The sequence below is a fragment of the Streptomyces griseomycini genome (assembly GCF_014203535.1).
In the GTDB taxonomy this organism is placed as follows: Bacteria; Actinomycetota; Actinomycetes; order Streptomycetales; family Streptomycetaceae; genus Streptomyces; species Streptomyces griseomycini.
This window is the reverse complement of sequence record NZ_JACHJI010000017.1, coordinates 57,672-109,926: the sequence shown is the minus strand read 5'-3', so window position 1 is coordinate 109,926 and position 52,255 is coordinate 57,672. Positions and strand designations below refer to the sequence as shown.

The following is a 52,255-nucleotide window of genomic DNA, read 5'->3' as shown; positions in this document are numbered from 1 at the left end:
TGGTGCATCTCCTCGACGGTCTGCCCGAGCATGGCCGCCTGACGCTCGGCCCGCTCCCCGGTGGGCAGCGGGTCCTTCGCCAGCAGGGCCGGCCAGATGTCCTCCTCGGGCCGGAGCGGGGGCCAGTCCAGCTCACCGGCCTCGGCGATGACGTGCCAGTCGTACAGGGCCGGGTGCTCCTCCGTCCGGTCCGACGCGAGGACGGGGCACGCCCACGCCATCGTGAGGCTCGGCCGGATCAGCAAGGTCGCCGCCCACTTGGGGGTGGGGGAGGTGTGTCCGAGTCGGGCATAGGCGCGCTGGAGCTGCTCCTGGGTCACGTAGTTCGCGGTGTACGCAATCTCTGTCATGTAATGCACCTTACCGTAATCGTAAAGCTCTTTACAATGCTTGGGGGTGGGAAACATACCGCCCGGCCGCCGCACCCCATCGCGCGGCCGCCGGGCGGCACCCCCCAGCCGGTCAGGCAATCTCCATCCCGGCGTGACACGCCGAGTGATCCCAGTCCCCGGCGACGGGGTAGCCGCAGAAGCACGTGCCCTCGACCGCGGGCAGGCTCCGCATGCGGCGCTGCAGCGCGACCATCAGGTCAGTGCGGTGAATCCACCCACGCTCGCTGACCATCTCCAGGAGCTGCGCCCGGCCGCGCTCATACGCGTCGAACGCCACAGCACCTCGCGGCATGGGCCCGTGGGTCGACTCCCACGCCAAGCGCGTTCCGGTCTCGTCCTCGTGCTGGGCGATGAACCCGTAGATCCGGCTGCACCGCATCGTGTCGAGCTCGTCCAGGCGCCAGATGTTCCGGTCGGCGTCCTGCCACCAGGTCGATTGGAACAGCAGGTCCGACCAGTGGTCGACCGGCTCCCGGCGGCCGCGGAAAATTGCGAAGTGGTCGTCGAACTGCAGCTCCTCGAGCTGGGCCCGACGCTCGGCACGGCCACGGTCCAGGGAGACGCTACGCACGGCACGCCCTCCTGCCGTACCCACGCTCGGCCAGGCCGGCGGCGGCCTTCATGATGGCGAGCCCGTCGGGGTGGTCGTAGACGGCCCGCACGATCGCGTCATGCCACGCCTGCAGACCGCGCAGCGTCCGGCCGGCCGCGGCGTCCTTGCGGCGCGCGGCCTCGAGCTGCTGCTCGACCGTGGGGCAGTGGCACACCTCGAGGTCGGGGTTCTCCACGCGCGCGTGACACCCGGGGATCAGATAGCGGCCGCCGTGCCCGTCGTCCCACCAGTGGCAGGCCAGCGCGCGGCCCGCGGCCGGCTCACTCGCCACGGGACGGCTTCCTGCCCACCCGGCCGTGCAGTTCCTCACGGGCGGCCTGCCAGTCCTCGGCGCTGGGCGGCAGGATCTGGAGCGCGCCGAGGACGGCCCGCAGGATCGTGCCCGGGTCGGCCCCCGGCTCGCCGGCGGCACCCTCGATCGCGTGCCACGCCCGGTCGTGCTCGGCCGGGGTGAGCACGTACGGCTTCCGCGCTCCTGCGGCGATGCGCTGCTGCGCGAACTGCGCGGTCATGGCGAGCGCGTCGCGCAGCTCCGGCAGTCGGCCGGTGAGGACGACGACGGGCACCGTGGCGGACTCCTCGTCGTCGTTCGCCTGCCGGGTCACGGTGAACGTCGTCCAGGGGGCGCTCGGCGTCACGCTGAGGCTGTCGCCCGTGTGGTCGGCGGCGTGGTACTCGCTGCCGGTGTTGAGCGCGGCGTCGAGCTCGGCGACCTGCTCGATCGTCAGCCACATGGACACCTGGTCGCCGCCGTGGGCGAGGTTCTCGGCCTCGACCCACACGTACGGCTCTCCGTTCCCGTCGACCGCGGTGCGCAGGTTCAAACGGTGGTTCTGGCCGTCGGTGTAGCAGTACGGATAGGTGAGCTGCTCGGGCACGGGGTGCTCCGTTCTCGTTGGGCCGCCGGGTGGTGCACCGCGGCGGTGATCGGGGGGTCAGGCGGGGCGGGGGACGGACAGGCTGGGGAGCCCGAGCGGCCACGGCCGGCGGCGGGCGAACTCGGTGCGGTCGGCCCTCCAGCGGCCGGAGTTCGGCTTGCGGCGGCGGGGCGTGACGGTCCAACGCATGGCGGTGCCTTCCTGGGCGTGTGAGGGTCAAGCGGCTCGGGTGTCGTTCGGGTCGGGCACGACGCGCAGGTGACGCGGGCGGGCGGCGCGCTTGCGCTCGGCGGTGCGCTCACGGTTCCGCTGCGAGCGCTCGTCCGGCAGGCGCCAACCGTGCTGGGCTTCTTCCAGGACGGCGCGGCGCGCGGCCTGCTGCTCCGGCGTCGACGTCGCGGCCGGCGTCTTGCGCGCCTGGCTGTCGACGTCCGAGCGGCCGAACCTGCCGGTCGGGATGGCTTCGGCCATGAGGCGCTCGTACGGCGTCATCTCGCAACTCCTGCCGGGGGCTCGGGCGGGTGGTGAGCGGGGGGCCGGGCGCGCGGGGCGCCCGGCCGGGGTGGGCTACTTGACGGCGTCGCCCGGGTCCTGCTCCGGCGCGTCCGGAACCCCCGGGCACCAATTGCGGTAGGAGGCGCCGATCCGGTGCTCCGGGTGCGGCCAGCGGGTCCCGCACAACGGGGACGGGCCCCCGACGGCGGGCGTGCCGTTGGTGCCGTCCGCGGCCGGGGCCGGCTGGTCCGTGGGCTCGGCCAGCACCCCCGGACACGGCTCGTAGTAGCGGCCCATCTCGTGCGCCGGGTGCGGCCAGTGGGCCCCGCACTTGCCGTAGGCGTTTTTGTTCAGGAACGGCCCGTTACCCCAGCAGTAGCGGGGGCGGCCGTACAGGGTCCAGGTGTGCCCGGCGTGGTCGTGGAGTCCGCCGCACGTGGACCGCGGCGACCGCTCGTCGCGTACGTCGTCGATGAGGGCGCGCACGGCGGCGACCGCCTCGGTGAAGGCGTCGAGTTCCTCGCCGGACAGCGCGGCGATCCGGTCGCGGCTGATGTGGCCGAGGAGAGCGGTGTCGACGGCGGGCGGGACGGCGCCCAGCTCGTCCGCCTTGCCGTCCAGCCGCAGAGCGGAAATGAGGATGGCGTCGTGGGTCAACTGGTGCGCGGTGTTCGGCAGCTCCAGTTCCGTGCGGCGCAGGTAGCGTGCGGCCCGGCGCAGGGTGGGGATGTCCTTCGGGGTGAAGTCGACGGAGTCCATCGGTGTCCTTCCAGGGACATGGGTTGCGGAAGATGCCGGGGCGCATGAGGGAACGTCGCGCCCCGGCAAGCTGTGTCAGGACAGGTGGGAGCCGCTGAGCGCGGAGAGGTAGGCGGCGACCGTCTCGGCGACCTGGACGGAGTGGGCCGCGCAGTCCACCAGGGCGGTCCCGGGGTGCTCCAGGAGCGCGTCCCCGATCGGCTCCCCGTTGGCGGAGTGCCGCCACACGGTCCAACCCCGGTGCTCCGCGGCCGGGTGGTCGACGGTCGTCTCGTCGCTGCCGGAGATGGTCAGGTACTCCGTACCGTCGGCCGCGGCCGCGGGCAGCGGCACGAGGTAGCACGACGCGTCGAGCTCGGCGGTGATCCCGTACGTCTCCAGCTCGTCCAGCAGCACACCGTCAGCGGTGGCGGCCGGGGGCGCGGTGAGGTAGTCCGCGATGAACGCGGCGCACTGGGCGGTGTCGGTGGCCGGGTCGGTCCGCTTGCCGGTGAACACGGGCGCCTCGGCACGGCCGTTGTTGAAGTTCACGCGCCAGGTGGCAGCCCGGCCCTCCAAGGGTTCGTCGACGAACAGCGCGTCCTCTTCCCAGTCGTAGACGTAGGCGACCAGGTGCGGCGTGCCGACGCCGGGGAAGTCGTCGCCGTCCAGGTTGACGAGGAGCCAGGAGTTACCGGCGTCGTCGTCGTGGTGGACGGTCACGCCCCACTCGGCGAGCGCGTCGGCCATCTGCTGGCCGGCGCTGCCGGGGACGAACGTCGACACGGCGCGCGTTGCCGTGGAGTACGCATTCACCGCGAGCGCGGGAACGCCGGGAAAAACGGCAGAAGACATAAGGGTTTCCTCGCTTTGTGGTCCGTCGGTGGTTGCTCTCCACCAACACCCCGAATAGTACACCCATGTAAATTTCTGGGGTAGGGGAATGCAGAAACAGAAGCGGGGACCATCCACCAGGACGATCCCCGCCACACGCTCCGGCCGCTCGGCTACGTGTTCACCGGGCCCAAAAACACCGCAGGCCGGCCGTCGGCGTAGCGCAGCCGCAGGGTGACATCGTCCCGGTGCCGCTCGAGCGTCACCCCGTCGTGCCGTAGGACATCGGCCACCAGGTCGACCACCTCGTCCCCGCTGAGGACCTGGATCACCTCCTCGCCGCCGTCCGGACCGACGACGGCATGCCGGTAAGTGCCGAGTTGGTCAATCTCCGTCAGGGCGATGTACCGGCGGGCCCGCTCGGCGTACTGCGTGAGGCCCACCGCCCGCATGCGCCACTCGCGCGGCGGCAGCGCGGGCAAACCGAGGACCTCCGTCCACCCGCCCAGCAACGCGACCGTGCACCGGTTCCCACGCTTGCGGCGCGCAGGCGTGCCGTCCATGCGCAGCCGGTCACCGGTCGCCCATACGGTGTCGGAGCCCTCCACGGTGGTGAGCTTGGCTTCCTCCACGCGGAGCAGGTAGGGCCGGCTGTTCGGAATCCCCGTCAAGGCCTCCGTCACCGTGATGGTCCGGCCCACCAGGGCGCGCACCGCCTCCGGCTGCTCCTCGAGCCCCTGGCGCTGTTCTTCGGGCATCGTCGTCTCTCCCGTCCGGCCGGTCAGTCACCCAGGTCCATATGCGGGTCCTCGAGCGCGGCCCGGTCGCGGACCCTGCCACCGTCGAGGGGCAGCATCTGCAGTACGGCGCTCAGGACGGCGGCGGCCGACTCCGCGGCGGCCGCCGCAGCCCACAGCCGCGCGGCCTCCGGCGACCGCTCCGGGCCGGTGGCCGCAACCGGGCTGTACGCCTGGCGGGTCTCCAGGACCGGCAGGGCGTCCCGAGCGGCGCCCAGGTGGACGCGCAGGGTGTGCACCAGCTCGGAGTACGCGACACCGGCGCTCACCCGCTCCTCGACGGGCAGCGTGGCGTCCAGCGCGGTCTCCCGCTCGCGGGCCAACCAGACGTCGAGCTGGTCCAGCGCTTCCCGTAGTCCGTTGGCGTGGGCGAGGGTGTCGAACGAGGGCATGGTGTGGGTCCTTCTCGGGAGGGTCGGACGGTGGTCAGCCTGCCATCTGTCACTGACAGGCGGGCGCCGAAGCGCGGCTCGTCGGCCCGCGCCGGGACGGGCCCAGCGCGGGCGTGGTGCAGATCAGGCGGTGAGGTCGTAGCGCGTGCGCAGCTCGTCCACGCGGGCGAGGTACGCGGCCGTCTTGCGCTTGCCGACGTACTTGGACAGCTCCGTCCCCGCCGGCGGCCACTTGGCGGGCCCCTCCTCCGCCTCCAGGACCTGGGCGCGGCGGATGATCTCCCGCATGGACAAACCCTTCTTGAAGTCGGCCCCGACCTTCACTTCGGTCGCAGCGTAGGCCGCGGCGAGCTCCGGCATCCGGCGCGCACCGTTCACCAAGTCGCTGTTGCACCCAAGGACACAGAACACACAGCTCAAACGCCGATTTCCCCAGTCATAAGCCGAGTGGTACGGCAGACCGGACCGGCCGATCTCCTGCCACACGGCGGCGTCACTCCAGCCGTGGATAGGCCGCCACGTGGTGACGTGTCGCTTGCCGTTGCTCGCCCCGCGGTTGATCTCCACCTCGGCGAGCTTCGCCCGCTGAGTGCTCTCCGCGGCCCGCTGCCCGATGCACTCCAGGATCCGCACGGGCCGGCCCAGGTGCGCGAGCTCCGCGACAAGCCGCGTGTAGAGAGTCCGGATCGGGCCCCGCTTCGCGTCTGGGGTGCACCAGCGCGCGGAACTCGACGGCCACGCCGGCGGAACCGTCACCGCGGCCGGGTCCTCGCCCCGCTCGATGGCTTCCTGTTCCGCCTTCGCCTTGAGCTTGCCGTACCTGATCTCGACCCGGTCGAGGAGATCGGCGCCCTGCGCCCGGACCACCTCGAACCGGCGGACCCCGGCGAGCCGCGCCTGTGCGGCCGCCAGCTCGAGCGTGCCGCCCCACTCGACCCGACCCAGGTCCGCATGAACAACGACGACCTTGCCCAGCATCCCCAGGGCCCGCGCACGCTCGACGACGTGCGACAGCATCGCCTGCGAGTCCTTACCACCCGAGCTCGAGATAACAACCCAGTCGGCGTTGCGGATCAGCTCATCCGGCACGGTTGTCGACGGCTCGAGGGGCACGGACGCGTGCACCTTGCGCGGGGACCGCTTCCGCTTCGGCTTCGCCGGCGCGGCGGCCGCGGGCGCGGCCTGGACGACGAGCTGTTCCACAGGGGCGGACCGGCGCGCGAACCGGCCCTTCACCTTCAAGGTGGGGCGGCCCTGGGCGGGCGTCTCGATGGCGGGAAGGTCGAACAAGGCGGCGGTCTGCATGGCGGGCGTCCTCGAGGGGCGTGGAGCGGACAGGGAGGGGCGGGCGGCGGTCAGCGGTACCAGTGGCCGAACTGGTTTCGCGCGGTCACGTACATGTCCACGTGCGTCTCGGCGGCCCACGGCGACGGCGGCACCTCGTACCGGACGACCGCGCCGAACCGACAGGTGGAAACGACGGTCGCGGTGACGTCGTCCACGAGGGTGATCACGTCGCCGGGCTCCAGCCCCAGGTAATCCGGCGTGGGCGCGTTCGCCTCGGCCCTCCACCAGGTGCCCCACGCCTTCGGCTCGTGCGGGGCCTTCGGGAGCGGCGCGAACCGGTCGCCGGGCCGGTGGTCGACCCGCTCGGCCGTGCCCTCCTTCGGGCTGTAGAGGTGCCCACGGTCGTACGCGGCCGGAACGCTCGAGACGGGCATCTCTCCCAACGCGAGCGGGACGCGCGGCCGCACGGGGGCCAGGGCGGCGGGGAAGTCGAACAGGGCGATGGTCTGCATGGCGTGGTCCTCAAGGGGGCGTAGGGCGGGCGGAGAGGGGCGGATGCGGGCCCGGGGCGCGGTGGGGACGCGCCCCGGCCGGAGGGGCGGTCAGACGCTTTGGACGGCCGGGGCCGGGGGGAAGCGGGGCACTCCGCGCAGCTCTCCGACGGGGACGGACAGTTCCGAGGTGCGCAGACGGCGCACGGCGAACCCCTTGTCCCGGCGGACCGCCGCGACGACCGCCGCGTGCCGCATGGCTGCCTTCCGCGCCCGGGGGTCGTCCTCGGCCTGTACGCGGGTGAGCTCCGCGCCCTGGGCGTCCGTGATCGTCCACCAGTCGGTGATCTCACCCTCGGGCTCCGGGGGCAGCTCGGGCAGTTCCTCCAGCGCGGCGAGCGGGACACGGAGCGCCTTGCCGCCCTGCTGCATGCTGAGCACCTCGACGGTGCCGTCCTGGTCGGGCCCGGAGTTCACGACGACGACGTCCCGCTCCGTGGAGCCCTCGGGCACGTAGATGGCCGGGGAACCGGCCGGGAACCGCTCGGCGAGCGCCTGCACCTCGGCGGCCGGCTGCGGGTGGCCTTCCTTCGGGCAGACATACGGGAACGCCGCGGTGGCGGCCTCCTTGAAGCCAGCGGCCATGTATTCGCCGAAGTGGCTACCGCCGTACAGGTACCAACCGGTGTCCGGGCACCCGTCGGCCACGTTGCGGGTGCGGCGCTCGAGCTCGAACTTCACGCCCTCGTACTCCGCGGTCCACTTGCGCCCCGGCCTCTCGCAGGTCCAGCCGATGCCCTCGACGTCGACGACCCGTGTGCGCTTCTCGGGCCCGCTGCCCTGGGCGGCCTTCACCTTGTTCGCGGCGTTGACGCCGTGGTGGGTAAGGACCCAGTCGCGCACACCCGACTTGACGAACGCCAGGGACGACGTCAGCCGGCGGGGGCGGATCCACTGGCGGCTCAGCATGATGTCAAGCGTGCGGCCCCTGGCATCGGACGGGATGCGGTGCTGGGGGTCGGCGAGCGCGGCGAGCAACAAGCGGGCCTGGTAGTCGGTGGGGACGGTGTCGATGCCGGTCTTCGTGGCCATGGCGGGGTGTCTCCTCGAGAGGTTGCGGTGAGCTGGGGGAGGGTGCCGGGGCGCGGCGTGTACGGTCGCGCCCCGGCGGGAGGGGGGAAGGGCTACGGCTGGACGTCGGTGCGGTCGTAGAAGCTCGCCAGGCCCCGCTCGAACCGCGCCCGGGAGAGGCGCAGCGTCGGGCGGGCGAACTCGGTGCGCACGGCGTCCTCGTACGCCTTCTCGGCGACGGCGCGGTGCTCGTGGTCGGTGGCCCAGTAGGCGTTGATGGACCAGTAGTCGACGGCGAACCGGCGGCGCTGGGTGACCGGGTCGATGTACTCGATGAACCGGATGACCAGGTCCGCGCTGCCGTCGTCGGCCTTGATGACCGACTCGCGCAGCTCGTCGCCGCTGAGGATGTTGAACATGTACGCCTGGTCCTGCTCCGCGGGCACGTCGGTAAGGCCCAGGTGGTGCAGGACGGTGCGCATCGGCCCGTACTGCTCGGTGAGCTCGGCCAGGGCCTTGATGGTCGGGGCAGCGTTCACGGGGTGCTCCTCCTTCGTGGTGTGGCGGGTTGCTCTCCCGCCAACACAGAGAATAGTACACCCAGGTAAATCACGTCTAGGGACTCCCCAGGAAATCCTGGAGACAGCACCCCAGCGATTCGCCATGGATGCACATTCCAGGAGCCCTGGGGACCCTACGTGCCCGGGGAGCTGTCAGGCCGCGGGGGCGTACCGCTGGCGGTCCGCGCTCACCTCCGGCCAGATGGCGGCCGCCATGCCCGGATTGAAGTGCTCCACCTGCTCTCGGCTGATCACGACGTTCGTGGTCCCCTCCGGGAACCGGGCCGCCACGGGCACGCGCCTACGGGGCGCGCGGCGCGGCTTCACCGGCATGGGCGGGGGCACCACCAGCGCCGGCCGGGCCTCCGACACGGGGAACAGCGCCCCCTGCCCGTCCCGCGCGTACCGCTCGGCGTCCGCCTCGTCGGCCTCCCGCGCGCACGCCGCGTCGACCTGCCGGAACAGCTCCACCCGCTCCGCCTCCAGGCGCTCCGCCTCCACCCGGGCGGCCTCGAGGGCGGCCAGGCGCTCCGCCTCGGCGACCGCTGCGGGCACCATCCGCGCCATGAGGGCCGTCACCGCGCTGTCGTCGGCCCGTTCGAGGTCGACCCCGCCCGCGGCGGCCCGCACCTCCTCGGCGACCGCCCGGCTCTGCTCCCACAGCGGCCGGGAGCTGTCCCGCTCGACCGCGGCCGGCCGGGGGGCGCCCAGACCGGCCACCAGGGACCGCAGGACGCCCGCGCGGAACTCCCGGACCCGGGTGCGCATCGTGGACGCGTCCTCGTACGCCAGGTGCGGCTCAGCGGCCACGGACCGCTTCCACTGGCCGAACACACGCACCGCGCGCGTCGCCAGGGCCTCCACCTCGTCCAGGACCCGCTCCAGCGCGACCAGGTACCGGGCGAGCTCCCGGGCGGGCCCGTCGACACACAGCCGGCGCATGTCCAACCACCCGTTCCGCTCCCCGTTGCCCCACTGCTCCTCGTAGATGGACCAGCGGCGGTTGACCTTGTACGGCGTCGACGCGTCCAGGCCGTGGACCTGGGCCAGGGCCCAAGCGACGTCGTGGTGCTGCTGCGCCCTGCGCTTGGACGGGTCGGGGAACGCCAGATCGGCGGTGAACCGGCCGGGGGCCGTCTCGTGCGGGCGGGGGATCTCGACGTGCGCGCTCATGCGCGGGGTCCTCTCTTCGTGGTCGTCGGCGGCGCTCTCCGCCAACGCTTGGAATGATACACCCTAGAGAATATCCAGGGGGAGAACGGCGAGGCTGGCCAGGATTTCCGCAGATGGAGACACGTTTGACTCGCATGGGACGGATGGACACGCTCACCCGGGGTTGCCGTTCCAGTCGCTCACGGCGGGGCCGAGTCAGTGGCTGCGGAACAGCCGGGCGAGACGGGACCGGCCACGGCCGCGCCCCTCGTACGCCCGGACCATCGCGGCGACCGTCTCCGGGGCCGGCGGCTGGTGCCACTCGACGACGAGCACCAGGCGCTCCCGCGGGTCCGCGTACGGCCGCTCGAGGGTGAGCGTCGCCCCGCCCTGGGTGGTGCGCCACAGCATCCATACGCGGTCGGTGTCATAGGCCCGCTGCACCGTGTCCGACGGACGGGCCGGCGGCAGACCCAACAGGCGGGCCACCTCATCCGTGAACGACACGAACGACTGCGGCGATGGGCCGGGGAGATGGGAGCGAATCCAAGAGGGGAGCATGAACGGCTGAGCCTTCCTCACAGCGCCCTACAGCACCCCGACGGACACCGAGGGCAAGAGAGCAACGACAGGGCAGGAGAGACGGGTTTCTGGACTTTCTGGACCGTCCACACGCGCGCGAGCGCGTATGGGCCGCCGGGATGCCGCCCACCGGGGCGGGTGGGCGGCATCCCGGGGTCGTGGTCAGGGCCGGCGGTCGGTGACGTACTCGACGGGGACACCGACGAGGAATCGGGAGCTGATAACCCGGTGGGTGTTGACAGCCGCGTCTTCCCGTCCGTCCCGGCGGGGGAACTTCACGACGAGGGGCGGGTGCGCAGGGATGAACATCCCCTGGGGGGTGTCGACCCCGGCCGTGATGGTGGCGGTGATGCTCCAGCCGGTACCGGAGTCGCTGGCGCAGTGGACGCGGACCTTGGGGGTGCCGGTCACGATGGCGGACAGCTCCTCACGCGTGCTTTCAACGGCGTTGTACGCCAGGGCGGCCGCGCGGATGTCGGGTGCCGTGGCGGGCATGTCGGTGCCGTGCATCCGGTGCGCGCGCGGGGCGACGGAGAGGATGACCGTACGGGCCTGCTCGACAGCGGCAATGGCCGCCTTCCTGGCCTCGGCGCGGGCGGTGAGGCCGGTCGCGTCCTCCAAGGCGCTCCGGGCGTCATCGACGGCCCGGTACGCGGCCATGATCTGGGCGTGCTGCGCATGGTCCGCCGAGAACTCCAGCAGGTGGCGGGCAACCAGGGTGAGGCTCTCGTCGTTGATGGTGAGACGCGCCTGGACGGTGGACTCGTACGCGGCGAGCGCGACGAACAGGGTTGCGGAGTCGGCCGGGCTCTCTCCGGCTTCGGCAAGCACGCGGCGGCCGACTTCGGCGGCGACCCCGCCGGCGGCGACGTCCTGGTGCGCCTCGACGGCCGGGCGCTGCTCCTCGGCGGGACGGTGGGCGAACACGCACAGGGACGACCGAAGCATCGGCTCCACGGTCCAGCCGCGGCACTCGAGCCGGTACGAGAGGCAGTCCAGGGACGGGCCGAAGGCGGGGTCGTCGTGCCGGACGATCCGGCCGCCCTCGAGCCAGTAGACAGCGACCCGGTCACCTTCCCGCGGCTGGACCAGGTACCCGCGCACGTTCACCTCGTCGCCGGTCGGCTCGGTCACGTCGTGGTGCTCCGTCATGGTCGCGGCGGCCATGTTGTCGAGAGCGGCACGGGCGGCCACGACGTTGGGGTGCGCGGCGTTGCTCGGGGTGCTGCCGGTGGCCGTGCCGTCGTGGGTGACGACCAGGCCCTCCAGCACACGGCGCGCGGGCGTCCGGTCGGGGGTGCGGGCGTCGATGCGGGCCTGAACGGCGGCCGGGGCGGGCGCGCCGTGCTCCTGGTGCTCGGCGGCGATCCGGTCGTCCATCTCGGCGCGGTGCTCGGCACGCTGGGCGTCGGCCTTGGCCTGGATACGGGCGAGCGCCTCGCGCTGCTGCTCCCGGACGGTGGGGACCTCCTCGGCGGCCCGCTGGGGGGCGTAGCGGCGGGTGTCGCAGATGATGGCGCCGGTGGCGTCCTGCTCGACGGGCCGGCCCGCAAAGCGGCGGTTGTTCACGATGGTGCGGATGCGTGCGGCGGGGATGCCCTCGCGGCGCGGCACTCCGTCGATGTAGAGGGTGTGCGGGGCGTCGACGACGTCCTCGGGAAACGGCATCAGGTGGCGCGGCTGCTTCCACAGGCGGATGGTGACCGGCTCGGCGTGGTCCAGCCGGCGGGGGGCGGGGCGGTTGGACAGACGCACGCTGATCGCGTCGTTCAGGACGCGGTCCCAGCCGCGGGGGTCGTCGTGGCCGCCGTCGGCGATGCTGTCGCGCAGTGCCTGCACCTCGTCGCGGCTCATGTGGTGGAGCTGCTCGCGGATCGCCCAGTAGCGCTCTTCGTCGGTGAAGATGACGCGGCAGCGCTCCGAGGCGGCGCGCTTGCGGATGATGCGGCGGACCGTCTCCTTGTTGGCCTTGCCCTGCTCCTTGAGGGCGTCGCGGGACATGACGGCGTCGACCAGGTCGTGCGTGATGACGCGGTCGTTGTGCAGTCGGGCGGAGATGAAGACCTGCAGCGCCATCGCTTCGGCGCGCTCGGTGGCAGTGATCATCGGGTGCTCCTCGGTTCGTGGTCCGGCTGGGGATGCTCGCCCCGGCCCGCCGTTGTGGCGTGCCCTGACCGTACAGCCGTACCGGCAGAATATGCAACCCAGATAAATCACGGGGGTCGGAATGACTCGAGGAATTCCGGTCTTCACCTGCATTTTCTAGAGAGTTGAGAGATCAGGGGTTGCGCAACATTCATGAGGGTGTACTGTTCTCCTCAGCGGTTCACCCCGCCGCCCTGGAGAGCGCCGGGGCCCACCACGAACGGAAGGAACACCCCATGAACGCCACCCTCACCCCCGCGGCCCGCGCCGCTTCCCTCTTCGCCGGCGCCTTCAACAGCGTCTTTGAAGACGACGCGAAGATGTACATCCGCCTCCGCACCGCTGACGAGTCCTGGTCCGTGCGCGGCATGTTCCAGTCCGGAGAGATGGACTTCGCCCCCGCCGACGTCTCCGCCTTCCTGCAGGCGCTCACCGCCGTGATCGCCGACAACCGGCCGGCCGTGGTCGCCGTCTCCGTGCACGACCACTACGACGACGTGCACGGCATGGGCTACGCCTGGAACCTCGCCGACGGCGCCGTCCTGGACGCAGAGACCGCCGCGCCCCTGTTCCTCGAGACCATCGAAATGCGCGGCGCCGCGGAGCCCTGGATGACGCTGCAGGGCATGGCCAACCCCACCCTTGAAGGGATGGAGGACACCGCGCTGACCGACGAGGTCAAGTACGTCATCGCCACCCACGGCGCGCCGGTCATCCTGAGCGTCGACGGCACCGTCACCATCCGCATGAACGCCGGCGACGCCGACGGCGCCCGCGAAGCGCTCGAGGAGATCGAGTTCGAGGACTTCGACGTCGAGATCCCCACCTGCGACGGACACGTCATCGGGTACGTCACCGTCGACGACGCGGAGAGCGCCGAACTGGCCGACGACGACACGGTGCCCGGCACCGTCACCCTGAGCGCCCCGGGCACGATCACCGTCCGCATGAACGCCGCCACCCCCTCCGCCGCCCGCACCGCGCTGCAGACGCTCGCGCTCAAGGACTTCACCGCCGCGTTCACCACCCGCGACGACCACGTCATCACCCGCATCACGCTGGGCGACGCCGACAGCGCGGAACTGCACGCCCTCGGCGACATCTCCGCCGACGAACTCCCCCACGAGATCGTCACCCTCTGACCCCGCACCGCACCGCCCGCCACACCCGGCGGGCGGTGCGCCCCGCCCCCGCGCCGGCCCGCCCGGCGTAGGCGCAGGGCGCACCGCCCTACCGGCCCCGGAGAGCAACCGGGGCCCCACCACCACGAACCGAAGGAACACCCCGATGCGCAACGTCCGCCGCTTCTTCACCCGCCGGCCCCGCCCGGCCGCGATCATCACCGCCGGACTGGCGACCGTCATCCTGGGCACCGCGGCCGCCCTGGGCGCCACCCCGGGCACCGACACCACCGCGGCCCCCGCGCCCCGCCCCAGCGTCTCCGCCACGGCCACCGAGGAGCCGCTGGTGACCGCCTACAACGCCGGCTGGAAGGCGGGCGTGGCCGCCCTGGGTGACAGCAAGGTCCCCACCTACTCGAACGCCGTCGGCGACGGCAGCGACCCGGGCACGGTCGCGTGGCATGACGGATGGGTCGACGGACAGGCGGACGCGCTCGGCGTGCCGGACGAGTGCCGCGGAGAGATCGAGTACGCCGAGCTGTGCGCGACCGTAGCGGCCCGCGAGGCGTACGCCTACACCGACACCGATGGAGTCACCCACGCCGTCCCCAGCGGCCGCGAGCAGCTCGCCCGCCTGGACGCCACCCCGGGCACGGACGCGTTCGCCGCAGCCCTGTTCGAGCTTGACACCCAGTGGGTCCAGCGCAACGAGCCGTGAGCCGGCCCGCCCACCACTGACCACCCGCCGGGGCGCCCCTGCCGCGCCCCGGCCCCTCCCCCCGTACTGCAGAGAGGCCCCCGTGTCCAAGCCCCGCATCCCCGCGAAGCACATCGAGCAGCTCCGCACCGCCCTGGAGAACGCCGGCGTGCCCTTCACCGCCACCCTCAAGCCCGGCAAGGCCCGGACGTTCGAGGTGACGCACCTCGGCCGCACGTGGGAACTGGCCTACGCCTTCCAGACGGGCGGACAGGCCGTGTGGGCGCTGACGGGCCCGGGGGCCGATTACGAGTGGGGGCCCGGCCGCTTCACCAGCGAGTGCGTGGAGGCCATCACCGCGCCCGTCGCCGAGCCGGAGCCCGAGCCGGTCGACCCGCACCCGGGCGCGCCCCGTACACACCTCGGGTTCGAGCTGCCGGAGTTCGTCCGCGCCGAGTGGGACTCCCCGCGCGCCGAGTGGTTCCGCCTCGGCCTGGCCGCCGCCGTCGGCAAGCTCCCCGACACCCGCCCCCGCGCCTGACAGCTCCCCACCCCTACCGGGGCGCCCCGCACGGCGCCCCGGCCGCCCGCACCGCCCCCAGACAGGAGAGACCCATGAGCACTGCCACCAGCCCCCAGGGCCGCGACTGGTCCGCCATGCGCCGCGCCGACTTCGACGAGGGCGCGCCGCTCGCCCTGGTGGACACCGACGAGGTGAAGCGGCCCGTGCTGGCCGTGCCGGACGCCTACGGCACCGACGCCCTGTTCGGGGACGAGCCCACCGGCCGCCGGGCGCCGCGCACCAGCCGGTCCGCCCCGCCCCCGGCCGCGGACGCCGACACCCTGTTCTGACCGGAACGGCGACCCCAAGGGAACGCACCCGCCCCTCCCGGACGGAGTCGGGCGCGTGTCCATCTGCGGAAACGCTGGCCGGTTCTGCCGTTCCGCTTCCCCCTAGATTCGTGAGGGTGTACTATTCGTGGTGTTGGTGGAGAGCACCGCCAACGACCACGAACCGAGGAGCACCCCATGGCTTCTGCCCGTACCCACAAGGTCGACCCCCGCCGCGCCGCACTCCGCGACCGCGCCCGTACCGCCCGCGAGATCCGCGCCGCCGTGAAGGCCGTGAACGCCGGCCCCGCGGCCACCTCCGCCCACCTCATCGCCGGTGGCGTCACCCCGCTGGTCGCCCACAACTACGCGGCCACCATCACGAAGAAGGCGAAGGCCGCCGACCGCATCCCGGGCGCGGGCACCACCACGAAGAAGCGCAAGGGCAAGAAGGGCCTGACCGTCGCCCGCACCGGCGACCTCGCCCGCAAGAAGCGGCACCGCGTCGTCCCCGCCGCCCTGTGGACCCGCGAGGACATCCGCGCCGTCGCCCTGACCGGGTACCGGCCGAAGAACGACGAGGTGGCCGCGTTCCTCGCCGCGCTCGCCCTCGGCCGCCCGGCCCCCGCCCGCGCCGCCGCCTGACCGGACGCAACCCCCGCCGCGCCCCGACCCCGGGGCGCGGCCCCCTCCCCGCCGATCGGAGACACCCACCATGGCCGTGACCACCAACCCCAACCTCGTGCGCGCCGTCCGTACCCGCGCCATCGCCGACGTCGTCCGCACCCGCGCCACCGAGCGCCCCGACGTCGCCGCGGTCCTGCTGCAGATCGCCGGCTTCCTGGACGCCTCCGCCACCGCGTTCGAGGCTGAGGAGCCGGACGTCGTCGACGGCATCACCCTCACCAACGTGCTGCCGTTCGAGGCAAGCATGCCCCTAGTGGAGGCCCGTTGGCTGGTGGAGGAGACCCCGGGCACGGGCTTGCCCGCCGACTTCACCGCGTACGTGCTCGAGCCGTTCAGCCGCCGCGCCATGCCGACCCCGCCCGTGAAGGCGTTCACCGCCGCCGGGGTGGGCCGACGGACCCGCGCCGCGGCCGTGCTCGCCCAGCTCGCCGAGGCGCACGACGCCCTGCACGCCGCGCGCGGCACGGAGGCCGTGACCGCCTGCCTGCAGACCGCGCTGAACCTGCACGACGCCTACGACCGCATCATGACCGCCCCCGCCGCCCCCGCCGCCCCCGCCCGCGTCGCCCCGGCCCCGGCCGCTCCGGCGCCGCTCGACCTCACCGGCCTCACCCCATACACCGTCAGCACCCTCCAGCTCGCCGAGAAGGAGGGGTTCCGCCTCACCGACGGGGGCACCTACCGCGGTGTGCGCCGTATCCACCTCAACGCGGGCGGCAAGCACGGCACGTTCGGCACCATCCAGATCGGCAAGCGCTCCGGCAAGGTGCTGCGCGCCGAGGTGGTCCAGGGCAACAACGGCACCCCCCGCCGCGCCCAGGGCGCCAGCAACGTGCGCTTGCTCCTCGCCGCCACACACGTCCACTCCTGCCCCGACGGCTGCACCGCGCTGTTCGACTGCCGCCGGTAGGGCCCCACGCCGAACAGGCGCGTCACAAGGCGCGCCTGTTCGGCGTACTACCCGGTGAGAGAGCCGGCTTTCGGCTGTCGCGCCCCGGGGCCTGGACGACCTCGAGCCGCCCCGGGGCGTGACGCAAGCACTACCCGCATGGCCACCTTGCCCGGCCGGAGAGCACCGCGCCGGACCGACCACGAACCGAAGGACCGCCCCCTGTGATCACTGCCATCGCCCACGCCGCCACCGCGGCGCCGCTCGCCGCTCTCCTGCCCGCCCGCCGCGGTGAAGCGTGGAAGGTCACCCCCGCCCCGTACTGCGTCCGGCCCCACGCCGCGACGTCCCGGCTCACCAACGGGCACCGCGCGCTGATCATCGCCGAAAGCGGCGGCCGCATCGAGGTGTTCGTCGACGACGCCGACATGTTCCCCGTGACCCCGGACGTCGTCGTCGCCCAGGACGCCCCGCACCCCGTCGCCACGCTCGCCGGACGGATCCTGCGTACCGTGCTGCCCCGCCTGGAGAGGGAGGCCGCGGCCCGCGTCCACCACGAGAACGGGTGGCAGGGAGTCGTCACCGCGAAGGCCGCGGACCTGTCGGAAGTCGGGTTCGAGCTGATCGACCACGGCGCGCACCCGGCCGTCGAGGACACGCTGACCGGGCCCGCCCTGGAGTGGGAGGGCACCGCCGGCGGGAAGTGGGGCCTGTCCGTGTACGGCCTGGCCGGTCAGCTCACCCTCACCTACGACGGGCCCGTGCACGGCCTGTACGCCGTTCTGCCGGTCCTGCTGCCCCCCGCCGACGGGCACGCCCCCCAGGACGCCGAAGGCACGCTCACGCGGCATCTGACGGCCCGGTTCCCGCAGCTTCGGCCCCTGGGAGTCGACGAGCTCGAGTTCGGCCGCCTCGGGGACGTCCCCGGGTACATCGCCCGCCCGGAAAAGCCCACGCCGGACGCGACCGCGGACGACACCACCCGAGTCGTCGCCGAGTTCTCCGCCATCGGCACCGACCTGCTGCTGTCCGTCGCCGCGCTCCTGGTCTGACCCCTCGCCCGCCCGGCCGCACCTCCTGCCCCTGCCCGGGGGTGCGGCCCTTGCTCGAAAGGCCGCACGCCATGACCCCGCCCACCGCCGCCCCGGCCCGCCCCGACTCCCCCGCCGTGACGCTCGCCGAGCACGTCGCCGCGCTGCTGCCCGCCCGCGCCGGCGTGCCCTGGACCGTGGAGCCCTACGCCCCGTGGTGGACCGCCCGGCACCCCGCCGCCCGCATCGTGCAGGGGGAGCGCGCCGTGATCCTGGTGACCCGCCCGTGGGAAACCGAGGTCGGATGGCAGCTCCCCGGCCGTGAGCCGTACCGGCCGGACTTCACGCTGCACGCCCTCGCCCCCGCGAAGGTCGCCCGCGAGGTGCTGCGCCTGGTGCTGCCCGTCATCGACGACGAGGCCGCCGCCCGCGCCCACGAGGACGACGACCCGGCCCGCGCGCGTCTGGCGCTGCTGTACGAGATCGGCGCCGCGATGCGCGCCCAGGGTGCCGCCACCTATGAGCGTGGGGGACTGCTGCGGAACACGTCCACCGTCACCTGGTCCTCGAGCGGCTGCCGCTACTCGGCCACCCTGAACGGCTCCAACCCCGTCGCCGATGTGCAGATCGAGGGGCCCGTGCGCGCCGTGGAACGGGCCGTCGCGCACTTCCTGCCCGCCCGTCCGACCGACCCGAAGACGTGGCCGATGAAGGCCGTGCGGGGCCGGCTGCAGCGCCGCGTGGCCGCGTTCCTGGCGCAGCGCGTCGACGTCGAGCAGACGGAGCAGGGCGGGGTCGCGTTCGGATCCGGCAGCGGCCCGTACGGGTACGTCGCGCCGCCGCTTGACCCGTACGCCCGGGTGAGGGACACCAGCCCGGCCTCCGCCGACGTCCACGGGGTCGGCGTGGACCTCCTGGTCTCCCTCGCCCCGCAGCTCGCCCGCTGACCGTCGCCCAGGAAGGACCCGGACACCCATGGCCCCTGTCCCGCGCACCGTCGGTTCCTGCCCCTGCGGAAGCTGCCGGATCCCGTGCTTCGAGCGGCCGGCCGGCTGCCCCGAGCATGGCACGCACTGCGAGCCGGAGGACCACGCCGAGCCGCCCACCGTCGGCAACGAAGTGGTCTGACCCCATCCCTGCGCCCGGGGCCCGTATCGGCCCCGGGCGCCCTTCCTGCCCGTCTCTGGAGCCTCCTGTGCTGACCCCTGCCACGCCCGAGCTACTCGCCGAACTGGACGCGCTGCTGCGCCCCGGCACTGCCCCCCTGTCGTCGCTCGCTGGAGCCGTTGACGCTGCGGAAGTCCACGCGGAGACCCTCCGCGGCGGCCACACCACCGAGGCGTTCGGCCGGTACTGCCGTGTCGCGTTGCCGTCGCTGCTGCGCCGGCTGCTGGCCGCCGAGTCCGAGGTGCTCACCCTGCGGGCCGCGCTCGCCGAGCATGTCGCCGCCGCGGACCAGGGCGATGACCCGGAGCCGGGGGAGCTGCTCGAGGACCTCAAGCGCCGCGGGGTGGACCTGCGGGCCGACGTCGAGGCCGCGGCCGCGGTCCTCGAGGGTCAGGCGCACGCCGCGGCGATCGGCTGACTGTCAGCCGAACCACCAGCAGAAACGCGCACCCTAGGCGATCGGAGTGCGCGTTTCCGCTGTTCCAGGGACAGGAGATTTACCTGGGTGTACTATTCGTGGTGTCGGTGGAGAGCACCACCGGCGCGGACCACGAAGAGAGGAACACCAGATGCGGACCCTGCCCCCCGCGGTCGCAACCGCCGTCCACGTCGCCACCCTCGCCCGCAAGGCCGGTCTGCCCATCCCCCCGAAGGTCCTCGCCGTCCTGGACGCGGCCGCCGACCCCTTCCCCGGCCGCTGGCTGCTCGACCCGCTGCCCGGCGACCCGATCCGCGTGGTGGAGCTGTTCGCCGGCCCGGGGGGCTGGTCCGAGGGCATCGCGAAGGTTCTCGGCGTCGCCGTGGACGCCGTCGGCATCGACATCTCCAAGGACGCGTGCGCCACCGCCCGCGCCGCCGGGCACTTCCGCATCTGCGCCGACATCACCACCCTGGACCCCGAGCACTACGCCCTGCGCCACGTCCGCGGCCTGATCGTCTCCCCGCCGTGCCCCTCCTTCTCCCCTGCCGGGAAGCACTCCGGGCAGGACCAGGCCAACATCAACACCCTGTGCCGCGTGCTCGCCCAGACCTCCGAGGCGGGCGGATTCCTTCCCGGTAACGAGCTGGATGACTGGTGCGAAGGCTGCGACACCTGCGACGAACTCGGCTACCACGACGGCTACGCCCCGCGCTCCGGCGTCACCTGGGACGAACTGCGCGCCCAACTCGCCCCGCTCACCGACCCCCGCATCGGCCTCATGGCGGAACTCCTGTTCTGGGCGTTCGGCATGCAGGCAGCGGGCGCGCCGCTGGAGTTCATCGCAATGGAGCAGTCCAGCCGACTGCCGCAGCAGATCCTCGACGACATCCGCCTAGAGCTGCGCGGCGGCCAGGAAGAGGGAGAGTGGTACTGGACCACCCACGGCATCCTCGAAGCCTCCCAGTTCGGGCTCGCCTCTCGCCGCGAGCGGGTGTTCTTCCTCGCCTCCCGCCGCCTGTCGTACCTGCCCACGCCCACCGAGAACGTCCCCCAGACCACGATGGCGCAGGCCCTTGGCTGGAAGGAGGGCGAGAAGATCAACACCCGTGGCGTGCGCGGCATCGACCCGAAGACCGGCCGCCCCAAGGGCGGCAACGAGTTCTCCGCCGATCGCCCCTCCAACTGCCTCACCGGCAAGGCCCGCACCTGGAAGCGAGTCTCTGACGGCCTGCGCCTCACCCAGAACGAAGCCGCACTCCTCGTCGGCTTCCGCGCCTCCTACCCCTCGCAAGGCTCCCGCACGAGCGTGTTCCAGCAGCTCGCCGACGTCGTCCCCCCGCTCATGGCAGCGCGGCTGCTCGCCCAGTTCTTCAACGTCGACGGAGAGACGCTGGCCACTGACTACCTCTGCCAGCTCTACCGCATGAATGAACTGGTCCACAGCACCGACGACTACACCCCGGCCGCCTGACCGGCCCCCTGGAGCGCCCGGCCCCGCACCCCGCGGAGGCCGGGCGCTCCGTCGTTCCCGCGGCCGCTGTAACAGATCGGCCGCCGCGCCCGTTCCTTGCCGTGCCCGGACTTCCCGCCGGGCCCCGCCGCCCGTGCACGAGGAGCCGAGCACATGCCCCGCCGCCACTCCCGCACCACACCGCAGCGCCACGAACGCGAGGCACGGCGCGCCGCGTTCGACGACCTGCTGCCCCGCCTCGAGGCCGGGACCCTCACCCCGGAGCAGGCCGCCGTCCTGGCCGCCCACGTCCGCGAGGAGGTCCGTCTGGGGGTGAAGACCGGCAAGAGCTTGGCCAAGACGAACCGGCGCCTTGCCCGGCACCGTGAGGCCGCGGACGCCGCCATACGCGAGGCCGAACAGCGCGCCAACGCCAGGCCCGCCCCCAAGGGCAGCACCGACGCGGTCCGTATCGCCGTGGGCGCCGCCACCACGTGGCAGCAGAAGGCCCTCCAGGAGGAGGGGGCCGACACCATGCGCCGCCGGGCCCTGGCCGAAGCCCTGGACGTCCACCCTGACACCCCGTGGCCCACGCTGATCGACCACGCCCGAGAGGCGCACCAGTGGGCGACCCGCGCGGCCGCCGAACGCCAGGAACGCGCGACCGGCCCGGAGTGCGAGCACGGGTCCGCCCTCGTCGAGTTCCAGACGGTCACCGCCCGCGTGTGCCAGGTGCTGCAGGAAGCCGAGGAGCACCGCGAGGCGACCGACCCGAGCGAGCGGGAGGACTGCGCGATGTGCGGCCGCGACCACGCCGCCGAAGCGCTCCGCGTCATCCGTGGCGCAGGCGCGCCGAGCGTCGGCATCCTGGTGGACTGCGCCCAGCTCACCCGGCAGCGCGACGGGTGGCAGCTCCGGGCGAAGCTCGCTGAGGGGGAGCTGCGCACCCTGCGAACCGCGGTGCGCGCCCTGGGAGGGGACCCGACACAGGTACAGAACCTGTGGGCCCAGCTCCGCCTCCGCAACCGGCAGTGGGCCGACGCGAAGCGCGAGCGCGACCGGTACGCGGCCCGCTGCGGTGAAGCCGAAGCCGGCGAAGACGTCGCCCGGCATCGCGCCGAGCGGGCCGTTGCCGCGCTGGGGGATGTGCTCGGGCTGCTGCGGCCCGTCCGGATCAACGGCGCCGTGGCGTTCTACCAGGCGACGGAGCACCCGATCCGGCCCGATCGCTACGCCTGGTGGGCGGAGGTCCTCGAGGACGCCGAGCGGTCGGAGGACGGCCCGCGGCTCGCGGTGCGTGTGGACCAGGACGCCGAGCACGCCGGGCGGACTGGCGAGCGTCGAACCTCACCCCGCGTGGAGCAGGGCGCGGCCGCCGGCTCGAACTAGGCTCGAAAGCATGACCACCCCCGACCCGGCCCCGGCCCCGTTCAACCCGCACGCCTTCCCCAACGACCTGGTCGCCGCCCAGCGCACGGCCGCCGAGCTGTACGCCAAGCTGCACGCGCTGCAGGCCCGACTCCCCTGGTCCCGTGAGCCCCACGACGGATGGCCGGAGGAGACGGAACGGGGACGGCAGCACCCCGGCCGCCCCGCCACGGACGGCTGGCCGGAGGACGACGCCGCCGAGTTCGACAAACTCCTCGAGGAGCTGCGCAAGGCGACCGCCACCGTGCAGTGCCATGGGTGGTGGGAGCGCTGCAAGAAGGAGGGGACCACGGGCGCCGATCTGGTCGCCGCCCGTATGGCACTCAAGCACGCCCCCGGCGCCGTCCCCGACGCCCCGGCGGGGAAGAGCGCCACCCTCGAGCCGGGAGACGTCCAGCAGGCCGCCTGAGCGGCCCTGTGGCCCCGCCTACGCCCGGCGGGGCCCATTCCCCCTGCCCCGGTCGCCCGTCGCCCGCCCTGAGCGATCCTGAGCGGCAGCGCGCGACGTAAGACCGTCCGCCCCTCGAGCCTGCGTGGCCTCATCCCTCCGCCTGGAAGGCCACGCAGTGAAGACCAACCTCCCCCGGGACGACCGCCAGTTCCGTCTGTTCATCTCGTTCAGCATCGGCTGTGTCGTGCTCGCCCTGGTGCTGTGCGTCGCCTTCCTGGCCGCCGACGCCACCCGCGCCCCCAGCAAGGACAGCAGCCCCGGCCGGTGCGCTCCGGCCCTCGCGGGCACCGTGGACCCGGTGACGTGCAAGCCGTACGGGCCCGGAGTGGTCCCCGGCGGCAGCAATCCCGACAGCAGCGCGCGCAAGCCTGCCCGGACGCAGCCGAAGGCGCCAGCCCCGGCCGCGCCGAAGGTTCCGGCCGCGCCCGCGGTGAAGGCGCCCCCGGTCCGCTCAGCGAAGTGACACGACGCGACGTAAGCCGTCCGGGCCGGGCACGGTCCGCCCTTCCAGTACCCCGTACGGAAGGACCCCCTGTGTCTGCCCCGCTCACCTGCACTGCCGCCTGCAAGAACGGCGACTGCAAGCCCCGCCTCCCCCGATGGGCCGGCGCCGTGCTCTGGACCGCCGCGGCCGTGTGGCTGGTCGTCGGTGTTCTCGCCGCGGCCGCCATGGCGCTGATCCTCGTGAAGGGCCCCGGCTACACCCGCGACCCGGGCCCCGCACCGACCACCCCGGCACCGACCACCCCGGCGCCGACCGCGCCCGCTACCCCGTCGCCGAGCACGCAGCCCACCGCGAAGCCGACCGCCCCGGACCCGACGCCGACACCGTCCGTCGGCACCCCGTGCAACATCTTCGATCCGGAGTGCCCCGGCTCCACCGGCGGCAGCACCGGAGGGTAACTCCCTCCGCCCGCTCCTGCGCCCCGGCCGGACGACTCCCCGGCCGGGGCGCAGCCGTACCCCCAGGCCCCGGCGCAAGGCGCGCGACGCAAGCGCTCGGGGACCCTACGGTCCGCGCCCATGACGTACATCCCGCCCACCCGGTACGCCACGCTCGCCGCCACGGCCTGGCGCCGAAACCACCCGCACCGGATCGTCCAGCCGGTCCCGCAGTCCGTGGAGCTCGCGCACCGACTGCTGAACATGCCGGTCGACGAGCGGCTCACGCACGTCTCCGCCCTCGAGGACGCCGCGGTCCTGGACGTGATGATCGCCCTGGACCTGCACACCGGCAGCGCCTACGAGCTGTGGCACGACACCCCCGCCAGGTTCGCCCAGGACGTTCTCGGCCTGGCCCTCACCAGCGAGCAGCGCGCCGTCCTGGGCGCCGTGGCGGACCCGTACGCCCGCCGGATCGCCGCCCGCATCCCGCGCCCAGACCACGACACAGCAGCGGCCGTGCTCCTGGTGTGGACAGCCCTGGTGTCTTGTCCCCGCCCGTACGGGGACGTTCCGCGGGTGGCCGTGTCGTTCGCCCAGTACCGGCACCACTCGGACAGTGTCTGGCGGATCCTGGCCCGGTTCGTCGATCAGGCGTTGCTGCCCGGCCGGCTCGACCTGGGGCGGCGTGCCTGGTGGGGTGAGGACCCGCAGCGCGTCATGGCGTTCGCCGTGTGGAACACCAACCCTGACGCCATGGCCGGGCTGGACCAGTACGTCGCGGTCGCCGTCGGCGCGGACCGGATCGCCGACCCCGACATGCGCGCCACGATGAACTTCCTTGCCGAGTCCGTGTACGGCGGTTCCCGTCTGGTCGCCCTGGCGGACGAGGACGGCGAGCCGGAGGAGTGGTTCGAGCTGTTCGAGTCGTGCGACCTGGTGGCGAAGCCTGCAGTCGGCTGACTGACCCCGCACCCCAGGAGCGGACGCAAGCATTCCGCGGTGTGCAGGGTGCCCCTCCTTGCCCGCGGCGCGTCCCGCGGCCGCAACCCCGCGGCCCCGCCCCGTGGGCGGAAGGGAGCAACGTGCAACCGCACGTCAAGGAAGCGCTCGAGGACTGGACCGACGCATGGAGCGAGCACCAGCGGACCGCGCAAGCCGCGTTCATCGCGGCGTTCCCCGCCCTGACCCACGCCGACAGGTGCCAGTGCTTCGGCCCCACCCTGCGCTGGGAGACATCCGGGGAAGGCCTGGGGAAGGCATGCCTCGATGACCACGGGCGCGCCACCATCGAGTTCGAGCATGTCCCCAAAGCGGCCGTTGGCCAAGCCATGGCGGAGATATGGGGCGCTGGCTGGTTCGACGAGGGGCCCGGCGGGTTCGCCGAAGCGGAGCCGGGCCGGTACTTCTACGAGGACGAGCAGAGTTACGCGGAGTACGAGTTCGACGTCCACGACGACGGCACGGTCACGTTCGGGATCTCCTACGTGAAGGTCGACGACATCGTGGCGATGCTCGACGAGCTCGAGCGGGCGCTCGCCATCCAGCGCGCGGCCTGACCCGTGAGGTGAGGTGACGCGGCGGGAGCTGCAGAACCGCGTCACCTCACCTAAGCGGCGGGCGCCTTGAGCGGGAACAGCTCCTCCTGGCCGTTGAGCTCTGCCACCCACGCCAGGCACTTCGGCAGGTTCTTGTCCGGCCCGAACGCGACGAACGTGCCGTCGGCACTGTCGCAGCCGATCGAGTGCGCGTACCGCAACCGCTTGAGGGAGTTCACCCGCCCCATGTGCACGCGCTTGCCGCGCCGCTTCGCCTCGAGCGCCAGCACGCGCGCGCCCGGCCCGAGCTTCCACTCGGTGGAGCCGGCGAGGAACAGCACGTCCAGGTCGTCCCACGGCACCGGCAGGTCCTCGGCGCCGTCCTGCGCGGCGAACGCCGCCCGGTAGCCCAGGGCGCGGATCTTCGGCAGCCACGGCCGGGACTCCTCGAGCGTTGCGGCCGCGTCCATGGGGATGTCCGGAGCGACCGCGAACAGGCAGTCCCCGGCCCGGTCGGCGTGGCTCTCCAGGTACCGCCACCACCGTTCGTAGCCCGGCCAGCCCTTCCCGAACCGGCCGTTGTCCGCTGCCCATATCTGCCCTGCGGGCAGGACGTGGCCGCAGGCGGGCGTACTCATCCACGCGATCCCGTGGCCCGCGGCCATCGCCGCCCGGACCTTGTCCCCGGAGGGCGTGGTCAGGTAGATCACAGCCGCGCCGTCCGTACCTTCCGGGCCGCCCGGAAGGCGGTCACCGCGGCGACCGGCAGGAACACCGCCCAGGCCTTGCCGACCATCTGGCCCGGCACCGCCGACCAGATCGGGAACCCGGCGATGGCGAGGAACAGCACGGTGTCGACGAGCGCGCCGACCAGGCACGCGGGCAGGATCGCGCGGGCCCAGTAGGAACGGCGCAGCGGCGTGTAGACGGCCATGTCGGCGAGCTCGGAGAACGCGAACGCCGCGGCGGAGGCCACCACGAGGGCGGCCGGAGCGGTGAACGCCGACAGGCAGGTACCGACCGTCATCAGCACCAGGGCAGTGGTGCGCCCGTACGCGTCCTGGACGAGGTTGCGGGCGAGCAGCGCGCCGCCGGCGAGGAACGTCCCCGCCGTCGCGGACAGGCCGAAGCCGACCGACAGGAAACCGAAGTGGGCAGTGGCCCAGTTCGCAGAGACGATGGTGCCGATGTAGAGAAGGGCCGCGAGGCTGCCGAACAGGCGGGACACGGGAGCTCCAAGGGGCGCAGGGACGCCTGTTGCGTCCCAGGGCCGCGCACCATCGGCTGCAGGGCCTCTTAACGTCGCGTCCTCGCTGCGCGACGCAAGCCGTGGCCGTGCCTACGGTCCGCGGGCATGTTCCCGACCGCCGCACCGCCCCGCACCCGGATCGCCGGCCTCGCGGCCCGCGCCCGGAACGTCGTCGACTCAGGCCTGTGCACCCGCACCTCGGCCGTTCCCGACTGGCTCGCCCGCCTGGACCAGCTCGAGCATCTGACCGCGGCCCCCGCCGCCGACCGGCGCGCCACGATCGCGATCCTCGCCGACGACGTCCTGTGTGACCTCCTGGTGCTGTCGTACCTGCGCCACGGCACGCCGTACGCCCTGTGGGCCGACACCCTGGCCGGGTTCGCCGCGGACGTCCTCGGCGTCACCACCTGGGCGCAGCTCCACGCGAGACTTGACGGGCCGTGGTAGCTACGCGAGACCGATGGCCAGGCCCAGGCCCAGGAAGAGGACGCCGAGGGCCAACTCGGCGTTGAGCTGACGCTGGCCGCTGAACCAACGCATCACGCCCCTCCACCGCTGAGTGTCCGCTTCCCACCGGGAGCGGCGCGACCAGGTGAGATACGCCCCGGCCAGATGCGCGACTCCAATCACGGTGAAGATCACGAACGCGTTCTCGTCAGACATCGAGGGGCGCTCCTCAGTCGTCAGCAGCAGGACAGACAGAAGTATCCCAAGCCCCCTTGAGGCGCCGGGCCATTTCGGCGCGACGTAAGGCGCGGCCGCCGTCCACTCTCCCCGCCTCGCCCCGGGCGCGCCCACCAGGACCGTGAACGACGCGGTCCGGCGCCCGGGGCAGGTAGGAGACCAGTGCTGTGAAGGCACGACGACGGACCGGTCCCACCGACGTGGTGAAGGCCCTCGTATACGCGCGTGACGGGGGCGCCTGCGTGCGCTGCGAGACCCGGCAGGACCTGACCATCCACCACCGGGTGAACCGCGGCATGGGCGGGGCACGGGAGCCGTGGATCAACCAGGCGCACAACCTGCTGCTGGTCTGCACGACGTGTAACGGCTGGTTCGAGGACCACCCGCGGGAGTCGTACGAGGCCGGGTGGAAGGTTCGCCGGCCGCAGCTCCCCAGCGAGGTCGAGGTGCGCTACCCCGACGGCCGCCTGTACCTGCTCACCCCCGACGGGGTGCGGGCCGTGACCGCGGCGGCCGCCCGATGAGGCGCCGGTTGTGGGCCGCCCGGGGCCGAGAGGCGTACGTCCCGGCGCAGGCCCGGCAAGCGCGCCCGCCGCGCCTGCGCCGGGACACCGCAGCGGTCCAGGGCCGGGCGGATCGCCGATCTCTTCGAGGGCCTGGTCGACGGGCTCCTCGACTTCCTCACCTCGTGGAGGCCGTGATGCGCCGTCGTCAACGCCAGTGTCCTGTCTGGTCCTGCTTCTCCCTCAACCTGCAGTGCCAGCGGCTCGCCGGGCACGAGGGCGCGCACGCCGCCTCTGGGAGCGAGCGGCATGAGCGGCACTGGGCATGGACCGACGAGGACCCGCGCACTCTCGAGCACCTGCCCGGCACGGTGCGGTTCCCCCGGCCGGACCCGTCCCGCGTGGGGAAGGCGGCCTGGTTCCTGGGCGAGTGGACCGCGAACGCCCTGATCGCGTTCCTGCTGTGGCAGTGGGTATCGCTGGGCTCTGCCCTCGTGTACCTCGTCGTGCAGGTGCTGCTGTCCGCGCAGCGGTCGCACTTCGTCGACTTCGGCCGGTTCACCGTCGGCGTGTGGCCGGCGAGCCCCAACGTGCCACCCGCGATCTTCGCCATCTCCTGGTTGTGGCACGGGCAGGGACGGAACGCGAAGAGGGCCGGTCTCGAGGTCGTTCTGGGCCGCGTATCCGTGGGGGCGCACGCGCTCGCCCCGCGGAAGGAGTGGGCCGCCAGCAAGAGGGAACGGGCCGCACTCCGCGCCGCACAGAAGGGGCACCGCCGGTGAGCCCCCGTGTCACGCTGCAGCGCCGCCTCCGGCGCCCTCGAGGGCTGCGCCTGGGTCCGTTCCTGCTGTGGGTCCTGCGGATCCCGGGCGGGCCGACTCTTGGGGCAGGCCGGATCGCCACCACTGACACGCCCGGCAACCCAGCTCCCGGACAGAGCGTCGTACGGGATGCCCACGGGAAAGTGGTGGTGGTCGCCGGCGTCGCGTTCGCGGTGCTCCGCATCAGGTCAGTGCCCCTCCCGGCCCGGCACACCTGACACCGGGATTTACTCGGGTGTACCATTCCCGCTGATGCGGCGGCATGGGGTTGCCCCAGTCGCCGCTACGGCGCACAACCGCGCCACAGCGAGATGGAGAACAGCCGTTATGCCCAAGGCTGGAGTCAAGTACGGGCCGCGCATCAAGGGCCCGGACTACGAGCAGATCGCCAAGGACGCCGAGACCGTGGCCCTCACGGCTCTTGGTCTTCGCCCCGAGCGGCCCGAGGACCTGATCGTCAGCGCCCGTCCGGACGACCTGGTCGTGAAGGCCGCGGAAGCCGTCCGTCAGGCTGACGCCGAGATCGCCCTCTATCAGGGGGAGCGGGACCGCGCGCTGGCACACCTGTGGTTCTACGAGCAGCGTCTCGGACTGGCCAAAACTGTCGGTCTGTCCCCGATCGGGTACCGGCGGAACCTCGCCGCGACCGTATTCGGCGACAAGACGCACCCGCTGCCGGACGCCGAGACGAACGAGGACCTCATCCGGTTCGCGGAAGAGGCAGGCGTCGAGCGCGTCCAGGACGCCGAGACCAAGCTCCTCGAGGCGGCCCCGATCGTGCACGCGGCACGGGCCCGCCGTGAAGTTGCCGTACGCGTCATGCAGGCGGCCGTGCTCGCCCTGTCGCAGCCGCCCTACGAGTGGAGCCCGGAGCAGATCGCCGAGCACGCCGGCGTCAGCCGGACTCTGGCGTACCAGCACCGGGCGGCCGCCCGTAAGAGGTACGGCCTGTAGAGCAACACCCCGCACCGCACCGGCCCCGGCATCGTCGGGGCCGGTTTCTTCTTGCCCCGCCCCAGGTCGCACCGGAGACCGGTTTTTGGTCCCCGGTCACCGGGGACCGGTTTTCGGTCGCCGGTAGATCGGTCGCCGGATAACCGGGTTCCGGAAGACTGGTCCCCTTTAGTAATAAGATCAAGCACCACCATCAAGTAAGTTCCGATGCCTTCGCTTCGCTCAGGCATCGGCGCGTGGTGGGGTTCGCTAGGGATCGAGCAGCACCAGGCGCAGCAGCAGCCGGGGCAGGGGTGTCACAGAATCCGGCCGCCCGCGTTCCCCCCAGCATGACGACGCGAACCACGCCCCCGCGGACCACGCTCCCGCCCCACCTGACCCGCCACTTCTACGAGACCCGCCGGGCCTTCCTCCGGCAGGCCACCGGCGAGGAGTCCACCCCATGGTTCGCGCTCACCGCGCTGGAGCGCGCCGTCGTCGAGTCGGAGATGACCCTCTTCCGGGAGGCGATACGGCGGGCTGAGGAGGAGCAGGACCTCCTCGCCAGCCTCGACGCCACCACCGGCACGGCACCGGTCGCCACGGCCGCCGAGGACGCGCCGGAGCACACCCAGGACGTGCCGGAGGCCACGGCCGCTGAGGAAGCCCCGGAGGACTGCCCCTGCCCCGGCTGCAGCGCCGTCGCCGCGGTCGTCACCCTCCTCGAGCAGATGGGCAAGAAGCTGGAGGTCTCCCTAGGGCTGCCGGCGACGGACCTGAACGACTTCCCGTTCAACATCAGCGAGGTGACCACCGCGGGGCCCGGCCGTACGCCCACGGCCGGGGAAACCGAGCGGCTGCGCCAGGTCGCCAAGAACGCACTCGATGAGTGGGTGGCCGCGGGCAAGCCCCTCAAGGTCGTTCCGGGCCCGGCCGCGCCCGCCGTCTGGACGCTCGACATCACCCCGGCCTGGCTCGCCTCCGCCGACCCGGACGACGGCCCGGCGCAGCGCCGATACGAGCGGCAGGCGCTCCGGTACTTCCGCGGGGACCGGCTGCGGCCGCCCTTCTCGCCGGGGGTGTAACAGAATCCGGCCCCTGACGTACTACAGGGTGCGGCTGGCTCTCCCGCCCCGACATCCCCCCGGGGAAGGACGCGCCAGCCACGCACCCCCCCCCAAGAGCCGGGGTGACGGTCCTGCTCCACCCCCCCGGGAGAGGCCTCACCCCGGCACCGACTTCCGGCACAGACGCCTTTCCTGACAGACAGGGCAGGCAGTTCGTCATGGCAGTGCCGGAACCGCGCGGTCTGGCCGGCGGCCTGGGCATGGGCCCCGGCCAGGCCGCGACACAAGCGCCGCCCGCGCTGCACCTTCCGGCCCATGCCCCGCACGCAGCCCCCGACCTCACATCTCCGCGTGGCCCCCTCACGCCAGGAGCTGCAGCGCGCCCGCCGGCCCGGCGTCAAATCCCGCGACGCCGCCAACGTCGCCGACATCCTGCTCCGCGCCCCCGTCACCGCCCGTCGCCACGCCTTCAAGCACGACATCACCGCCCGAGAGCGGCCGTACGTCATGCGCGAGGTCGAACGCGTCACCGGCTCCCTCTACGGCCTATGGCGCGACACCCCGAGCGGGTTCGTCGAGGACGTCCTCGGAGAGTCCATCTGGAGCCTGCAGCGCGACGTCCTGGACGCGATCGTCACCCACAAACGCGTCGCCGTCCCGGCCGGCTTCGGCGTCGGCAAGACCCACCTCGCCGCGCGCGCCGCCGTCTGGTTCGTCAACGTCTACCCGGTCGGCACCGCGCTGTGCATCACCACCGCGACCCGCTTCCGGCAGGTGCAGCGGCAGCTCTGGCCCCACATCCGCAAGGTGGTGCCCCGGGCCGGACTGCCCGGCTACTGCGACACCGTCCAGTACAAGATGCCCACCCCGCAGGGGCACGACTTCGTCGCCGCGTACGGCTTCTCGGCCCCCGCGAACGACGAGGCCGCCATGCAGGGCATCCACATGGCCCACATCCTGCTCATCGTCGACGAGGCCGGCGGTATCGCCCCGGCGATCGGCCACGGCACGAACAACCTCCTGACCGGCGGACACGCCGCGATGCTCGCCATCGGCAACCCCGCCATGGACGACCCCGCGTCCTGGTTCGAGGAGCTGTGCCTGGAAGGGGAGGACCCGGAGGAGCCGACCACCGTCACCATCCCGATCTCCTCCCTCACCTCCCCCGCGATCACGGGGGAGCGGGTGCCGTACTGCACGGACTGCCCGCCCAACCCGAACGACCTGCACACCCTCGCCCGGCACATGCCGGACCAGGACTGGGTGGACCGCACCATCCGCGCCTACGGCCCCGATCACCCGTACGTCATCGCCAAGGTGTACGCGCGCTTCCCCAAGGGCGGCGGAGGGCTCGTCATCCCGCCCACCTGGATCGAGGACGCCCTCAACACCGAAGACCCCACCGGGCCCGGCTGGCACCGCCTATGCGACCTCGGACTCGAGGACGAGACCGCCACCCACACCGTCCGCGAAGGCGCCTGGGTCCGCCTCGGCGTCGACGTCGCAGCCGACGGCGGCGACGAGTTCGCCATCGCCCGCTCCATCGGCGACGTCATCGAGAACCGGCACGCCTCCGCTGGCGCCGCCAACGACAACCAGGTCAAGGTCGCCAAGAAGGTCCTCGAGGAGATCCACGCCGCGCAGCGCCTGGCCGACGCCCTCAAGTCCCCGCACCCCGTCCGCGTCAAGGTCGACAAGAACGGCATCGGCCACGGCGTGGTGTCCATGCTCGAGACCTGGGGGCAGAACGGCGAGCACCAGGCGCAGATCGTCGGCGTGATGGTGTCCGAGAACCCCTCCCAGGACGACCCGGGCGCCGTCATGCGGCCCTACCGCAAGCGTGACGAGATGTGGCTCGCCACCCGCAGCCTCCTGCAGCCGGACCCGTCCACCGGCCGCGGCCGGCTGCGCTACCGCATCGACAAGAAGTCTGCGGCGCAGCTCTCCACGCCGAAGCTCCTGTCGAACGCCGGCGGGTACTCCGTCGTCGAGTCGAAGAAGCAGATGAAGGGCCGCGGCATGAAATCCCCCGACCGGGCCGAGGCGATCCTCCTGGCCCCCTACGAACCGGAGCCGATCAACCCGCCCCGCCGCCGCGGTCTGCTGAACTGAGCTGATCATGCAAAAGGGCCCGCCCCGTCGGGTTAGAAACGCTTCCCGGCGTCGACGGGGCGGGCTGAACCCTCATTTGAGGTAAATGCAGTGTGCCACACCACTGAGAGCCTCCCTGTATTTCAACGGCACCCGCCGCAGTCTGCTGAACTAGCCCACCGCGTGCACCCGACGGGGCCGCGAGCGTGCACACTCTTATGCCATGAGTTCGCCCGCCCGCCCCCTCGACGACGACAGCCGCGGCCGCGCACCGGCGGCCGCGCTGACCGCTGTCCCCTCGACCCCGCCCGCCCTGCGGGAGCTCGAGCGGGTCCTGGACGTGTTCCGCACGGTCAACGGCACCGCCAAGGACGTCGTCTCGGACGCCCGCCTGCAGCAACTCGAGTGGGTCGCCAGCGAGCTCGCCCTGGCGCTCCCCTTGGGCCTGACCGAGACAGCCGGCGACTCCCTCGCCGAGCTCCTCGCCCCGGACGCCGTCCACGCATACCTGCTCTACGGCCGCGGCGGATACCTGCGCACCGCGCCCACGGTGTCCACCGACCCCACCAGCTACGACACCACCGAGCGGATCCGGATCTTCTGCCTCGAGGCCCTCGCCCGCCAGGCGCAGATCCCGTTCGAGATGCCCGACCTACCGCCGTGGGGACTACGGCCCACCGTCTCCCCCCTGATGGCCGACCTCATCACCCAGCACCTGGAGGACGAGGCCGCCCAGTGGCCCGAGACCGACCGGCCCGACATCATCGTGCGCGGCCTGGCCATGTGGGCAGTGATGCGCGACGTCCTGCCGCGCCTGGGCGAGCTGGAGTCCATGCGCGTCGACGACCTGGTCCTCACCGCCGACACCCGCACCCTCACCCTGCTGCGCCAGCCGCAGGGCGGCCTACGCGGGAAGATGCCCGAGCCCGAGACGATCCCCCTGAGCCCGGACACCGGCCGCCGCCTCGAGGACTGGCTCGACCGCCGTACCCGGCTGATCGACCGCCTGCAGGGCGGAGTCCCCCGGCACCTGTGGCTGTCCACCCCGCCCAACCCCGACGCCGGCGTCCCGATCCGCCGCCGCGGCATCAGCAAGTGGTACAAGAAGCTCGCCGACGCCGTGCAGATCAAGCAGGACGCCGCCGGCGTGCCGGAGGAGGACCTGGTGCCGACCAGGTGGGAGACGATGCGCCGCACCCTCCTCGCGCGGCAACAGGCCGGGGAGAGTACCGCATAGGCCCCACGGCGGCCTCTGACGGCCCCAGGACGCTGATACCGTCCCCGCATGGATACCGCGCGCGCCCAGGCCCTCACGGTCGCTCTGACGGCCTCCGAGCGGGAACGGGTGCAGCACGCCGCGGCCGCCGTCGGGCAGACCGTGGAGGAGTTCATGCGAACCGCGGTCCTCGAGGCCGCGCACGACCCGTTCCGCGTCGCCCTCGAGCAGGCTGCCGAGACCATCGCCGCGCGCGGCCGCGCCGAGCAGGTCCAGCACGACTACGCCCACTGACGGCCCCGGCCGCGCTGGCGCGAACTTTCCTGATCTTCGGATGGTGTAACCCTCAACATCGCGGGCACACGCACAACAGTTGCCACTCCAGCGGTCTCCCCCCGCCGCGGCGTGGCAAGGCCGCGTCAGCCGGACGCCCCCCCTCCGGGCTGACGCGGCCTTCAACCGTTCAGGGCCTCCACTACTGGACGGGGTGCGCGGCCAACCAGTCCGACAGGTCATGAGCGGATCCGAGGACCTCGTCCCGGTTCGTCAGGGCGTCACCGCCGGCCGGGAAACCCTTGTCTTCGCCCACTGCGATGCCGTCCTCCATCGTGTCGATCAGCGCGTATGCCTCTGACCAGAACTCCGGGCCGGTGCTCTTGTCGGCGTTCGCCGCCTTCCGCAGGTCACGCGCGGGTTTCATGAGCGCCTGCATCTGCTCCCAGCACGTGCCCGGCTCCTGCTCGAGGCACCCGCCGTCAGTGTCGAACTTCGTCACCGCGGCCTGGAACGTGGCGGTCGCCTCCCCCACGGTCACCGCCTTCGCGGCCGGCTTCGTGGCGCCCTTGTCGGCTGAGTCGCTTGAGTCGCTGCAGCCGCTCACGACCGCGGCCAGGACCAGAGCGCCGGCCGCCTTCCCCCACATGCGATGTCTCCCCATGGCGGGGGATCATCGCACGAACCGCCGACACGGACACGGCAAAGGCCCCGACCAGCCGGCCAGGGCCCTCCCCCGAAACTGTCGCGCGCTCTTACTTCTTGGCGCCCCTGCCACCGTTGAGGAGACCGCGCAGCGCCCAGGAGGCCACCGCGACGCACAGCGCGCACACCCCGGCCGCGATGAGCATCGCCACGACACTGGCGAACACCATGAGGCCGATACCGGCCCCGGCGAAGCCCATGGCCAGGTACTTCACCCACGGGTCGGACTGCTTGATGATGATCTGCTGCGCGGGCACCTGGCCGTGGCCGTGCGCGTGCCCGCAGGTGCAGCCGTGCGCCGCCCGGTACTGCTCGATGGGCATGTGCGGCGCCATGTTGCCCGGGTAGACGTTCGACGGGATCACAGGCTCGTGCGGCATGCGGTGCTCTCCTCGCTGGTGGCGGACGCTTCGGGGGTGGGGGTGTGCTGAGCTGCGGTGAGGACGTAGACGACAGCCCGGTCGCGCTTACCGGACTCCTCGACCCAGCCCGCGCGGACCCACTGGGCCAGCCACGGGTTGATGGTCGTGTGGTGGTTACAGATGCCGCGCTTGACCGCCTCCGGCTTGGTCAGCCCTTCCGGGCCGGCCTGCTGCAGCGCCTCCCACAACGGCTTTCGGTTCTCCTCGATGCGGGAACCGTCCGGGTACGTCAGCACCGGCCGCAGGTGCGGCCGGCCGCCACGCGGACCACCACCGCCACCGCCGCCCGGCGGGGGAGTCGGCGGCACAGGGTCCGGATCCTGGTCCTCGGCGCCGGGCAGCGGCACCCGGGCACCGGGGCGGTCGGGCCACAGCTCACGGACAACGGTGATGACCTCGTGGCGCTCCGGCGGCTCGAACGGGAACGTCTGCACCTTCCGCGGCCGGGAGCCGTCCTCGAGGAGGTACGCCTTGCCCTTCTCCGACTCGCCGATCAGGTGCGCGGCCGCGCCCTTGGCGGCCCAACCACGCCCGAGGATGGTGTCCGTCATCTCCGGCGTGGTCGTCGCCAGCGCGACCTTCTGCCCGCAGACGTCGCGGATCTGAGAGGGGACGACCTTGTCCTCCGGCTTCTGCGTGGCAAGGACGACTGGGACGAGGCAGGCCGGGCCACGGGAGAGGATGTCCCGCAGCACGGACACGATCTGCCCACGGAGCTTGCGGTCCGGGATGTCGATGAACGCCGCCAGCTCGTCGACGATGAGCGCGATCGTGGTCCACCCGTCGCCCGGCTCCGCCTTCGTGCGGCCCTCCCGCACCAGGCGGGCGTAGCGGACGTCGATTTCCCGCTGCAGCTCCAGCAGCTTCGCCAGGAACGCGGCGGGGTCGCGGCCGATGAAGTCGTCTTCGTGCTGGCACAGCGGCGCCCACAGGGACAGCTCAACCAGCTTGGCGTCCGCGAGGATCAGCCGCGCCCCGGCGAGCGCCAGGTGCGCCACGACCACCGACAGCAGCACGGACTTACCCATGCGCTGCAGACCGGCGATGAGGATGCCGGCGCGGGCCAGCAGGTGCAGGTGGACGCCCTCGCCGGTGTCCAGGTCGATCGCAACGAGGACCGGCTGCCAGGGGTCCCACTCCTCCAGCTCGTCGAGGATGGGGTGCCGGGAGGGAATGGTGACCGTGTTCTGCGGGGCGGGCGGCCGGGCGGTGACGATCAGGTGGTGCGAGGCACCGCCGTCCCCGACCTCGAGCGTCCAGCCGGGCGCCAGACGCAAAGCGGCCTGCAGACGCGCGACACGCTGCGCACTGCCGGCGATGTCCCGGGGGGAGACACCGACCGGCAGAGAGAGGATGGCGGTCCACGCGCCATCAGGGTGGCGGAGCATCTGCTCGAGGGTCGCGCCGGGCGTCCCCGTGGCGGCCAGCGCGCCGGCGACGTCGTCGGGCGCCAGGACCACTTCGACAGGCACGGCCGCAGCCTGCTTCACGGTCTTGCTGTCGATCTTGGCGCGGTTCAGGCGGTGCTTGGCCAGCCATAGCCAGTACGGGACACCGGCCGCGATGGCACCCACCAGGCCGACGGCCGCGCCAGGTGCAGACGGGAACGCGGTCTGCCACGCCGACCACAGCAGCGTGCCCGACGCCACGGCGCCGCCGTACAGGGCGGGCAGCGCGATCGGGTGCCGGATACCCAGGACAGTGGCCCCGACCGTGGCCGCGCCCAGCACAGCGCCCGCCGTGCCGTAGGCGATCGGCCATTCCAGCCCCGGGTCACCAATCCACGCGGAGGCGTAGATCCAGCTCCCCCACGTTCCGGCGACGACGGGAGGGGCGAAGTAGGGGGCGCGGCGCTGCACGACGGTGCACGCGATGCGCAGCATGCGGGAGCTGCGGGAGGGCCTGGTAACGGTGAAGGCCTCGTAAGCGGCTTCCGTAGCCGAGGTGACGTGATCCGGCGTAACTCGAGGTGTGGACACGTCACGTCACCTCGACAGAAGAGACGCGGACGGACGGACAAGGGCTGCGGTACGCGAGGGCATCGGGGTGTTCCTTCACTTCGTGGTTCCGACGGTTGCTCTCCGCCGGGGGTTGGCCATGACGCCAGTGTTCGGTTATCGCGCTGTGGTGCTGAGTTCTGTGGCTACTTCGGGGTGTTCTTGTCCGTGGCTGGCAAGTGGACCGTTTCGGACTTGTCCTGCCAGGCGTAGCACCACTCGCGTCGGACCTCGATGCGGTCCGCCCAGGGGAAGACCTGGCTGGCGAGGGCCTGCACCGCGCTGGTGAACGCCTCTGCGGCCTTGGTCACACGCGAGCCATGAATGTTGGTGGGCAGCCCGACCGGCACATGGAACTCGAACGTGAGCCGTAGGACGCGCGGCGATTCGGTGTCGGCCACCGGTTCCCCCCTCTAGATCAGCAACAGCCCTCATTGTGCACGATCTTTCGACGAGATTGGAAGATTTCGCCGAAATTCATCAATCCCACCGAGAATCGAGTAGGGGGGCGGCGACGCTCAGCAGCAGCCGCACGCTCTCCGGAACGGGGGGCGGCTGGGGCGGGTCCGCCGGCTCCACCCCGAACCACTCCCGAGCCAACTGCGAGGGGATGGGCGTCGGCGCGACGATCTGCCGCGCCTGCACGCACCGCCACGCCCAGCACCGGGCCGCCTCAGCCGCGCGCCGCTGCTCAGCCTCCATCCACTGCGCGAGGCCGCCGTAGAGCCGGGAGGACTCGGCCAGGTGATAGATGCCTTTCACGTCGATCCCTCGAACCGGCCGACGCCCAGGTGCTCCTTGCAGTTCACGCACCGCAGGACGTCAAGGATGCGGGGATGCTCCTCCACGGGCACCAGACCGCACGTTCCGCAGACAAGCCGGATCTCCTGGATGGGCTGCCCGATGAGCGGCGCCCGCATGACAGGCGGGGCCTGCACGGGCGGGGCCTGCACGGGCGGGAACGAGACCTCGAGCTTGACCAGGTCGGGGTGTCGGTCGGACGGGCCGATCGCGTCGACCTGGCAGTGCAGCGTCACCGGTCGCCATCCTTCGAGAGGCAGGACGGGAGGCAACTCGCCCCCGAGGAGCGTGGGCAACTCCTCGGGGGCGAGCTCGTGGTTGCCGGGCTTGTTCACCGCGGTCCCTCGATGGCCTGTGCCGGGGGAGGCCCGGCAGTTTCCGCCTCGTCGGCGGCCTCGAATGCGGGTCCCTCGGTGTAACCGATGTGCGTCCAGGCGCCGGCCGCGTCGGGCGGAGTCCCGACGGGGGCGATGAACACGGAGGCGTGGCCAACTTCGCCGGTCACAGGGCATCCCCCCAGTACCCGGGCAGCTCCGTGACGGTGATGCCCTCCTGCTCGGACAGGCGGGCCACGCTCGGGTCAGCGCTCCACACGGTGAGGTTGGGGAACTGGCGGTGCGCGGCCCGCAGCCGCTCCCGCTTCACCACGGCGCTGGGCCGGTAGTCGCCGCGGCCGCGCATCAGGACCAGGGTCGAGGGCACCCTGTGGCGGGCCAGCCACTGGGCCACGAGGGGCGCGTTGCGCTGGTCCCCGCCGGTCATGATGATGACGGTCTTCCCGCTCTGGTGCGCCTCCTTGGCGGCCCGCACGACGTCCCGGTTCGCGGGGCACTTGAGGATCGCCCGGTAGAACCTGGAGGAGTCGCCGGCCAGACGGTGGATGCGCGTCACGTTGGCAAGGCCGCCCTCGAGGTCGAAAGCGACCGCTGCACGCGGCGGAGCGATCGGAGCGATTGCGGTGGTCACTGGGCCCCCTCGTTGTAGACGCTGATGATCTCGAGGGCCTTCTCCACGCACGGGGCGCAGGACCGGCGGACCTCGGAGCGGCATATCGCTGCGGCGAGGGCGTCGATGGTGCCCAGCGCGGCGAACTCCAACAGGGCGCGACCCCTCTTCGCGCAGCGGTCGCAGGCCTTCGTCTTGCCGGGGCGGGTGCGGCCGCACGCGATCAGGGCGATGAGCTGCTCGAGGTCGGCGGTGTCGGGTGCTTCAACGGCAGTGGTCATCGGTTGCAGTCCTTCGGGGCGCGGGACTTGTGGTGAACGATGGTCTGGAGCTCGCTCCCGACCTGCTCGTACGCGGTCATCTCCTGGCAGGCGGTGCACCTGTAAGCGACATACCGGCGCAGGGGGTTGGTCTGGCGGCCGCCGGCCATCTCGCCGGGACCCGGGTCCCCGCACCACTCACACGACGGGTCGTAGTGGGAGAGGACCGGCGACTTCGTCCAGGCCGACCAGGTGATCGGCCGGCCGGCGTGCTCGGAGGGCAGGGGAGCCGGGGCGTACGTCACCGGTTCCGGGACGGCCCACAGGTGGCGTCCGCGGCGGTCCGGCTCCGGCAGCTCCTCGGCGACGCCGGAGGGAACGGGGCGCGGCCGCTCGGGCTCCGGCTCCCCGCGCAGGGCGCGCAGGCAGGCCGGGCAAATGTCCGACGCGGTGACCGGCCCGTCCCACGGCCGCACCCCGGGCGCCTGCTCGGCGTCCGGCGCGCACTCCAGCGGCACGGTGAACACCGGCACCCGCGGGGCCACGGCGCCCTCCACGGCGACGTGCAGGTGCGAGTGACCCGCGGCGCGCACGACCAGGCGGCCAGCCCACTCGGGCGCGGCCGTCGTCTCGACGGCGAGCGCGCTCACGACGACTCACCAGCCTCGACCAGGTGGAGAACGCCGGCGACGCTGGCCCACATGTTCGCCATGGTCACCGCCGTGCCGCGTTCTTCCTTCGCCGCGTCGGCACGCTCGTGCCAGTCGCGGGCGGCAGCGCTGTAGCGCTGGTCAGCCATCTTGTGGGCCTGCTCCCGACGGGTCTGCACCGCCTTGTGGGCGCTCTCGGCGCGCCCGGCCCAGACCGCGGCGTGATGCGCGGCTTCGGCCGCCGTGGCGCTCATCGGACACGTCCCACGAGGAGCGGCACCAGGCCGGTGGGCTTCGGGTTCTGCCGGTAGGCGTTCCGGCGGGCGGCGTGGACGTTGCGGCGGGCGAGGCAGAGCACACCGGCCGGGACGTGGCACTCCGGGCAGGGCACCGAGTAGGCGCCGTGCTGGAACCGGGCTGCGGTCTCGTGCGCAGCGTCGTGCGCGGCGTCTGCGGCCGGGGACGGGATGACGGCGGACAGGAGAGGCATCACGCGCGGCCCTCCTGACCGCCCGCGGCGGGGAGCATGCTCGGGCGGGACCCCTCGGCGGGGAACGGGCGTTCGCGGTCGATCTGGTAGTCCCACTGCATGGTGGTCGGGCGGGGCTTCGTGCACCGGCGGTAGTAGGCGCTGCCGTACTCCATGTCCGTGCTGTCCCCGCGTTCTATCGGCAGCTCCAGCGTGAGGGGCGGGCCGGCCAACGCGTCGGGCGTCTGGGGCATCTTCGGCCCCCACAGGGGCAGGATGATCCCCTTGTGTGGGCCATCGATGATCTGCACTTCGTAGAAGTCCGCGTCGTCGCCCGCCGCTTCCTTGGACGCGTGGCCCACACGGCGCGCCCAGGTGTTGGCGTCGCGGGCTGTCGGCGTCGGGGAGTAACCGAGGATGCTCCGCAGTGCGGCGATCGTCGACAGGAGTTCCGAGTATGCGGCGACGGGGAAACCGTCCGTCCACTGGTCCCGCAGCAGGGAACACGCCGCCTTGTCGGCGGCCTCGAGGAGGTGGAGGTCCACGACGTCGCGGTCGAGCAACGTGCCACTGCGTGCATACGCGCCGCGGACCAGGTCGAGTATGGGCTCACCGCTCACAGTCGGTGGCGTGGAAGTGGTGCTCATGGAGGGGCATCTCCTTGGTGGTGGCGAGGGCGGGCCAGCCCTCAGCTTCTGTACGTCGGATCACTGGTTCCTGTTACGGTTTCGGCGTTTCCGCTGGTCACCGGCTCGACGAGTTCCACGATGACGAGGGTCATGCGGGCGTACCCGGTGGTGACGGGCGCACCCATGACGGGGTTCGGGCCCAGGAGGTGCTCGTGGTCGTCATCTGGCAACAGGTGGCGCTCCGACGGCCGTTCGGGGGTTGGGGTGACCAGTCCGTCGACGTACGCCTTCGCGGTCGGCGACCAGTTCCCCGGGTCCCGGGACCGCTTGAGCGGCCGGGGGTGCAGCACGTAGAAGATCGCCGCGCGCTGCAGGCGGGGCAGACGGTGCGCTGCGATCAGGCTGGTGGCGTCCGCGCGAAGCTGTTTCCGGATCTCGTGCTCTCGCCGCCAGTGGAGCCGCTGGTTGCTGGTCAGCATCTTCTCGGCGTACGGCATGAGCAGTGACCAGGTGCGACCGACGCCGGACAGGCCGGCGAGCAACGGCTCGAGCGCGGGCGGTTCCGGAACGGACGGAAGGCCCGGGTGCGCGGCCGGTCTCCGCTGCGCCACGGCGGCGGCCGCCGCGGGCTGGGGACCGCGGCGGCGCGCCATGAGCTCCTTGTACTGCTGGGCGGTCATGCGGACCACAGGGTCAGCCCTCCAGTGCGGCGGTACCGGCTTCGGTGAGCCGCCAACGGTGGCCGGAGTGACCCGTTTGCGTCGCGCTGCGCTCCGCGTCCTTGGCCGTCCAGCCCTTCGCCTGCAGCCTCTTCACCGCGGCATCGACGCTCCGGCCCAGCGCGCCGGCGCGCCCTCGGCTCGGTTCGGTGGTGACGCGGATCGTCGGGGCGCAACGGGCGTGCGTCATGGTGAAGACGACGCCGGAGGCGATGACCTGCAGCAGCTTCCGTTCTGCCGCGGTGGGCGGGGCGGGGGCGTCGAGGGTGCGGACCTTCTCCATGTAGGCGAGGCAGCGGCGGCAGTTGGCCGGGGCGTTGACCGGCTCGCCCAGGTGCAGCGGGTTCGCCCGGTCGGGCGTCTCGCACAGGCCGCGGTCGGCGAGGTGCTTGCGGGACTGGCCAGAGACCAGCTCCTCCTTCGGTACCGCGTGCCGCAGCGATCCGCCCACACCGGTGTGCCGGGTGTTCTCCCGGACGGTCATCTCGACGCCGGCCGCGGCCAGGGCCGCCTGCCAGCGGCGCATCTCCCGCTCCTGGCGCTCCCTGACCTGCTTCTCGCGCAGCTCCTTCGCCTCCTGCGCGTGCCTGCGGTCCTCGACGATGCGGGCCGGCAGCGGCGGGTTCAGGCCGCGCTCGTCAGCGACGATCAGCATCCAGCCGTCCACGGTGGATAGGGCGTAGGCGCCGGGGAAGCCCTTGCCCAGCACCGCGGCGCACCAGTCGCCGCCCCGGCGGCGGGCAACCTCCGTCCAGCGGTCGGTGTCGGCCAGGTTGACGAACGGCCCTTTGCGGCGGCGGGCCTCGCGTCGGACGTCTTCGTACTCGGGGTACGCCGGCTCGGGGTCGGGCTGAGGGATCAGGGTGGTGACGACGCGTCGTCGCATCGGGGTGTTCCTCTCTTCGGGTGCAGGCGGTTGCTCTCCGCCGGTGGGTGCTGGTCAGCGCTGGACGACTGCCCGGCGGATGTCTCGGTGGGTGACGGTGACGGTGTGACCGCGGCGCCGGAGCCGACGGGCCAGCTTCTCGGCAACAACCACCGACCTGTGACGTCCGCCCGCACATCCCGAACCGATGACGATGTGCTCGACGTTCGGACCCGCCGCGTACGCCTGCACCTGCCTGGTTGTGGCCTTCAAGAGCTGACGGACTCCAGCGGTGTTCAGGACCTTCCGGCGTACGAGTCGGTCGTAGCCGGTCAGCTCTCGCATGCGCGGGTCGACGTGCGGGTCTCGGAAGGCCCGCCGCAGGTCGAGGGTCACATCGGCTTCCGGGGCCTGACCGTGCAAGTAGCCGAAGCTGACGATTTCAACGGTGGCCACAGAGGGCTCCTTCGTTTGGACTTCCGGCGGTTGCTCTCCACCGGTCGGCGCCACAACGGGCGTCCGTGGGGTCATGAGGGGGTGAGCGGAGAATCGTTCTGGGCGAAGAATCGAACGGCTCGAACAGAGCCGTTGTTACGCCTTGACGGGGAGCACGGAGTCGACCGAGGCGTCCCAGGAGCGGCTGAACCAGCGCGGGATGCCGGGGAAGGCCCGGAACAGCAAAACGCCGGCGGCAAGCGTGAGGGCGAGCGACAGGTGCGCCAGGGCCCAGCCGATGACGGCGCCCGCCATGGCGAGCGCGATACCGAGCACGGGCGGAACGGCGCCCGGGTGCGCGAGGGCCAGGAGAACGAGGGCGTACGCGACGAGCTTCAACTTGCCGGGCAGCTTCCGCACGGGGGTGCTCCTTCGGTTCGTGGTTCGGGCGGTGCTCTCCGCCCTCGGAAGACACGATACGGGGTTACTCGTGGGTAGCCGACAATAACTCCAATTGTTGTCGGTAAAGTTGGCGCCACATCAGATCCGGCATCTGCCGGGCCAACGAGGAGGGGGATGGACAGGTGGCGAGCGCGAGCGTGGTGGTACCGCAGATGCCCGGGGCGACCAATGTCGAGGAAGCGTGGGCCAAGCTGCCCGACTACCTCGCCGCCATCGGCGGCTACGACATGTGGTACGTGGAGGCACTGGTCCGCTTCGACGGGGCACAGCGGGCCGGCGCCCGAATCATGGAGCGCATCACCGAGCGGCTGGCTGAGCACAACATCGGTCACCTGCCCGATCGGCTGCCGACGGACGGCAACTGCCGTGTGCTGCTCTACAACCGGGACCAGTTCAACGTCGGGTTCCTTCTGCGCCTGGTGCACGAGCTGGCTACGCAGGAGTACAGCGACAACACGAATGCATTGGTCGGGACTTTGAAGATCACGCTCGATGGCCACCGGAAGGTGCTGCAGGCCGCAGAGCGGAAGGTGAAGGAAGGGCAGTGAGCAGCCTCAACGCGGACGAGTGGAACGCGCGGTACCCGGTCGGCACGCGGGTGGTGGCGTACCCCTTCGTGCGACCCGAGGACCCGGTGGCCGTGGCCTACCGGGAACGGGCCGCCACCGGCACCCTGCCGCCCGCGTGGGGGAGTGACCCGTGCCGGACGCTGGACACCGTCACACGGTCCCCCGCGTGGGCGTTGGGGGACGGCACTCCGGTCGTCCAGGTGAAGGGCGAGTCCGGCGGCATCGCCCTCCACCACATCGACCCGGTCCCCGCTGACGCAGAGGCCAGGCCCGCGGCATGACGGTGCGCGCCGAGGACGACGAGGTCGTCGACGCCGAATTCGTCGAGGACGGGGAGCTGGTGCGCGCTGCGCCGGCGCCCCGCCCGCTCGTCGACGAGCACACGGTGTTGCGGCCCGGGGAGTCCATCCCGACCAGCGACGATCCGGGCACGACGTACACCGAGCGGGACCTGTACGTCAGCGAAGAGACCGCGCGCATCCTGGACGAGTCCGACCCGGGCGACTCCGGCCCGATGAAGGCCTTCAAGGCGTGGTGTGCGGAGCAGGGCCGTGTGGCGGTGCCGTGCACCACGGCGACGTTCACCGAGTACAGTCGGCACCTGATGCAGCGGGGCCTCAAGGTCGCCACGATCAAGAACTACATGTCGCGGATCCGTACGGCGATGCCCGCGGGGAAGAAGCCGGATAACAGCCTGTACCTGCGGCTCCTGGCCGACTACCGGAAGAAGAACAAGCGCGCGGTGCGCACGCGGCAGGCCTTCCCGCTCACCCTGTCGTACGTCGTGCCGATGATGGAGAAGGCCGAAGCCGACGGCCGGCCGATCGGCATCCGCGACGCGGCCATGTTCGCCTTCGGGTACATGTTCCTCGGGCGCAGCATCGAGGACGTCAACCTGGAGATCGAGGACGTGAAGGTCCTGGACGACCGCGTCCTTGTCTGGCTCGCCGAGGACAAGACCCACAAGGACGAGGAGCAGACGATCCCCCTCAAGGACCGGCCGGAGGACGTCCAGCTCGTCCGCCGGATGCGCCGCTGGCTGGACTACCTCGCCAGCATGGGCGTCACGACCGGCCCCGTCTTCCGGCACCTCCTCAAGAACGGCATGCCGGCCACGGAGGAGACCCGCGCGAAAACGGCCACCAAGCGGGGCCTTCACCTGCGGGGGCACGTCGTCAATGAGCGCGTGAAGCACTGGTTCGCCAAGGCCGGCCTGGTGGGCGACGGCCGGCCAATCACCTCCCACGGCCTACGCGCGGGCGCCGCCACCGACCTTGCCGCGAACGACGCCACGGACGAGGACCTCGAGCGGGCCGGCCGGTGGGCCAAGGGCTCATCCATCCCCCGCAAGGTCTACGTCCGCCCCGCCCAGGACGCGAAGAAGAACCCGTTCGACAAGGTTCCCGTACACGACCCGACGGCACCGGCCTGACCGCGCCCGTTGGGCCGGTTCCGTACCGTGCGGGGCCTGGCACCGGTACCGTCGGCGTAGAACGATGGCGGCCCCCCTCAACGTCTCTGAGGGGGGCCCCATGCTGTTGGGCAGTGCCCAGGTCGGGCGTGCGTCAGGCGGTGGTCTCGCCCTGGCTCACGCTGGTGATGAAGGTGGCCCAGGAGCTGCGCGGGAAGACCAGCGCGGGCCCCTTCTTGTCCTTGGAGTCACGGACAGCGACCGCGGCCGGGAGGTTGGCGGCCTCCACGCAGTTGCCGGTGCCGTCGCTGCTGTACGAGGACTTGAACCAGGCGCCTTCCGGGGCGATCTCGGTAGAGGTCTGGGGCATGAGGTGAGTGTTGATGGCTCCGCTACTTTCCAGTGAGTGATTCCAGGAATTCGATGGTCTCCTCGAGGCCGAGAGCGGCCCCGACCATCGCGTTGAACCGGCGTGTGAACCGGTCGACTTCACGGGGCTTGTCGCTCGTGGACACGGCCCCCCACGCATTGTCAGTCTGAACCCGCGACGGCAGCTCTCCGAGGTCGAGGATGGCGAAATCGTTGGTTGCTCGGTAGCCGCGCCTGAACGGCAGCACCTGGACCTGGATGTGGTCCTGCCGGGCCAGTTTGATGATCTCGCGGTACTGCTCGAGCATCGTCTCGTCGTCCCCGACGGGGATGCGCAGGGCAGCCTCGCCGAGTATGACGCGGAGACGGACGTCGCCGCGCTCGAGGACCCTGCGCTTTCGCTCCATCCGTAGGTCCACGTTGCGCTGTATGAACTCGCTGGTGGTGTCCTCGACGGGCCGCTGGACCTCGAACAGGGCCCGCGCGTAGTCCTCCGTCTGCAGGAGGCCGCACACGACGGTCGGGTGGTAGGCCAGGATCTCGGTAGCCTCCGCTTCCAGACCGACGTAGTGCGGCATCCCCGTCGGCATGAAGGCGCGGAACGTGGTCAGCCAGTCGTCGTTCGCGGCCTCGCGGTTCAGCTCGACCAGGTACTCGATCAGCTCGTCATCCTCGACGGCGTATCGCTTCAACAGCGTGCGCAGGTCCCCGACGTTGCGCCGGAAATTGAGCTCGCCGTGCTCGATCCGCGCGAGGGACGCCTCCGACAGTTGCCTGAGCCCGCGCACGGCGGCTTTCCGGGTCATGCCGCGCGCTCTGCCGTCCTCGACGGGCGGGCAGTTCTCGCGCAACTGCCGTAGCTGGATCCCAAGATCCAAACGCCGCCCGGTCGCCCCTCGCTTCGCCGCCACCTGTGCACCACCCCCATGCGTCTGCGCTGGTTGAGTACGACCCTGCGCAGAGTGTGACACCCGCTGTGCGCCCACCGCAGCCCCCTGTGCAGGTTCTGGCATAGTCCATTTGCGACGCCACTGAATTTTCAGTGGCGATCCAGTTGCTTACCAATGCGTCCTACCGCCACGGTAGTTGAGCCAACGCAAACCGTGACAGGCAAGCTGGGAAAGTCGCACCCCCGTGCGATTCCGCTTCGCCCTGCCGCACCGTCACGCATTGGGCGTCTGGAGGCCCCGGCATGGCATCACCTGCGTCTGCTGCGCAGCAGGAAAACCCCTGGAAGACTCCGGTCGTACGGACGTCGCGCACGGCCCTCCCCCGCAGCGGGGACGTGATGACCGCGTGCTTCGCGGTCGCTCCCCGCCCCTGCGGCACCCACCCGCCGGCCGGGGACGCGGCCCGGATCGGCACCATGCGCCGTATCGCCGCCGCCCGGCTCAGGTACTGCGGCCTCGAGGTGTTGAAGGGCGACGTGATGCTGATCGTCTCTGAGCTGCTGACCAACGCGTTGCTGCACAGCGGCACCACGGAGATCAGCCTGTCCATCACCGCGGAGGACAAGAGCCTCCGTATCGCGGTCCGTGACGGGATGCCGGGCAACGCCACCCCGAAGACCCCGGGCCACAAAGACGAGAGCGGGCGCGGCCTGCAGCTCGTCCAGGCCCTCGTGAAGGAAAGCGGCGGCACCTGGGGAACCAGCGACAACGGCGCCGAGACCTGGTGCAGCCTCACCATCCCGGCCGGAGCGGCATCATGACCGCCCCGGTCCCCGCCTTACGGTGGACGCCACCCCTGGACGCACAGGCCCTGACCGGCGTCTTGGAGAAGGTCCGCCAGTGGACCCCGTTCGACGGCGGCGCCTTACTCGACGACATCGCCACCGCGCTGGACGACGTCGCCCCAAGCGGAGCCGGCCTGGAGGGACTCGCCCAACGGCTCCACGAACACCTGACACGTCTCGTGGACATAGCGATCGCCACCGAGGCCGCCCACGAAGACCACGAAGCCGGCCGACTGGCCCAACGCGCCCGCGCCCTGCACGCCGAGCGCACACCGGCCGACCACCAAAGCGCCGTCGGCCACCTGCGACGGATGGCCTGGGCCGCGAACGAGCTCCTCGAGCGCCTGGCCGCCATTGGATGCCTCAAGGAGGCGGCGTGACCACTCTCCCCCCGCCGCCACGATCCCTGGAAGAGAAGACTGTGCGCACCGAGCCGCCCCTGATCCCGTTCGTCATCCAGCGTGAGGGGGAGGAAGCCGCCCCCGACAACCTGCGACTGGCCCCGCTCGGGAAAGGCCGCTACCGGCTGTGCTACGCCGACGAGGACCCCCGGGACCGTGACCTGCGCGGCGTGCTGTGGGCCCGCTGCTCCTTCGGCCCCGTCGACGACCTCGGCCAGCCGACGGGCAGGCCACAGTGGCGGATGATGCACCCCCTGCGGCAGCGGGGCACGATGCAGGCGATGCGCTGCCAGGTCTGCGCCGAACGCGCGCGGACCCCGCTCGGGTACATCTTCCTCGCCGGCCCGGACACGGTGGACCCCGACGACTCGATGGTCCTGACGAACCAGCCGCCGGTGTGCGCCCGGCACGCACGCCCCGCCGCCGAGCTGTGCCCGCACCTCACCCGCGACCCGGTGGTGCTCCTGGCGCAGAGCGCACCCCTGTACGGCGTGAACGGTGTCGGCTACGGCGCCAGCGCCGACGGCGTACTGGTCGTACAGCGGCCGGAGGGACCGATCCCGTACGGCCACCCGCTCCTGCCGACCGTCCTCGCCTCCCAGATGGTGCGCCGCCTCAGCACCTTCCGCCTCATGGGCCTGGACCAACTGCTCTGGGAACTGGAGCGCGCCGCATAGACCCCTGCCTGGCGGCCCGAATGTCCCCCGGCCGGGCCGCCAGGCAGGCACAACTCCCGGCGCGGGGACGAACTGCCCGACTCGTGTTCCCCCACGGCAAGGTCATCGCCCCGCGTCGGGCTTCTCTCCGCTCCCCACGAAGGAGCGGTATACAGCTCGGCGCGACGGTCACCCCTGCCAGGATCAGCCGCCGCGCCGAGGACACCACCCATGTCACAACGCGAAGGAGAATCGCGTGACAGCAGCAATGGTGCCGGACATCCAGACCTTACGGATTGGTGTCCTCTGCGGAGGCGCCTCCCCCGAACGGCCCGGTTCAATCGCCTCCGGCGAGCACGCGTCCAAGGCTCTCACCGATGCCGGGATCAGCACCGACCTGATCGACGTGGCGGACATCCCGCTCTCTGCCCTGCAGGGGCGTATCGACGTGGCACTCCTCGGCCTGCACGGGCTTGGGGGCGAGGACGGCAAGATTCAGGGCGCCCTCGAAACCGCCCGGATTCCCTACACCGGTTCCGGGGTGCTCGCTTCCGCGATCGGCATGCACAAACCCACCTTCAAGAACCTGGCCCTCAAGGAACACCTGGACACCCCCCGGTGGGTGATGATTGACCCGCAGGTGTCGGTGACGCACACGCTGTCCGTCGTCAGGCACTCCATCGGGTTCCCCGTGTTCGTCAAGCCGTCCAGCGGCGGCGGAAGCCTTGCAGCCGGCATCGCACACGACGAGACCCAGCTCAGTCGCATGATCGAAGCCGCGCACGCGGAGCCGTACGCCGAGTACATGGTCGAGGAGTACATCCAGGGCCTGCCGTGCACCGTGGGCCTCATCGAGATCGACGGCCGCGTCATGACGCTGCCTGTCCTCGACGTCGAGACGACCCGCGAGTTCTACGACTACGAGGCCAAGCACGACCCGACTCTGCGCACCGAGCACTGCCCGTCCATATTGCCGCAGCACATGACGGACTCCATGAAGTACATGGCCCGGCGGGTGTGGCGGATGATCGGCGCGCACGGCGTGCTGCGCGTCGACTTCATGGCGGGCGCCAACGGCCGCGTCACCATCCTGGAGTGCAACACGCTGCCAGGCCTGTCCGCACGAGGAAACCTCGCCACGATGGCGAAGGCGTCGGGGATCTCCTACCCCGCGCTGATCCAGCACATCGTCAGGACGGCGTTCACCAAGCCCGCGTACCTGCCGTAGGAAAGACTGGGGCGCATGAGCGTCCCGACGATCCTCCACCCCGTGCCCTACTACTCGCAGTGGGAGTCCGCGTCCCTGGTGCCGGAGTTCATCACTGGCACCAGGGACGCGGCAGATGATCCGCTGTGGCAGAAGTCCGGCGCTGACAGCCCGCAGGAGTACGCGTTCTGGGCGCCGCGCATGTGCGGCGTTGCGTGCCTGCGGATGGCGCTGGACTTCTGGGGGCATTCGGTTCCGCCGTCCGTTCCCCTGGCGAGGGAGCTGTGCGAGGCCGGCGCCTACGTCCGGGACGGGAACCAGGTAAAGGGCCTGATCTACCAGCCGTTCGCCGAGCACGTACGGGCCCGCTGGGGGCTGGAAGCTGAAGCCGTCCCCGAGCTGTCTGCCGCGCATCTGCCCGGCATCATCACCGGCGGCCGCCTGGCGCTGCTGTCGGTACACAAGACGATCCGCACGACCGAGGAAAAGCCGCCGAGCAAGGGCGGGCACCTGGTGCTCGCCGTCGGCGTCAGCGAGGAGAACGTGATGCTGCACAACCCCTCTGGGCTGCCTGGGGTGTCCCAGGAGGCCGCGCCAGTCTCGTGGGCCCGGCTGGAGAGCTTCTATGCGGGCAGGGGGGTGATCCTGGGTGGCTAAGGAAGCAAGCGAGCAGACTGGAGGGCGGCGGATCGCCGTCCTGGGCGAGATGCTGGAGCTGGGCAACGAAGCCGCCAGGGCACACTGGGACGTGGGCCGGATGGCAGGCGAGTACAACATCGACATGGTGATCGCGGTCGGCGATGACATGGCCAAGCAGCTTGCCCTGGGCGCGGCCGATGCCGGTGTAGAGGCCGCCATCGTTCGGGACAACGAGACCGCCACCGCGTTACTCGATGCGCTCCTGCAGCCCGGCGACATCGTCCTGATCAAGGGTTCTCGCGGGGGCATGCGCTGGCAGATTGCGCAGGCCCTCACAGGAAAGGAGATCACCGGCATCTTGAGTTGACGGTTCATCCAGACGCCTGAACCTGTTCGATCTCCCGCCCCCGAGCCCTCCCCGGCCCGGGGGCGCAGCCGTTGGGGTGTAACAGAACACGGCCGTTGACGTTCCGGGAGTGAAGGGGGTTGCGCTTTATGTCAACCCCGCAGTGATCCGGAGGAACGGTGACGACAGCGACAGCCCCCCTCTCGCCCGAGACCGGCCGCTCCCATCTGCAGGAGAGCCTGTTCGCCTGGCTCGCCCCCGAGCCGGCCCCCAGCCCGGCCCCGGAGCCGCCCGCGCCCGCGGCTGAAACGAAGACGCTCGAGGAGCCCGCCCCCGAAGTACCCCCGGCTCCGCCCGCGCCGGAGCAGAAACCGGACCTCTCCCACGTGTGGGTCGTGGCCGCCGAGATCGAGGTGACTCCGAAGATCGCGCGCGTCGCTGACTTCCGGGGCAGCTTCAAGACCACCGAAGGGCAGCGCGTCGACGCACTCGAGGTGTATTGCAAGGGTTGCCGCCGCCCGTACGACGAGGTTCGAGGCGACGACTGCGCCGCGAAGATCGACAACACGCACCTGATCGGCGGGGACCAGTCCAAGCGAGCGAAGCGGAAGATCCCTGTCCCGCCCGCGAACGCCAGGATCATCCCCGGCGGCAGGATCAACCGGCGCGGCATCGGCGCGTACGTGTCGGGGGTGTCCCGCCCCAAGCGCTGAGCACGCGACACTAACGCCGCACGCTGTTCATGGTGCGCGGCGTGACTACTCAGCGAACCCCCAGGGCGCTCGCCCGCGAAGCCGCCGGCCTGTGCCTCACCGCTCTCGGCGTGCTCGGTGTCCTCGTGGCGCTGGGCGCACTCCACTGGGCTGCGGCCCTGAACGCCGTCATGATCGGGCTCATCGTCGCGGGCTGGCTGATCACCCCCAAGCCCGACGCCCCACGCCGCGTGCACGTCCTGCGCTGGGCAGTCTGCGGAGTCGGGTACAGCGGCGTCACCGCGTGCGCGTTCGTGCTGTACGCGCCCGCGGGCTGGCTCTACATCGCCCTCGCCGTCACCGCGGCCGGCCTCTGGCTCGCCACCCACGAGTCTGAGGGGGCCTGATGCCCCGCCAGTTCCTCCCCACGCTCCGCGGCCTCCTCGCCCCCCGAACGGTCGAGCCGCCACCCCCACCCGTGGAGACGAAGGACCTCCTCGCCGGGGGCGGCGTCTACACATCGATGTCGTACGCCGGCGTCACCAACGTCTGGGGCACCCCCGGCCGCGCGGACGGCTGGGACCTCGAGCGCGTCGTCATCGAGGGCTACGAGCGCAGCATCTGGACCTTCAAGAGCGTCGAGGCGATCAGCAAGCACGCCTCTACCCTGCCCATACAGATCGGCCGCGGCGGCGACGAGCGGGAGTTCGAGGAGACCCTCGAGGACCACCCGCTGCTGCGGCTGCTGAACAAGCGGGCCAACCCCCTCGAGACCGGCGACGTCTTCAAAAAGCGACTCAGCGCCCAGTTGCTGCTCAGCAAGAAGGGTGTGTTCATCGAGAAGACGTACAGCCGCGGCGGAGTCCTGGTCAGGCTTGACCTGCTGCCACCGGACCGCGTCCAGATCATCCCGGACGACCGGAACGCCGACTACATCAAGCATTTCGAGTTCACGGACTACGCCGGACACATCCGGGAGCTCAAGCCGGAGAAAGTGATCTGGCTGCGCGACCC

The 52,255-nt window shown here is 71.7% G+C and carries 76 protein-coding genes (2 of these 76 only partly in view); 37 read left to right on the top strand and 39 right to left on the bottom strand.

The window, feature by feature from the left end; all coding sequences use genetic code 11:
• The 17 genes from FHS37_RS33025 to FHS37_RS32950 all read right to left on the bottom strand — a co-directional run.
• Window positions 1-350: the 5' portion of a hypothetical protein gene (locus tag FHS37_RS33025; protein WP_184828067.1), read on the bottom strand. The gene continues 442 nt to the left of window position 1, outside the view; only the first 350 of its 792 coding nucleotides appear in the window; the start codon lies at window positions 348-350; its stop codon lies off the left edge, out of view.
• 112 nt (window positions 351-462) lie between these two features.
• Complete coding sequence (locus FHS37_RS33020; protein WP_184828065.1) at window positions 463-963, bottom strand: hypothetical protein; 501 nt, start codon at window positions 961-963, stop codon at window positions 463-465.
• Window positions 956-1,276, bottom strand: a complete 321-nt coding sequence (locus FHS37_RS33015) for a hypothetical protein (RefSeq protein WP_184828063.1) — start codon at window positions 1,274-1,276, stop codon at window positions 956-958. Before FHS37_RS33015 ends, FHS37_RS33020 begins: the two co-directional genes overlap by 8 nt.
• Window positions 1,266-1,883 carry a hypothetical protein gene (locus FHS37_RS33010; protein ID WP_184828061.1) on the bottom strand — a complete coding sequence of 206 codons (618 nt, stop codon included), beginning with the start codon at window positions 1,881-1,883 and terminating at the stop codon, window positions 1,266-1,268. The genes FHS37_RS33015 and FHS37_RS33010 overlap by 11 nt, the downstream gene beginning before the upstream one ends.
• A gap of 57 nt (window positions 1,884-1,940) precedes the next feature.
• A complete protein-coding gene (locus FHS37_RS40650) occupies window positions 1,941-2,072 on the bottom strand; it encodes a hypothetical protein (protein ID WP_268254615.1) in 132 nt (43 codons plus the stop codon).
• 27 nt (window positions 2,073-2,099) lie between these two features.
• Entirely contained in the window at window positions 2,100-2,375 is a 276-nt protein-coding gene (locus FHS37_RS33005) for a hypothetical protein (protein ID WP_184828060.1), read from the bottom strand.
• A gap of 75 nt (window positions 2,376-2,450) precedes the next feature.
• Window positions 2,451-3,137 carry a hypothetical protein gene (locus tag FHS37_RS33000; RefSeq protein WP_184828058.1) on the bottom strand — a complete coding sequence of 229 codons (687 nt, stop codon included), beginning with the start codon at window positions 3,135-3,137 and terminating at the stop codon, window positions 2,451-2,453.
• 75 nt (window positions 3,138-3,212) lie between these two features.
• Window positions 3,213-3,971, bottom strand: coding sequence for a hypothetical protein (locus FHS37_RS32995; RefSeq protein ID WP_184828056.1), 759 nt, complete (start codon window positions 3,969-3,971; stop codon window positions 3,213-3,215).
• Window positions 3,972-4,123: 152 nt separating this feature from the next.
• Window positions 4,124-4,708, bottom strand: coding sequence for a hypothetical protein (locus tag FHS37_RS32990; protein ID WP_184828054.1), 585 nt, complete (start codon window positions 4,706-4,708; stop codon window positions 4,124-4,126).
• A gap of 23 nt (window positions 4,709-4,731) precedes the next feature.
• Window positions 4,732-5,139, bottom strand: coding sequence for a hypothetical protein (locus FHS37_RS32985; RefSeq protein WP_184828052.1), 408 nt, complete (start codon window positions 5,137-5,139; stop codon window positions 4,732-4,734).
• 123 nt (window positions 5,140-5,262) lie between these two features.
• The gene (locus FHS37_RS32980) at window positions 5,263-6,444 is read right to left on the bottom strand and encodes a phosphoadenosine phosphosulfate reductase domain-containing protein (RefSeq protein ID WP_184828050.1); all 1,182 of its coding nucleotides are present in this window, start codon (window positions 6,442-6,444) and stop codon (window positions 5,263-5,265) included.
• 50 nt (window positions 6,445-6,494) lie between these two features.
• The gene (locus FHS37_RS32975; RefSeq protein WP_184828048.1) at window positions 6,495-6,938 is read right to left on the bottom strand and encodes a hypothetical protein; all 444 of its coding nucleotides are present in this window, start codon (window positions 6,936-6,938) and stop codon (window positions 6,495-6,497) included.
• Between the two features lie 90 nt (window positions 6,939-7,028).
• On the bottom strand, window positions 7,029-8,009 hold the full coding sequence (locus tag FHS37_RS32970) for a hypothetical protein (protein WP_184828046.1): 981 nt from the start codon (window positions 8,007-8,009) through the stop codon (window positions 7,029-7,031).
• A 92-nt stretch (window positions 8,010-8,101) separates the two neighbouring features.
• Window positions 8,102-8,527, bottom strand: coding sequence for a hypothetical protein (locus FHS37_RS32965; protein ID WP_184828044.1), 426 nt, complete (start codon window positions 8,525-8,527; stop codon window positions 8,102-8,104).
• Window positions 8,528-8,701: 174 nt separating this feature from the next.
• Window positions 8,702-9,721: a hypothetical protein gene (locus FHS37_RS32960; RefSeq protein WP_184828042.1), complete on the bottom strand. Its 1,020-nt coding sequence runs from the start codon at window positions 9,719-9,721 to the stop codon at window positions 8,702-8,704.
• A 195-nt stretch (window positions 9,722-9,916) separates the two neighbouring features.
• Window positions 9,917-10,177, bottom strand: a complete 261-nt coding sequence (locus FHS37_RS32955) for a hypothetical protein (RefSeq protein WP_190012473.1) — start codon at window positions 10,175-10,177, stop codon at window positions 9,917-9,919.
• Window positions 10,178-10,444: 267 nt separating this feature from the next.
• Window positions 10,445-12,388, bottom strand: a complete 1,944-nt coding sequence (locus FHS37_RS32950; RefSeq protein WP_184828038.1) for a hypothetical protein — start codon at window positions 12,386-12,388, stop codon at window positions 10,445-10,447.
• A 275-nt stretch (window positions 12,389-12,663) separates the two neighbouring features.
• On the opposite strand from FHS37_RS32950, the gene FHS37_RS32945 reads away from it, so the two are divergent.
• The 17 genes from FHS37_RS32945 to FHS37_RS32865 all read left to right on the top strand — a co-directional run bounded on the left by FHS37_RS32945 (window position 12,664) and on the right by FHS37_RS32865 (window position 25,041).
• Entirely contained in the window at window positions 12,664-13,569 is a 906-nt protein-coding gene (locus tag FHS37_RS32945) for a hypothetical protein (RefSeq protein WP_184828036.1), read from the top strand.
• A 145-nt stretch (window positions 13,570-13,714) separates the two neighbouring features.
• On the top strand, window positions 13,715-14,266 hold the full coding sequence (locus FHS37_RS32940; protein ID WP_184828034.1) for a hypothetical protein: 552 nt from the start codon (window positions 13,715-13,717) through the stop codon (window positions 14,264-14,266).
• A gap of 82 nt (window positions 14,267-14,348) precedes the next feature.
• A complete protein-coding gene (locus tag FHS37_RS32935) occupies window positions 14,349-14,786 on the top strand; it encodes a hypothetical protein (RefSeq protein WP_184828032.1) in 438 nt (145 codons plus the stop codon).
• Between the two features lie 74 nt (window positions 14,787-14,860).
• Window positions 14,861-15,097 carry a hypothetical protein gene (locus FHS37_RS32930; RefSeq protein ID WP_184828030.1) on the top strand — a complete coding sequence of 79 codons (237 nt, stop codon included), beginning with the start codon at window positions 14,861-14,863 and terminating at the stop codon, window positions 15,095-15,097.
• 177 nt (window positions 15,098-15,274) lie between these two features.
• Window positions 15,275-15,721, top strand: coding sequence for a hypothetical protein (locus tag FHS37_RS32925; protein WP_184828028.1), 447 nt, complete (start codon window positions 15,275-15,277; stop codon window positions 15,719-15,721).
• 70 nt (window positions 15,722-15,791) lie between these two features.
• Complete coding sequence (locus FHS37_RS32920; protein ID WP_184828026.1) at window positions 15,792-16,673, top strand: hypothetical protein; 882 nt, start codon at window positions 15,792-15,794, stop codon at window positions 16,671-16,673.
• A gap of 203 nt (window positions 16,674-16,876) precedes the next feature.
• Window positions 16,877-17,704: a hypothetical protein gene (locus tag FHS37_RS32915; RefSeq protein WP_184828024.1), complete on the top strand. Its 828-nt coding sequence runs from the start codon at window positions 16,877-16,879 to the stop codon at window positions 17,702-17,704.
• A gap of 71 nt (window positions 17,705-17,775) precedes the next feature.
• Window positions 17,776-18,630, top strand: a complete 855-nt coding sequence (locus FHS37_RS32910; RefSeq protein ID WP_184828022.1) for a hypothetical protein — start codon at window positions 17,776-17,778, stop codon at window positions 18,628-18,630.
• Between the two features lie 28 nt (window positions 18,631-18,658).
• Window positions 18,659-18,811, top strand: a complete 153-nt coding sequence (locus FHS37_RS32905; protein WP_184828020.1) for a hypothetical protein — start codon at window positions 18,659-18,661, stop codon at window positions 18,809-18,811.
• Window positions 18,812-18,878: 67 nt separating this feature from the next.
• Window positions 18,879-19,268, top strand: coding sequence for a hypothetical protein (locus FHS37_RS32900; protein ID WP_184828018.1), 390 nt, complete (start codon window positions 18,879-18,881; stop codon window positions 19,266-19,268).
• Between the two features lie 151 nt (window positions 19,269-19,419).
• Window positions 19,420-20,742: a DNA cytosine methyltransferase gene (locus FHS37_RS32895; protein WP_184828016.1), complete on the top strand. Its 1,323-nt coding sequence runs from the start codon at window positions 19,420-19,422 to the stop codon at window positions 20,740-20,742.
• Window positions 20,743-20,895: 153 nt separating this feature from the next.
• The gene (locus FHS37_RS32890) at window positions 20,896-22,110 is read left to right on the top strand and encodes a hypothetical protein (protein ID WP_184828014.1); all 1,215 of its coding nucleotides are present in this window, start codon (window positions 20,896-20,898) and stop codon (window positions 22,108-22,110) included.
• A gap of 10 nt (window positions 22,111-22,120) precedes the next feature.
• A complete protein-coding gene (locus FHS37_RS32885; RefSeq protein ID WP_184828012.1) occupies window positions 22,121-22,558 on the top strand; it encodes a DUF8825 domain-containing protein in 438 nt (145 codons plus the stop codon).
• Window positions 22,559-22,715: 157 nt separating this feature from the next.
• Window positions 22,716-23,063 (top strand): hypothetical protein, encoded by a 348-nt coding sequence (locus FHS37_RS32880; RefSeq protein WP_184828010.1) that lies wholly within the window; start codon window positions 22,716-22,718, stop codon window positions 23,061-23,063.
• 71 nt (window positions 23,064-23,134) lie between these two features.
• Window positions 23,135-23,503, top strand: coding sequence for a hypothetical protein (locus FHS37_RS32875; RefSeq protein ID WP_184828008.1), 369 nt, complete (start codon window positions 23,135-23,137; stop codon window positions 23,501-23,503).
• A gap of 120 nt (window positions 23,504-23,623) precedes the next feature.
• Window positions 23,624-24,445 (top strand): hypothetical protein, encoded by an 822-nt coding sequence (locus FHS37_RS32870; RefSeq protein ID WP_184828006.1) that lies wholly within the window; start codon window positions 23,624-23,626, stop codon window positions 24,443-24,445.
• A gap of 122 nt (window positions 24,446-24,567) precedes the next feature.
• Complete coding sequence (locus tag FHS37_RS32865) at window positions 24,568-25,041, top strand: hypothetical protein (RefSeq protein WP_184828004.1); 474 nt, start codon at window positions 24,568-24,570, stop codon at window positions 25,039-25,041.
• A gap of 50 nt (window positions 25,042-25,091) precedes the next feature.
• Here FHS37_RS32865 and FHS37_RS32860 read toward each other — a convergent pair whose 3' ends face one another.
• Together FHS37_RS32860 and FHS37_RS32855 are read right to left on the bottom strand one after the other, a co-directional pair.
• Window positions 25,092-25,730, bottom strand: a complete 639-nt coding sequence (locus FHS37_RS32860) for a hypothetical protein (RefSeq protein ID WP_184828002.1) — start codon at window positions 25,728-25,730, stop codon at window positions 25,092-25,094.
• Window positions 25,727-26,248: a VUT family protein gene (locus tag FHS37_RS32855; protein WP_184828000.1), complete on the bottom strand. Its 522-nt coding sequence runs from the start codon at window positions 26,246-26,248 to the stop codon at window positions 25,727-25,729. The genes FHS37_RS32860 and FHS37_RS32855 overlap by 4 nt, the downstream gene beginning before the upstream one ends.
• 126 nt (window positions 26,249-26,374) lie before the next feature.
• On the opposite strand from FHS37_RS32855, the gene FHS37_RS32850 reads away from it, so the two are divergent.
• Window positions 26,375-26,716, top strand: a complete 342-nt coding sequence (locus FHS37_RS32850; RefSeq protein ID WP_184827998.1) for a hypothetical protein — start codon at window positions 26,375-26,377, stop codon at window positions 26,714-26,716.
• Here the strand turns inward: FHS37_RS32850 and FHS37_RS32845 are convergent, their stop codons facing one another.
• Window positions 26,717-26,932, bottom strand: a complete 216-nt coding sequence (locus tag FHS37_RS32845; RefSeq protein WP_184827996.1) for a hypothetical protein — start codon at window positions 26,930-26,932, stop codon at window positions 26,717-26,719.
• A gap of 188 nt (window positions 26,933-27,120) precedes the next feature.
• Here FHS37_RS32845 and FHS37_RS32840 point away from each other — a divergent pair, with 188 nt between their 5' ends.
• From FHS37_RS32840 to FHS37_RS32810, 7 genes are all read left to right on the top strand, one after another.
• Complete coding sequence (locus FHS37_RS32840) at window positions 27,121-27,477, top strand: HNH endonuclease signature motif containing protein (protein WP_184827994.1); 357 nt, start codon at window positions 27,121-27,123, stop codon at window positions 27,475-27,477.
• A 176-nt stretch (window positions 27,478-27,653) separates the two neighbouring features.
• On the top strand, window positions 27,654-28,238 hold the full coding sequence (locus FHS37_RS32835; protein WP_184827992.1) for a hypothetical protein: 585 nt from the start codon (window positions 27,654-27,656) through the stop codon (window positions 28,236-28,238).
• A gap of 366 nt (window positions 28,239-28,604) precedes the next feature.
• Window positions 28,605-29,231 carry a hypothetical protein gene (locus tag FHS37_RS32830; RefSeq protein WP_184827991.1) on the top strand — a complete coding sequence of 209 codons (627 nt, stop codon included), beginning with the start codon at window positions 28,605-28,607 and terminating at the stop codon, window positions 29,229-29,231.
• 329 nt (window positions 29,232-29,560) lie between these two features.
• Window positions 29,561-30,295 (top strand): hypothetical protein, encoded by a 735-nt coding sequence (locus FHS37_RS32825; protein ID WP_184827989.1) that lies wholly within the window; start codon window positions 29,561-29,563, stop codon window positions 30,293-30,295.
• A gap of 333 nt (window positions 30,296-30,628) precedes the next feature.
• The gene (locus tag FHS37_RS32820) at window positions 30,629-32,389 is read left to right on the top strand and encodes a hypothetical protein (RefSeq protein WP_229890233.1); all 1,761 of its coding nucleotides are present in this window, start codon (window positions 30,629-30,631) and stop codon (window positions 32,387-32,389) included.
• A 202-nt stretch (window positions 32,390-32,591) separates the two neighbouring features.
• Window positions 32,592-33,605 (top strand): site-specific integrase, encoded by a 1,014-nt coding sequence (locus FHS37_RS32815; protein ID WP_184827985.1) that lies wholly within the window; start codon window positions 32,592-32,594, stop codon window positions 33,603-33,605.
• Window positions 33,606-33,653: 48 nt separating this feature from the next.
• The gene (locus FHS37_RS32810; protein ID WP_184827983.1) at window positions 33,654-33,878 is read left to right on the top strand and encodes a hypothetical protein; all 225 of its coding nucleotides are present in this window, start codon (window positions 33,654-33,656) and stop codon (window positions 33,876-33,878) included.
• A gap of 181 nt (window positions 33,879-34,059) precedes the next feature.
• On the opposite strand, the gene FHS37_RS32805 is transcribed toward FHS37_RS32810, so the two are convergent.
• From FHS37_RS32805 to FHS37_RS32725, 17 genes are all read right to left on the bottom strand, one after another.
• Window positions 34,060-34,521, bottom strand: coding sequence for a hypothetical protein (locus FHS37_RS32805; protein WP_184827981.1), 462 nt, complete (start codon window positions 34,519-34,521; stop codon window positions 34,060-34,062).
• Between the two features lie 91 nt (window positions 34,522-34,612).
• Window positions 34,613-34,942, bottom strand: a complete 330-nt coding sequence (locus FHS37_RS32800; RefSeq protein WP_184827979.1) for a hypothetical protein — start codon at window positions 34,940-34,942, stop codon at window positions 34,613-34,615.
• The gene (locus FHS37_RS32795) at window positions 34,924-36,867 is read right to left on the bottom strand and encodes a hypothetical protein (RefSeq protein ID WP_184827977.1); all 1,944 of its coding nucleotides are present in this window, start codon (window positions 36,865-36,867) and stop codon (window positions 34,924-34,926) included. Before FHS37_RS32795 ends, FHS37_RS32800 begins: the two co-directional genes overlap by 19 nt.
• A 260-nt stretch (window positions 36,868-37,127) precedes the next feature.
• The gene (locus tag FHS37_RS32790; RefSeq protein WP_184827975.1) at window positions 37,128-37,382 is read right to left on the bottom strand and encodes a hypothetical protein; all 255 of its coding nucleotides are present in this window, start codon (window positions 37,380-37,382) and stop codon (window positions 37,128-37,130) included.
• 79 nt (window positions 37,383-37,461) lie between these two features.
• Window positions 37,462-37,743 carry a hypothetical protein gene (locus tag FHS37_RS32785; protein WP_184827973.1) on the bottom strand — a complete coding sequence of 94 codons (282 nt, stop codon included), beginning with the start codon at window positions 37,741-37,743 and terminating at the stop codon, window positions 37,462-37,464.
• The gene (locus tag FHS37_RS32780; RefSeq protein WP_184827971.1) at window positions 37,740-38,117 is read right to left on the bottom strand and encodes a hypothetical protein; all 378 of its coding nucleotides are present in this window, start codon (window positions 38,115-38,117) and stop codon (window positions 37,740-37,742) included. Before FHS37_RS32780 ends, FHS37_RS32785 begins: the two co-directional genes overlap by 4 nt.
• Window positions 38,114-38,287, bottom strand: coding sequence for a hypothetical protein (locus FHS37_RS32775; protein WP_184827969.1), 174 nt, complete (start codon window positions 38,285-38,287; stop codon window positions 38,114-38,116). The genes FHS37_RS32780 and FHS37_RS32775 overlap by 4 nt, the downstream gene beginning before the upstream one ends.
• Window positions 38,284-38,832: a phosphatase domain-containing protein gene (locus FHS37_RS32770; protein ID WP_446001698.1), complete on the bottom strand. Its 549-nt coding sequence runs from the start codon at window positions 38,830-38,832 to the stop codon at window positions 38,284-38,286. The genes FHS37_RS32775 and FHS37_RS32770 overlap by 4 nt, the downstream gene beginning before the upstream one ends.
• Window positions 38,745-39,008, bottom strand: a complete 264-nt coding sequence (locus FHS37_RS32765; protein ID WP_184827965.1) for a hypothetical protein — start codon at window positions 39,006-39,008, stop codon at window positions 38,745-38,747. The genes FHS37_RS32770 and FHS37_RS32765 overlap by 88 nt, the downstream gene beginning before the upstream one ends.
• Window positions 39,005-39,637, bottom strand: a complete 633-nt coding sequence (locus FHS37_RS32760) for a hypothetical protein (RefSeq protein ID WP_184827963.1) — start codon at window positions 39,635-39,637, stop codon at window positions 39,005-39,007. Before FHS37_RS32760 ends, FHS37_RS32765 begins: the two co-directional genes overlap by 4 nt.
• On the bottom strand, window positions 39,634-39,891 hold the full coding sequence (locus tag FHS37_RS32755; RefSeq protein ID WP_184827961.1) for a hypothetical protein: 258 nt from the start codon (window positions 39,889-39,891) through the stop codon (window positions 39,634-39,636). Before FHS37_RS32755 ends, FHS37_RS32760 begins: the two co-directional genes overlap by 4 nt.
• Complete coding sequence (locus tag FHS37_RS32750; RefSeq protein WP_184827959.1) at window positions 39,888-40,127, bottom strand: zinc finger domain-containing protein; 240 nt, start codon at window positions 40,125-40,127, stop codon at window positions 39,888-39,890. Before FHS37_RS32750 ends, FHS37_RS32755 begins: the two co-directional genes overlap by 4 nt.
• Window positions 40,127-40,753 carry a hypothetical protein gene (locus tag FHS37_RS32745; protein WP_184827957.1) on the bottom strand — a complete coding sequence of 209 codons (627 nt, stop codon included), beginning with the start codon at window positions 40,751-40,753 and terminating at the stop codon, window positions 40,127-40,129. Before FHS37_RS32745 ends, FHS37_RS32750 begins: the two co-directional genes overlap by 1 nt.
• A gap of 41 nt (window positions 40,754-40,794) precedes the next feature.
• The gene (locus FHS37_RS32740; protein WP_184827955.1) at window positions 40,795-41,415 is read right to left on the bottom strand and encodes a hypothetical protein; all 621 of its coding nucleotides are present in this window, start codon (window positions 41,413-41,415) and stop codon (window positions 40,795-40,797) included.
• Window positions 41,416-41,428: 13 nt separating this feature from the next.
• Window positions 41,429-42,340 (bottom strand): hypothetical protein, encoded by a 912-nt coding sequence (locus FHS37_RS32735; RefSeq protein WP_184827953.1) that lies wholly within the window; start codon window positions 42,338-42,340, stop codon window positions 41,429-41,431.
• Window positions 42,341-42,394: 54 nt separating this feature from the next.
• Window positions 42,395-42,775, bottom strand: coding sequence for a RapZ C-terminal domain-containing protein (locus tag FHS37_RS32730; protein WP_229890210.1), 381 nt, complete (start codon window positions 42,773-42,775; stop codon window positions 42,395-42,397).
• A gap of 135 nt (window positions 42,776-42,910) precedes the next feature.
• Window positions 42,911-43,174, bottom strand: a complete 264-nt coding sequence (locus FHS37_RS32725; protein WP_184827949.1) for a hypothetical protein — start codon at window positions 43,172-43,174, stop codon at window positions 42,911-42,913.
• A gap of 164 nt (window positions 43,175-43,338) precedes the next feature.
• Between FHS37_RS32725 and FHS37_RS32720 the strand changes: the two genes are divergently transcribed.
• Genes FHS37_RS32720 through FHS37_RS32710 form a run of 3 tightly spaced genes read left to right on the top strand, consistent with a single transcriptional unit; the run spans window position 43,339 to window position 45,217 of the window.
• Window positions 43,339-43,764, top strand: a complete 426-nt coding sequence (locus tag FHS37_RS32720) for a hypothetical protein (protein ID WP_184827946.1) — start codon at window positions 43,339-43,341, stop codon at window positions 43,762-43,764.
• On the top strand, window positions 43,761-44,066 hold the full coding sequence (locus tag FHS37_RS32715) for a hypothetical protein (protein WP_184827944.1): 306 nt from the start codon (window positions 43,761-43,763) through the stop codon (window positions 44,064-44,066). Before FHS37_RS32720 ends, FHS37_RS32715 begins: the two co-directional genes overlap by 4 nt.
• Complete coding sequence (locus tag FHS37_RS32710) at window positions 44,063-45,217, top strand: tyrosine-type recombinase/integrase (protein ID WP_184827942.1); 1,155 nt, start codon at window positions 44,063-44,065, stop codon at window positions 45,215-45,217. The genes FHS37_RS32715 and FHS37_RS32710 overlap by 4 nt, the downstream gene beginning before the upstream one ends.
• Before the next feature lie 133 nt (window positions 45,218-45,350).
• Here FHS37_RS32710 and FHS37_RS32705 read toward each other — a convergent pair whose 3' ends face one another.
• Both FHS37_RS32705 and FHS37_RS32700 read right to left on the bottom strand, forming a co-directional pair.
• Window positions 45,351-45,566 (bottom strand): DUF397 domain-containing protein, encoded by a 216-nt coding sequence (locus FHS37_RS32705; RefSeq protein ID WP_184827940.1) that lies wholly within the window; start codon window positions 45,564-45,566, stop codon window positions 45,351-45,353.
• 22 nt (window positions 45,567-45,588) lie between these two features.
• Window positions 45,589-46,476, bottom strand: a complete 888-nt coding sequence (locus FHS37_RS32700) for a helix-turn-helix domain-containing protein (protein ID WP_229890209.1) — start codon at window positions 46,474-46,476, stop codon at window positions 45,589-45,591.
• A 281-nt stretch (window positions 46,477-46,757) separates the two neighbouring features.
• Here FHS37_RS32700 and FHS37_RS32695 point away from each other — a divergent pair, with 281 nt between their 5' ends.
• The 9 genes from FHS37_RS32695 to FHS37_RS32655 all read left to right on the top strand — a co-directional run.
• Window positions 46,758-47,276 (top strand): ATP-binding protein, encoded by a 519-nt coding sequence (locus FHS37_RS32695; protein WP_184827935.1) that lies wholly within the window; start codon window positions 46,758-46,760, stop codon window positions 47,274-47,276.
• The gene (locus FHS37_RS32690; protein WP_184827933.1) at window positions 47,273-47,680 is read left to right on the top strand and encodes a DUF6415 family natural product biosynthesis protein; all 408 of its coding nucleotides are present in this window, start codon (window positions 47,273-47,275) and stop codon (window positions 47,678-47,680) included. Before FHS37_RS32695 ends, FHS37_RS32690 begins: the two co-directional genes overlap by 4 nt.
• Window positions 47,677-48,378: a hypothetical protein gene (locus tag FHS37_RS32685; protein WP_229890208.1), complete on the top strand. Its 702-nt coding sequence runs from the start codon at window positions 47,677-47,679 to the stop codon at window positions 48,376-48,378. Before FHS37_RS32690 ends, FHS37_RS32685 begins: the two co-directional genes overlap by 4 nt.
• 235 nt (window positions 48,379-48,613) lie before the next feature.
• Window positions 48,614-49,585 (top strand): D-alanine--D-alanine ligase family protein, encoded by a 972-nt coding sequence (locus tag FHS37_RS32680; protein ID WP_229890207.1) that lies wholly within the window; start codon window positions 48,614-48,616, stop codon window positions 49,583-49,585.
• 15 nt (window positions 49,586-49,600) lie between these two features.
• Entirely contained in the window at window positions 49,601-50,221 is a 621-nt protein-coding gene (locus tag FHS37_RS32675; RefSeq protein ID WP_184827929.1) for a C39 family peptidase, read from the top strand.
• On the top strand, window positions 50,214-50,570 hold the full coding sequence (locus tag FHS37_RS32670) for a glutamate ligase domain-containing protein (protein ID WP_268254613.1): 357 nt from the start codon (window positions 50,214-50,216) through the stop codon (window positions 50,568-50,570). Before FHS37_RS32675 ends, FHS37_RS32670 begins: the two co-directional genes overlap by 8 nt.
• A gap of 158 nt (window positions 50,571-50,728) precedes the next feature.
• Window positions 50,729-51,262 (top strand): hypothetical protein, encoded by a 534-nt coding sequence (locus tag FHS37_RS32665; RefSeq protein ID WP_229890206.1) that lies wholly within the window; start codon window positions 50,729-50,731, stop codon window positions 51,260-51,262.
• A 41-nt stretch (window positions 51,263-51,303) separates the two neighbouring features.
• Window positions 51,304-51,648, top strand: a complete 345-nt coding sequence (locus FHS37_RS32660; RefSeq protein WP_184827927.1) for a hypothetical protein — start codon at window positions 51,304-51,306, stop codon at window positions 51,646-51,648.
• Window positions 51,648-52,255, top strand: the beginning of a protein-coding gene (locus FHS37_RS32655) for a phage portal protein (protein ID WP_184827925.1). The gene runs 1,876 nt beyond the window's last position; 608 of the gene's 2,484 nt are visible here — the first part of the coding sequence; the start codon lies at window positions 51,648-51,650; its stop codon lies beyond the right edge, outside the window. Before FHS37_RS32660 ends, FHS37_RS32655 begins: the two co-directional genes overlap by 1 nt.

What these genes read in the sequence shown, in the direction of transcription:
- FHS37_RS40650 (WP_268254615.1), bottom strand. Translation starts at nt 2,072, where the DNA reads ATGCGTTGGACCGTCACGCCCCGCCGCCGCAAGCCGAACTCCGGCCGC.
- FHS37_RS33005 (WP_184828060.1), bottom strand. Translation starts at nt 2,375, where the DNA reads ATGACGCCGTACGAGCGCCTCATGGCCGAAGCCATCCCGACCGGCAGG.
- FHS37_RS33000 (WP_184828058.1), bottom strand. Translation starts at nt 3,137, where the DNA reads ATGGACTCCGTCGACTTCACCCCGAAGGACATCCCCACCCTGCGCCGG.
- FHS37_RS32995 (WP_184828056.1), bottom strand. Translation starts at nt 3,971, where the DNA reads ATGTCTTCTGCCGTTTTTCCCGGCGTTCCCGCGCTCGCGGTGAATGCG.
- FHS37_RS32990 (WP_184828054.1), bottom strand. Translation starts at nt 4,708, where the DNA reads ATGCCCGAAGAACAGCGCCAGGGGCTCGAGGAGCAGCCGGAGGCGGTG.
- FHS37_RS32985 (WP_184828052.1), bottom strand. Translation starts at nt 5,139, where the DNA reads ATGCCCTCGTTCGACACCCTCGCCCACGCCAACGGACTACGGGAAGCG.
- FHS37_RS32980 (WP_184828050.1), bottom strand. Translation starts at nt 6,444, where the DNA reads ATGCAGACCGCCGCCTTGTTCGACCTTCCCGCCATCGAGACGCCCGCC.
- FHS37_RS32975 (WP_184828048.1), bottom strand. Translation starts at nt 6,938, where the DNA reads ATGCAGACCATCGCCCTGTTCGACTTCCCCGCCGCCCTGGCCCCCGTG.
- FHS37_RS32970 (WP_184828046.1), bottom strand. Translation starts at nt 8,009, where the DNA reads ATGGCCACGAAGACCGGCATCGACACCGTCCCCACCGACTACCAGGCC.
- FHS37_RS32960 (WP_184828042.1), bottom strand. Translation starts at nt 9,721, where the DNA reads ATGAGCGCGCACGTCGAGATCCCCCGCCCGCACGAGACGGCCCCCGGC.
- FHS37_RS32950 (WP_184828038.1), bottom strand. Translation starts at nt 12,388, where the DNA reads ATGATCACTGCCACCGAGCGCGCCGAAGCGATGGCGCTGCAGGTCTTC.
- FHS37_RS32945 (WP_184828036.1), top strand. Translation starts at nt 12,664, where the DNA reads ATGAACGCCACCCTCACCCCCGCGGCCCGCGCCGCTTCCCTCTTCGCC.
- FHS37_RS32940 (WP_184828034.1), top strand. Translation starts at nt 13,715, where the DNA reads ATGCGCAACGTCCGCCGCTTCTTCACCCGCCGGCCCCGCCCGGCCGCG.
- FHS37_RS32930 (WP_184828030.1), top strand. Translation starts at nt 14,861, where the DNA reads ATGAGCACTGCCACCAGCCCCCAGGGCCGCGACTGGTCCGCCATGCGC.
- FHS37_RS32925 (WP_184828028.1), top strand. Translation starts at nt 15,275, where the DNA reads ATGGCTTCTGCCCGTACCCACAAGGTCGACCCCCGCCGCGCCGCACTC.
- FHS37_RS32920 (WP_184828026.1), top strand. Translation starts at nt 15,792, where the DNA reads ATGGCCGTGACCACCAACCCCAACCTCGTGCGCGCCGTCCGTACCCGC.
- FHS37_RS32910 (WP_184828022.1), top strand. Translation starts at nt 17,776, where the DNA reads ATGACCCCGCCCACCGCCGCCCCGGCCCGCCCCGACTCCCCCGCCGTG.
- FHS37_RS32905 (WP_184828020.1), top strand. Translation starts at nt 18,659, where the DNA reads ATGGCCCCTGTCCCGCGCACCGTCGGTTCCTGCCCCTGCGGAAGCTGC.
- FHS37_RS32895 (WP_184828016.1), top strand. Translation starts at nt 19,420, where the DNA reads ATGCGGACCCTGCCCCCCGCGGTCGCAACCGCCGTCCACGTCGCCACC.
- FHS37_RS32890 (WP_184828014.1), top strand. Translation starts at nt 20,896, where the DNA reads ATGCCCCGCCGCCACTCCCGCACCACACCGCAGCGCCACGAACGCGAG.
- FHS37_RS32885 (WP_184828012.1), top strand. Translation starts at nt 22,121, where the DNA reads ATGACCACCCCCGACCCGGCCCCGGCCCCGTTCAACCCGCACGCCTTC.
- FHS37_RS32870 (WP_184828006.1), top strand. Translation starts at nt 23,624, where the DNA reads ATGACGTACATCCCGCCCACCCGGTACGCCACGCTCGCCGCCACGGCC.
- FHS37_RS32850 (WP_184827998.1), top strand. Translation starts at nt 26,375, where the DNA reads ATGTTCCCGACCGCCGCACCGCCCCGCACCCGGATCGCCGGCCTCGCG.
- FHS37_RS32845 (WP_184827996.1), bottom strand. Translation starts at nt 26,932, where the DNA reads ATGTCTGACGAGAACGCGTTCGTGATCTTCACCGTGATTGGAGTCGCG.
- FHS37_RS32835 (WP_184827992.1), top strand. Translation starts at nt 27,654, where the DNA reads ATGCGCCGTCGTCAACGCCAGTGTCCTGTCTGGTCCTGCTTCTCCCTC.
- FHS37_RS32830 (WP_184827991.1), top strand. Translation starts at nt 28,605, where the DNA reads ATGCCCAAGGCTGGAGTCAAGTACGGGCCGCGCATCAAGGGCCCGGAC.
- FHS37_RS32825 (WP_184827989.1), top strand. Translation starts at nt 29,561, where the DNA reads ATGACGACGCGAACCACGCCCCCGCGGACCACGCTCCCGCCCCACCTG.
- FHS37_RS32815 (WP_184827985.1), top strand. Translation starts at nt 32,592, where the DNA reads ATGAGTTCGCCCGCCCGCCCCCTCGACGACGACAGCCGCGGCCGCGCA.
- FHS37_RS32810 (WP_184827983.1), top strand. Translation starts at nt 33,654, where the DNA reads ATGGATACCGCGCGCGCCCAGGCCCTCACGGTCGCTCTGACGGCCTCC.
- FHS37_RS32805 (WP_184827981.1), bottom strand. Translation starts at nt 34,521, where the DNA reads ATGGGGAGACATCGCATGTGGGGGAAGGCGGCCGGCGCTCTGGTCCTG.
- FHS37_RS32800 (WP_184827979.1), bottom strand. Translation starts at nt 34,942, where the DNA reads ATGCCGCACGAGCCTGTGATCCCGTCGAACGTCTACCCGGGCAACATG.
- FHS37_RS32795 (WP_184827977.1), bottom strand. Translation starts at nt 36,867, where the DNA reads ATGCTGCGCATCGCGTGCACCGTCGTGCAGCGCCGCGCCCCCTACTTC.
- FHS37_RS32770 (WP_446001698.1), bottom strand. Translation starts at nt 38,832, where the DNA reads ATGCCGCTCCGAGGTCCGCCGGTCCTGCGCCCCGTGCGTGGAGAAGGC.
- FHS37_RS32765 (WP_184827965.1), bottom strand. Translation starts at nt 39,008, where the DNA reads ATGACCACTGCCGTTGAAGCACCCGACACCGCCGACCTCGAGCAGCTC.
- FHS37_RS32755 (WP_184827961.1), bottom strand. Translation starts at nt 39,891, where the DNA reads ATGAGCGCCACGGCGGCCGAAGCCGCGCATCACGCCGCGGTCTGGGCC.
- FHS37_RS32750 (WP_184827959.1), bottom strand. Translation starts at nt 40,127, where the DNA reads ATGCCTCTCCTGTCCGCCGTCATCCCGTCCCCGGCCGCAGACGCCGCG.
- FHS37_RS32745 (WP_184827957.1), bottom strand. Translation starts at nt 40,753, where the DNA reads ATGAGCACCACTTCCACGCCACCGACTGTGAGCGGTGAGCCCATACTC.
- FHS37_RS32740 (WP_184827955.1), bottom strand. Translation starts at nt 41,415, where the DNA reads ATGACCGCCCAGCAGTACAAGGAGCTCATGGCGCGCCGCCGCGGTCCC.
- FHS37_RS32735 (WP_184827953.1), bottom strand. Translation starts at nt 42,340, where the DNA reads ATGCGACGACGCGTCGTCACCACCCTGATCCCTCAGCCCGACCCCGAG.
- FHS37_RS32710 (WP_184827942.1), top strand. Translation starts at nt 44,063, where the DNA reads ATGACGGTGCGCGCCGAGGACGACGAGGTCGTCGACGCCGAATTCGTC.
- FHS37_RS32705 (WP_184827940.1), bottom strand. Translation starts at nt 45,566, where the DNA reads ATGCCCCAGACCTCTACCGAGATCGCCCCGGAAGGCGCCTGGTTCAAG.
- FHS37_RS32695 (WP_184827935.1), top strand. Translation starts at nt 46,758, where the DNA reads ATGGCATCACCTGCGTCTGCTGCGCAGCAGGAAAACCCCTGGAAGACT.
- FHS37_RS32690 (WP_184827933.1), top strand. Translation starts at nt 47,273, where the DNA reads ATGACCGCCCCGGTCCCCGCCTTACGGTGGACGCCACCCCTGGACGCA.
- FHS37_RS32675 (WP_184827929.1), top strand. Translation starts at nt 49,601, where the DNA reads ATGAGCGTCCCGACGATCCTCCACCCCGTGCCCTACTACTCGCAGTGG.